Below are 57,671 nucleotides of genomic sequence, written 5' to 3' on the forward strand. Positions count from 1 at the left end.
CCCGCGGGGGGTCGGGGTCCGCCGCGGGTGCCGGCGAGTGCGACCGCCGGGACCCGCAGGGGGTCGGGGTCCCCTGCGGGTCCCGGCGGAGATCTCGGTTGACCGGCGGCGGGCCGCCGATCGGATACCGGCGGCGAGCCGCCGGCTGGTCGGTGGGCGGATCAGCGGCTCCAGTCGCCGACCAGGTCCAGGGCGGCGCGGTAGGTCGTCGGGAGGTGCTCGATCCACACCTTCGGGGCGGGGATCGCCGCGTCCGGGTCGCCGGTCAGCCGGGCCGCGATGATCTCGGCCAGCAGCAGCGCGCGGCGCGCGAGCTTGGAATCGCGACGGGTGAGGACGGCGGCGACGGCCGGGCTGAGCCGGACCAGCGTCTGCCCGCCGGCGAACACCGTCCGCATGCCCTCGGCCGTGTGGATCATCGGGAGCAGCCGCTGCCAGCCGGGACGGCCGGCCAGGTCGAGCCGGATGAGCACCAGGGCGTAGGTGTCGCCGACGGGCTGCCCCTGTGACTCCGCCTCCAGGTAGACCTCCTCGAGGCGGGCGTGCAGGTACTCGGGGCTGACCAGACCGGTCATCGGGTCGGAGACGGCGGCCGGCGGCGCGGTGACCCGGTCGGCCCAGCCGAGGGACACGGCGCGGCGGAGCGAGGCGGTGTACCGCTGCGGGGCGATCGCGGCCAGCATGTCGATGTCCGCCAGGGCCTCGGCCAGCGAGACACCGGAGGCGGCGCGGTCCTGACCGAGCCGCTCGGCGGGGGCCCACACGTCGCCGCCGGCGCTGACGGCCTCGCAGACCGCGTCGACCGCGGGGGTGTGCCAGTCCGCCGGGAACGCCCAGCCGGCACCGTCCGCCCGCGCCGACCAGACCCGGCGGATCTCGTCGCTGGTCAGCCGGTCCACGTCGGCGCCTGTCACCATCGGTTCACCTCTCCTGTGCGCAACGGGCGGCGGCCCGGGGCGGTTCACTCCTTGAGCCGCGTCGTTGCTGTCGCAGAGGTGACGGGCGAGCCCGCCGGCTGTCACGCGATCCGGCGAAAAAAGTTCTGCGGATCGACGGACTCACACTGCGTGACGCAGCGTCCACTGAGACGTCACAATGGAGAGGTCCTCCCGGCGGATCCCCCGCGCGGGTGCCCTGTCGCCGCGCACGCCCGGCCGCCCGCCGGCCACCGTGCGCGGAGCGGTCCCGACGGGCACCCGGCGATCCGCCGGTGCGCGGGCCGCGGCAGTGCCAGCACCACCAGCCCAGCGCCCCGGCCCCGGGACGGACGAGAGGAAACAGGTGACCACGGAGCAGGACCACGCGCAGCCGGCGAGCGACGCCGAGCTGATCACGCGTGTCCGCGCCGGCGGCCGCGCCGCCTTCGGTGAGCTGTACCGCCGGCACGCCGGCGCGGCGGCCACGCTGGCCCGGCAGTTCGCCCGCTCGTCGACCGAGGCCGACGACCTGGTGTCCGAGGCGTTCGCCCGGGTGCTGGACGGGCTGCTCGAGGGTCGCGGCCCGGACATCGCCTTCCGCGCCTACCTGTTCACCGTGCTCCGCAACACCGCCTACGACCGCACCCGCAAGGACCAGCGGCTGCAGTTCACCGGCGAGATGGAGGACCACGACGTCGCCGTCGAGGGCGACGACCCGGTCCTGGCCGACCTGGAGAACGGGCTGGTGGCCCGGGCGTTCCGGAGCCTGCCCGAGCGGTGGCAGGCCGTCCTCTGGCACACCCAGGTGGAGGGTCAGTCCGCCCGCGAGGTCGGCGTCCTGCTCGGGATGGCCCCCAACGCGGTGACTTCGCTGGCCTTCCGTGCCCGCGAGGGTCTGCGGGAGGCCTACCTGCAGGCGCACCTCGCCGAGACCGCCGCCGACCGGTGCCGCGTGACGGTGGAACGGCTCGGCGCCTGGACCCGCGGCGGCCTGTCCAAGCGGGAGAAGGCGCAGGTCGACGCCCACCTGGAGGAGTGCGACCGGTGCCGGGCGCTGGCCGCCGAACTGGCGGAGGTCAACAGCGGGCTGCGGGCGCTGCTCGCGCCGCTGCTGCTCGGCGGCGCGGCGGCCGGCTACCTGGCGACCCTGGGCCCGGTGCCGCCGCTGGTGGCGCTGGGCTCCGCGGCAGCCGGCGAGGTCGGCGTCGCAGGAGCCCACGCCGGGGTGCACACCGGGTCGCACGCCCTGGGCGAGACCGTGGGCAGCACGCCTGCCGGCGGTCTGCTGGCCAAGATCCCCGCGCAGACCGTGCTGGCCCGGGTGCCGGGCAAGACCCTGGTCGGCAAGGCGGTGCTCGCCGGGTCGGCCGGCTCGGTGCTGGTCGCGGCGGTGGCCGCGCTGGTCGTGGTCATCGTCGGCAGCACCCCGGCCGTCCGTCCGGAGTCGGCGAACGACCGGGGCGTCGTCGCGACGCCGGTCGCGCCGGGAACGGATCTGAACGGCACCGGGTCGGGTGGCGCCGGTACGGCCGGTGGGACCGGCAGCGCCGGTGGTTCGCAGCCCGCGCCGCCCACCACCGCCGGCACGAGCTCCGGCGGGACGACCGGCGCGACGACGAGCGGGAGCGCCCGCGGGACCGGCGCCGGCCCGAGCACCGGCGCCGGCACCGGCACCGGCACCGGCACCGGCACCGGTGGGTCGGCGGGCACGGGCGGCGGCGCAGGCGGCGACACGGGCACCGACGGCCTGCCGACCGACATCCCGCCCTTCGTGCCCGGCGACCTCGGCACGGTGCCGGGCGACGGCGGGGACGGCGGGCTCGGCGACGGCGGGCTCGGGGACGGCGGGCTGGGTGACGGCGGGCTCGGGGACGGCGGGCTGGGTGACGGTGGGCTCGGTGACGGCGGCGACGGCGGCCTCGGCGACGGCGGCCTCGGCGACGGCGGGCTGGGCGACGGCGGGCTGGGCGACGGCGGGCTGGGCGACGGCGGGACCGGTGACGGCAGCACCCCGGGCGGTGGCGGGACCGGCGACGGCAGCACCCCGGGCGACGGCAGCACCCCCGGTGACGGCGGGACCGGCGACACCGGCAGCCCCGGGACGACCGGCGCACCGGCGACGACCGGGGGCGGCACCGGCGGCGGCTCGACGACCACCACCCGGCCCACCCGCCAGCCCAACCAGGGCAGCGTCCCGCCGGACTCGACCGGGCCGGTGACCACCCCGCCGACGACCACTCCCCCCACCTCCCCGCCGACGACCACTCCCCCGACGTCCCCGCCCACGACGACTCCCCCGACCTCCCCGCCCGACACGACCCCGCCGGACACGACCCCGCCGGACACCACCCCGCCGGACACGACACCTCCGGACACCACGCCGCCCGACACCACCCCGCCTCCGGCGACCCCGCCGGCGCTGCTGGTGACCGTCGGCGGCGGCGCCGGGTCGACGGTGACCTTCGTCCCTGGCGGCGCCCCGGTGACCGTCCGGCTCGACGTCACCGCCGCGGCGGACGTGCCCGCGGGCAGCCTGCTGCGGTTGACCGGACTGCCGGCCGGCCTCTCGGCCCGCGGCCTCACAGCCGTCACCGCCGGTCTGCGTGCCGGCGTCGGCCAGGCCTTCGCCGCCGCGGCCCCGTCCCCCGGCAGCTGCGCGCCCAGCGACGCGGCCGCCGGAGCTGTCGACTGCGCCCTGCCGGTGACCCTGCCCGGCGGCACCGCGGTGGGTCTCGACCTGGCGCTCGACCTCACCGCCGCGCCGCTCACCGCCCGCACGGTCACCCTGGGCGTCGCGGTCGCCGACGGTCCGGTCACGGACGCCGCGCTCACCCTCGACGTCGCCGCGCCGGTTGACACGCTGACCCTGTCCCAGGCGGTGCTCGCCGTCGGCGCCCGCTCGCAGGTGACGCTGTCGGCCACCCGCACGGCCGAGATCGTCGACGCCAGCCGGCTCGGCACGCTCACCGTGCCGGCATCGACGGTCCCCGGGGTCACCTGGACGCCCACCGACGACTCCTGCACCTCCGCCACCGCCGACGGCCGCGCCGCGCTCCGCTGCCCCGTCGCGGAGGTCCTGGACGGCGGGGTGACGTTCGCCGTCGCCGTCGCCGAGGACACCGCCCCCGGCGCGGTGCCGGTCACCGCGACCGACGACTACGGCCACGAGCTGCCGGCAGGCACCCTCGCGGTGACGGCCACCGGCGGCTACCTGTTGCCCCAGCTCGAGCTGCCGCAGACCGTGCACGTCGGCCGGAACACCCGCCGGGTCACCCTGCCGCTGGCGCCCGGCGTGACCGCGGGCAGCGCCGTCACCGTCCCCCGGGCGCTGCCGGAGCCCCTGAACGGGGTGGAGCTGGTCGCGGTGACCCCGGTCGACGGCGGCAGCTGCACGCAGGCCGGCGCCTCCACCGTGTGCACCCCCGCACCCGGCTCGCCGCTCACCCTCGACGTCGCCGTGCTCGTCCGGCCCGACGCGGCCCTGTCGGGCCCGGTGACCGGCGCGGTCGGCTTCCCGGGCGGCGGCTCGTACGCCGTCACGCTGTACCCGGGTGACGTCGTCGTCCAGCCCGGCTACCGCTCGATCGTGCTCACCCCGCCCGACCGGCTGGTGCTCGGCGGCCCGGCCGCGCCGCTGACCATCACCGCCGCCTTCGTCGACGACGTCGACGACCCGGGTGCGGTCGAGCTGCCCCGCAAGCTGGCCAACGGGGTCGTCCTGCGCGCCCCGGACCGTGGCTGGCCGGCCGGCTGCACCGCCACCGACACCACGCTGCGGTGCGACCCGGGCACCGTCGACGGCCCGGTGACGTGGACGGTCGCCGTCGCCGCGTCGACGTCGGCGTCCACGTCGGTGGTGCGGCCGCCGGTGGCCCGGCTCGAGGGCGGGCGCAGCCTGGCCTCCACGCTGTCCCGCGACTTCGTCTGGGGGTCCGACTGGACCGCCTACAGCCTGTCCGCCACCACGGCGCTGCAGGCCGGGCGGGACGCCACCCTGGTGCTCGACGCCCGCGCCTCCGGCACCGGGGACCCCGGCCCGTTCTCCTTCCCCGCCCGGCTGTCCGACGGGATCGTGGTCACCGCGGCCACCGGGGGCGGGTGCAGCGTCGGCGACGACACCGTCACCTGCGACCCGGGCACCGGCACCGACGTCCGCACCCGGCTCGCGGCAGCGGTCCTGCCGTCCGCCGGCGGCACGCAGCAGCTGCCGGACGTCACCGCCGAGGCCACCGGCAGCACCGTGCCGATGACCGCCGACGACCCGTTGACGGTCACGCCGCGGGCGGTCGGCGACCCGATCGAGTACACCGGCCGGGTCGACGCCGGCACGGTCGGCGGCGCGCTCGTCGGCTGCGGGCTGCTCGGCCAGCTGCGCGACTCGCCGACCTGCGCGGCGACGGTGCTGCCCGCCGCCACCGCCACGCTGCCCGCCCCCGGCGGCCGGGTGCTGTGGGCCGGCCTGCTGCTGTCCGCGGCCGGGCGCGGTCCCACCTTCCCGCTGGCCGACCCGGTGCTGACCGTGAACGGCACGCCCTACGGGCTGCACAGCAGCGGGGACCAGGCGCTGCCGGCGGTCGACCAGGCCGGCCGCCCGGTCGCCGCCCCGGAGGTGCAGACCCGGGTGGTGGACGTGACCTCGCTGGTCGGCGCGGGCGCCACGGTCGGCGTCAGCGTCCCGTCCGCCGTGCTGTCGACGTACCTGAAGTCGCCCGGGCGCAAGCCGATGGTCGGCTGGGCCGTCGTCGTGCTCTGGCGGTCCGACGGCGCCGCAGAGTCGGTGGCCCGGGTGCAGTTCCCCGAGATCACCGATGTGGAGCCGGGCAGCGGCGGGTTCACCGCCCGGTTCGCCGCGTCCGACAACGGCGCGGCCGGTGCCGTCCGCAGCGCCGACGTCGTGCTGTGGGCGACGGACGCCTTCGGTGACAAGCGCGTCAGCGCCGGCCCGGCGACGCTGTCCTACCCGCTGGCCGGTGTGTCCCGGTTCCTCGGCCCGCTCGCCGGGACGATCGAGGGTCGCTGCGTCGGTCTGGACGTCGTGCACCTGTCCGGCCGTACCGACTATGGCGTCGCGGGCTCGAACGCGGCCGCCGTCACCGTCTCCAGCGGCCCGACGAACACCGACACCTACGTGGTCGGGGCCGTGGTGACCGTCGCGGCCCGCCCCGTCTGACCGTCGCGCGACCGCCGTCCGGCTCCCGACGCCGCCGGGACGACCACCGTGTGAAGGCCGTGTGATCTGCGGAAATGTCGCGGGACCGGACGAAAGGGCCGCGGGCGCAGCCCTACACTGACCCGGTGAGCCTGATCGACCGCGTGCGCGCCGTCCTCCCCCCGAAGTACCGGGAGATCGCCAAGTTCCTGGTGGTGGGCGGCACCGCGTGGATCGTCGACACGGGCGTGTTCACCCTGCTGTCGCACACCGTGCTGGACGAGAAGGTGATCACCTCCAAGATCATCTCGATCGTGCTGTCGACGATCGTCAGCTACGTGCTCAACCGCGAGTGGTCGTTCCGGCACCGCGGCGGCCGCGAGCGCCACCACGAGGCCATGCTGTTCTTCCTCGTCAACGGGCTGGCGCTGGGATTGAACCTGGTGCCGCTGTGGCTGTCGCACTACGCCTTCGGCTTCAACCTCGCCCACTACAGCCGGTTGACGGTGTCCGTCACGGACTTCATCGCGGCCAACGTCGTCGGCACCATCCTCGGCATGGCGTTCCGGTTCTGGGCCTACAAGCGGTATGTGTTCCCCGACGAGCTCGCCCACGTCGGCGAGGACGGCGGGGCCGGCGACCCGGACACCCGGGCGGACGTCGCCTCCCGCTGACCGTCCCGGTCCCGGTCACCGGGGTGACGGCACCACCGCGACGGGACCGGCGAGCTCCCCGGGCGCGCCGTCGGTGAGCGGGCCTGGAATGCGGCCCGGCAGGAAGACCGCGAAGACCGCCGGCGCCCGGCGGCGCAGCTCCAGCCGGCCGCCGTCCGCCTCGACCAGCGCCCGGGCCAGGCCGAGCCCGATCCCGGTGGACGCCGCCGTCGAGACGCCGCGGTCGAAGACGTGCCCGACAAGCGCCTCGGGGATGCCGGCACCCTCGTCGGCCACCTCCAGCACCACCAGCCCGCTGTCCTGCCGCGCCGACAGCGTGACCGTGCCGGCGCCGTGCCGGGTGGCGTTGTCCAGCAGCGAGGACAGCGCCTCCCGCAGCCGCATCGGCGTCGCCTCGGCGACCGCACCCGACGGGCAGCGGACCACCAGCGCCCGGCCCGCCCGCCGCAGCCGCGGCTCCCACTCCGCCGCCAGCGCCGCCGTCTCGCGACCCAGGTCGACCGCGGACACCGTCGCGGCGCGGCGCGAGCGGGCCGCCGCCAGCAGGGCGTCCACGACGGCGACCAGCTGGTCGGTCTGCTCCAGTCCCGCCCGGACCGCGGCGGCGGAGTCCGCGTCGTCCCGGACCGACGGCACCGTGTCCAGCTCCTCCAGCAGCAGCCGGATGCCGGTCAGCCGGGTGCGGAGCTGGTGCGAGATGTCGCCCGCCAGGTCGCGCTCCCGGCCGAGCAGCGCCGCGATGTCCCGTGCTGCGGCGTCCAGGACGTCGGCGACCCGGTCCAGCTCGGCGATGCCGAACCGCCGGGACGCGACGCGGAAGTCACCGGCGCCCAGGGCCGCCGCGCGGTCGGCCACGCTGCGCAGCGGCGACGACAGCCGCCGCGCCAGCACCACCGCCACCGCCGCACCGACGAGCAGGGACAGCGCCACCGCACCGGCCACCCACAGCAGGGCACTGCGCCGGGGCGCCGACAGCTCGCTCATCGGCACCTCGAGCTCGGCGGTGCCGCCCTGGGTCAGCGCGACCTCCCGGGTGTAGCCGCCGACCAGCCCGGTGTCGCCGAGCACGATGGGGGCGTGGCCGGGCCGGCGCACGGAGAGCAGGCCGCCGGCCGGCACGGCCAGCGTCAGCCGGCGGTCGTCGACGGCCTGGCTGACGTCCGCGGCGAGCGCCGCGTCCACCGACTCCAGCCGGGCGGTGAGGTCGGCGTCCAACCGGTCACCGACCAGGTGCCAGGTCACGACGCCGAGCGGCAGGCCGAGCGCGAGCGCGGTGGCGGCGACGACCGCCAGCACGCTCAGCAGGACGCGGCGCAGCACGGCGTCACGGGTTGAAGCGCAGTCCGGCGCCGCGGATCGTGGCGATGCGCAGGTCGAGCGGCTCGCCGGCGTCCTCGGCCAGCTTGCGGCGCAGCGCGGACACGTGCATGTCCAGGGTCTTTCCCTGGAGGACGGCCCGGTCGCCGGCCCACAGCGCGTCGACGATCTCCTCCCGGCTGACCACCTGGTCCGCCCGGGACATCAACAGCTGCAGCAGGTCGAACTCCTTGGGGCTGAGCGCCACGGTCCGGCCCTGCACGGTCACCCGGCGGGCCCGGCCGTCGAGCGTGACGCCGCCGGCGGACAGCCGCAGGTCGGGCTTGCGGCGCAGCAGCGCCCGGATGCGGGCCAGCAGCTCCGCGGTGCGGAACGGCTTGCCGACGTAGTCGTCGGCGCCGGCGTCGAGCCCGACGACGAAGTCGACCTCGTCGGTCCGGGCGGTGAGCATCAGCACCGCCGTGTCCCGCCCGGCGGTGCGGATCCGTCGGCATACCTCCAGCCCGTCCATGCCCGGCAGCCCGAGGTCCAGGATGACCAGTGACACGGGGTTCTCGGTGGCCGCGGACAGCGCTCCTCCGCCGTCGGTCGCGTGCAGCACGTCGTAGCCCTCCCGGCGCAGGGCGCGCACCAGAGGGCCCGAGATGGCCTCGTCGTCCTCGGCGAGCAGGACCGTCGTCACGGCCGACTGTTCCTGATCGTCGTCACGGCCGACAGCACCCGATCGTCGTCACGGCCGACAGCACCTGATCGTCGTCACGGCCGACTGTTCCTGATCGTCGTCACGGCCGACAGCACCTGATCGTCGTCACGGCCGACAGCGTAGATCCGCCTCTGCCCTCGGCGGCCCGGAACCGCACGCTGCAACCGACATCAGACGGGCGGCACCCCGTGCCGGCGTCGGGAGAACGCGCGGTCCTTGCCCTCGGCCGCCGACAGCCGGGCCAGCAGCTCGTCCCGGAGCTCCTCGGGTTCCACCACGGCGTCGACGACCAGCTCGGCCGCCAGGTGCACCAGGTCGATGTCCTGCTCGTACTCCGCGCGCCGGGCCCGGACGAACTCCGCGCGTTCCGCCGGGTCGTCGATGGCCGCGATCTTGTTGGCGTACACGGCGTTGACGGCCGCGTCGGCGCCCATGACGGCGATCCGCGCGGTGGGCAGCGCCAGCGTGGCGTCCGGGTCGAACCCCGGCCCGGCCATGGCGTACAGGCCCGCGCCGTAGGCCTTGCGCACGACCACGCAGAACTTGGGCACCGTCGCCTCGGACACCGCCGCGATCATGCGGGCCCCGTGCCGGATGATGCCCTGGCGTTCGACGGCGGTCCCGACCATGAAGCCGGGGACGTCGGCCAGGAAGAGCAGCGGCACGTTGAAGGCGTCGCAGAGCTGGACGAAGTGCGTCGCCTTGTCGGCCGAGTCGACGAACAGCACGCCGCCGCGGAACAGCGAGTTGTTCGCGACGACGCCGACCGCCCGGCCACCGAGCCGGCCGAACCCGACGAACACCTCCCGGGCCCATCCCGGGTGGATCTCGAAGACCGACCCGTCGTCGAGCAGGGCGCGGACCCACCGGCGCATGTCGAACGCCTGCCGCTCGACCGCGGGCACCAGCGCGCGCAGGTCGCCGCGCCCCGGATCCGCGGCCGGCACCGACGGCGGCGGCTGGGTGTGGTTGCCCGGCAGGTAGGACAGGAAGCGCCGGACGGCGGCCACCGCCTCGGCCTCGTCCGCGGCCAGGAGGTGGCCCACCCCGGACACCGTGGTGTGCATCCGCGCGCCGCCCATCTCCTCCAGCGTGGTGCGCTCGCCGGTCACCATCTCGACCATCCGGTCGCTGCCCAGGTACATGGAGGCGTTGCCGTCGACCATGACCACCAGGTCGCAGAACGCCGGGATGTACGCGCCGCCGGCCGCGCTGGGCCCGAACAGCGCGCAGACCTGCGGCACGGACCCGGACGCCCGGACCTGGCTGTGGAAGATCTTCCCGGCCCCCCGCCGTCCCGGGAACAGGTCGACCTGGTCGGTGATCCGGGCCCCGGCCGAGTCGACCAGGTACACCATCGGCACGCCGGTGGCGTAGGCCCGCTCGATGATCCGGATGATTTTCTCGACGGTGCGCGCACCCCACGACCCGGCTTTGACGGTCGAGTCGTTGGCCATCAGGCAGACCGGGCGACCATCCACGGTGGCGGCGCCGGTGACGACCGCGTCCGCCGGCAGGTCCGGGGCCAGCGCGTTGGCCAGCATCCCGTCCTCGCGGAAGGACCCCGGGTCGACCAGCAGGTCGATCCGGCGGCGGGCGAACAGCTTGCCGCGGGCCTCGTTCGCGCGGTGGTACCGGTCGGCGCCGCCCGAGCGCACCCGCTCCCGCAGCGCCGCGAGATTGGGCGTGCCGGGCGGTCCGCCGGGATCGGACGGGTGGGCTGCGCGGTCCTCGGGCATGCGGTCACCGTAGGCCCGAGGCCGGCGTGCGGCCCGTCACGGCGACCGGTGACGGCCAGCGCGGGCGACCGGGCCGACCGGCCGCGGAGGCGCACGGTGCAGGATGACCCGGTGACCAGGTTCGCCTTCGAGGACTTCTCCGCCGGGCAGCACATCGACATGGGCACGGTCGTCGTCGACCGCGACGAGATGCTGGAGTTCAACCGGCGTTTCGACCCGCAGCCGTTCCACGTCGACGAGGTGGCGGCGCGGGAATCGCTGCTCGGCGGGTTGTGCGCCAGCGGGTGGTACACCTGCTCGCTGTTCATGCGGGCGTACGTCGACACCGTCCTGGCCGACTCCACCTCCCAGGGCTCGCCGGGCGGGCGGGAGCTGCGCTGGCTGGCGCCGGTGTTCCCCGGGGACGAGTTGCACTTCGCCACCGACATCCTGGCGACCCGGGTGTCGTCCAGCCGACCGGGCCTGGGACTGGTGGAGATCACCGGGACGGCCTCCCGCGCCGGCAGTCCGGTGCTGACGCTGACCTTCACCGGCTTCTTCGGGACGCGGTCGCCCTCGTCGCGCTGACCGGCCGGTCCCCGCCCGACCGGCACCCGACCCCTCGGGATCGAGGTGCGGGAGCCCGCACCGGGGTGCACGGACGCCGGGACCCGGGTCACCGCGTGCGGTGACCCGGGTCCCAGCAGGTGCGGACCGCTGCCGTGGCGGTGCCGCGGCAGCCGCTAGTCAGAAGCGGGCGCCGAGCGTGTCGTCACCGCCGATCGGGCTGGCGCCGACCGTCCAGGTGCCGAGGTCGTACGTCCCGGGCGCCCAGGTGCGGCCGCCGGGCTGCCACAGCGGCTGCCACACCACCGCGCCGGACCCGGGGTAGAACCGGTTGTCCGCGCCGAAGGCCGAGCCGGCGTGGTAGACCTCCGCGACGCTGGCGGTGTCCCCGGTCGACTGCGTCCACGCCGGGAAGCCGTGCACGTCACCGCCCGGCCGGTCCGGGTCGGCGTCGTCACCGACCCGCGGGCCGGCGCCGTCGAAGGTCGTCGACACCTCCCACACGGGGGCCGTGGTGGCGGCCGCGACCGTCGCCCGGATCGACGTGTCGAACGAGGCGGTCCCGAAGTCCAGGGTCCAGTCGGCCGTCACCGGTTCGTCGCCGAAGGCCACGCCGTGCAACGTGACCCGGCTGCCCTGGACCTCGACATCCTTGGCAGGGCCGGCGACGTCGGTGTTGCCGAAGCCACCGACGCCCAGATACGGCGCGGTGCTGCGGTAGTCGTCGTCCAGCACCCGCCGCCAGCCGCCCGATCCGTCGGCCACCTCGAGCGAGGTTACCGCGGACGTCGGGGACGTCTGCACGGTGGCCCGGTAGTTCGGGGTGGTGACGACCCGGCCGGCGGTGACCTGGGTGCCGTTCCAGATCAGCGGCCGCAGGTACACCCCGCCCGCCCCCCAGCCGGCACCGCTGACGTACCACCGGCCGTCGGTGTCGCGGACGACCTCCGCGGCGTGCTCGTCGATCTGGCCGGCCAGCTGGTCGATGTCCCAGTGCAGCGGATCGTGGCTGCGGTAGACGCGGGTGTCGGAGTAGCCGTTCTGGCAGCAGACGAACAGGTAGTACCAGCCGTCCTTGGACACCACGAACGGCGACTCGGTCGGCCCGCCGGACGTGCCCGTGCTCGGGTGGTTGAAGGCGACACCCTTGGCGCTCCAGTGGATCAGGTCCGTGCTGGTGCGGTAGGCGACCTGGTGGTTGCCCCCGGCCGGCGTGGAGTTCGCGGTGTAGTACATGATCCACCGGTTGCCCACCCGCAGCACCATCGGGTCCCGGGCGTCGAACCCGTCGGTGAACAGCGGCTCCGGCCGCTTGGTCCACGTCTTGAGGTCCTTGGAGGTGGCCAGCCGGATCTGGTACGCCTCGTGGTTGTCGTCCTGCCCGGCCGAGTAGAACATCCAGTAGGTGCCGCCGCTGGAGAGCACGAACGGCGCCCAGACGTGCTTCTCGCCCAGCGCCGGGTCCGCCTGGATGACCGGTGCCTGCTCGGTGTACTGCGCCTGCGTCAGGCTGTCCGCGGTGGCGTGGACGAAGAAGCTCTCGTCCAGCGGCGCCGCCGGTTCCGCATGGGTGATGCCGAACAGGTTCCACCGGCCGTCCGGCCCCTGGACGAAGGTGTGGTCGTTGACGTACCACGCCGCGTCCTTGCCCACCGACGGGTCGAAGACCCGCTGCCGGGCGCCGCCCTGGACCACGGTCCGGATGGTGCGGAAGGCCGTGACCTTCGCGGTCGAGCTGCCTTGCAGGCGCAGCTGCAGCACGTCCAGGCCGAGCAGGTAGTTGGTGGCCGCGGCGTTCTTGCCGGTCACCGTCAGGGTGAGCGTGTGCCGGCCCTGGGCGAGCTGCCGGGTCCCGTACTGCTCGGTCACGGTGCCGACGCCGGACGGCTGGAAGAAGTCCGTCGGGTCGCCCAGCTCGGTCCCGTCGAGCGACACCTGGGCGATGCCGTAGTCCACGGCCCGGGTGAACACGGCCGACAGGTCGTAGCTGCCGGTCCTCGGGACGTCGAACGCCAGCGTCACCGTGTCGCCGACCTTGCCGCCGTGGAACCACAGCTGCGCGGCGCCGGACCAGCTGACCCCGCAGCAGTTGCCCTGCGCCTCGGCCAGCGCCGTGGAGCTCTGCGCCGGCAGCAGGGACTCGCCCTCGATCCGCAGGGTGTCGCCGGTCGTCGCGGTGACCACCGGGGACAGCGGCCCGCGGTTGCCCGAGCTGTCGACGGTCCGCACCCGGTAGTACCAGGTCTCGTTCAGGCCGAGCCCGGTGTGCTCGAACGAGGACAGCGTCGGTGTCCCCACCAGCGTGGAGCCGTTGACCGCGAAGGAGCGCCGCTGGGCGGCGTACACCTCGTAGTGGTCGACGGCCACGTCGTCACCGGAGGCCGACCAGGACAACCGGTTCGCGTTGCTCTGCGTCCCGATGGCCACCAGACCGGCGATCCCGGACGGTGCCCGGCGATCCGCCTGCACCTTGCCCAGCGAGAGCGCCTGGTACGAGGCGGCGCTCCACGCCGGCGAACCGTCCGTCGGCGTCAGGGTGACGGTCAGCGACCGCTTGCCGGCCGTCAGCGCCGGGGCGATCTGGAAGTCGTCCTCCAGCCAGCGCATGGTGGCGTTGCCCAGCGGCTGCAGCCACGTGCCGGCGGGCTGGCCGTCGACCGTCACGGCCGCGGACTGCCAGGGCGTGCTCTGATCCGACATGCGGCGCAGGGTGACGCCGAGGTTGTTCCGGTCGACGGCCACCCGGAAGCTCACCGGCCCGGTGGCCGACTCGACGTCCTCGGTGACCGGCTCGTCGTCGTGGTCGCCCTCGAATCGGGCGGTCAGCGTGGTCGTGCCGGCGGAACCGGTGTACCGGTGGGCCTTCTCGCTCACCGCGTCACCGACGTCGACGGTGTCCGTGACCCGTGCGGCCGGATCGGTGAACCCGTACCAGTACGCCGTCGACGAGTAGTCGGCCGGCGCGTTGTCCACCGGGCCGTGCTCGATTCCGAAGGTGATACCCGAGTGGAACGACACCGCGTCGCCGATCATGAGCCGGTACGGCGCATCGCACTGGTACTGGCAGCCGTAGGCGCCCGTGGGCATGGCCGACAGCCCGTTGGTGGGATTGCTGAACTCGCGCCGGTTGAAGTACCAGCCGGCCTCGTAGAAGTCCTCCGACCCGGTGCCGTGGATCTGCGGCGAGCGGCTGCCGTCGACGTAGACCCGCTCGTCACCCTCCAGGTACTCGCGGATGTTGCCGGTCGAGATGTGGCCCTCGATGGTGTGGCTGACGCCGACGAACCGGCCCTTGCCGGCGGTGTCCAGGAAGATCCAGTCCTGGCCGGTGACGGTGTCGGCGCGGTGGTGCGTCGCATGGAAGTAGCCGATGCGCGGGTCGCTGCCGCGCAGGTCGCGGGCCACCGTGCGGTCGGCGTGCGCGGTGACCGACGCCCGCCCGGCGGTGATGGCCTGGTCGGACCGGTTCACCAGCTGCACGGTCGCGCGGGCGGCGTAGGGCATCGGCCACCAGCTCGTGTACCAGCCGTTCGGCGAGGTGTCGACGTGGAAGAACAAGGCGTCGACGTCGCCCTCGAGCAGACCCGATCCGAAGAACTCGCCGAGCGGCGCCTCGACCGTCCGGTCACCGTCGAAGGTGACCCGCACCAGGACGTCCCGCAGCAGTGCGTTGGACGCCAGGATCTTCGGGTCCTGGGTGTCCTTCGGCGCGTCCGTCTGGTTGGCCGCTCCGGTCCACGTCTGCCCGGTGATGGCGTAGGCGTGGGCCTTCTCGCTCGCCAGCGCGGCGGCCGACGTCCCGACGTCCAGCTCGTCGGTGCGCTTCGCGGCGCCACCGACGACGGAGTCGGCCCAGTAGTGGAACTCGTTCCAGTCGATCGAAGCGGACACGAACCGGTTCTGCACCGTGATCGTCGACTTCCCGGCCGTGGCGGAGGCCGGCAGCGTGATGCTCTGGTAGGACCAGTGGCCCGGCACGTCCTCGGTGGCCGGCCACTGGCCGACCTTCGCCCCGTCGACGTAGACGTCGGCGACCTCGTGGTTCGACGCGGCGTCGAACCGTCGGGTCAGCGTGACGCCGGTGTTGGCCGGGTCGATCGCCAGCCTGAAGGTGCTGGTGCCCTTGTGGGCACGGCCGTCGTCGGCGATCAGCGGCAGCCGCGCGGGGCCGACGATCTGCGGCACCTGCAGCTTGAGCTCGGAGATCTCACCGGGGCCGCGCAGCTCGGCGACGGTGCGGGTGGCGCCCGGCGCCAGCGACCAGTTCGAGGTCTGGGTGCGCGATCCGGCCACCGCCGGCTTCGGGTCGGCGGTACCCCAGGTCTTCGCGGCGGCCAGGACGTCCAGCGCCTTGTCCGACGGGTCGAAGGTGGTCACGCCGCTCGCGTCGGCGAACGTCCGGTAGGTGACGTGGTAGAAGAGCGGGTTGTTGGTCGTGGTCACCCGCATCGAGGACCGGTAGGGCATCGGCACCTTGATCTGCACGCCGCCGGAGCTCTGGTCGGCGTTCGCCACGAACGGGTATACGAACGGCGCGCCCAGCTTGCCGTTCACGACGTCCTGCAGCGGTACGTCCAGGACCACCGTGCCGTCCAGCTCGATGCGGATGTTGCCGGTGCGGGAGACGTCGCCCTCGTCCCGGGTGAACCAGATCGACTCGATCTCGCCGGCGCCGGAGCGCTCGGCGATCACGCACCCGGCGGCGGAGGTGCGCAGGCAGCTGTACGTGCCCGCGAAGCCGTCGTCGTTGCCGCCGGTGCGGTCGAAGCTGGAGAACTGGTGCGTCTCGACGCCCGTGGTCAGCTCGTCGATACGGTCCAACCGGCGGTAGGTGTCCCAGCCGACCGGGCCGGTGCCCGCGCCCGGAGCGGGCCGGGCGGCCGCGGAGACCGGCGCCACGGCGGCACCGGCGGGCGGCGGGGCGGCAGCGCCGGCCGGAGCGACGGCGACGGCCGTGGCGACGGCGGTGACCGCCGACAGGCCGGCCGCGACGAGCCGGGTGAGGCGTCTGCGGGGGGATGACTGCGCCATGGGCACCTGTCCTTCGCGCGGGGACGGACGGTGCAGCGTCCAAAGGCCGTTGCACCGTTGCACGGACCGGGGATCGCTCCGCCGGACCGGCCGAGCAATCGATTTCTCACCTACCGAAGCACAGCAGGGCGCCGATGGCAACCCCTCTCGTCACCAACAGCACCGATGAGCGGGCGGAGCGTGCCGCCCCCGGACGCCGACGGGGCCTGCACCGGCGCTGGTCGCACCGGCACGGGCCCCGTCGGCTCGTCCCGTCGGCGCCGGAGCGTGGGCGTCGCCCACCCTCCGGTCAGCCGCGTCGGGTCACTTGTTCGAGAAGTCGAACTGCTTGTAGACCTGGTCGGCGTTGTCCTTGGTCACCGGCGTGGTCGGCAGCACCTGCTTGCTGGAGAACTGCTGCCCGTTGACCATCTTGACGATGGTGTCCACGGCCTCCTTGGCGCCGGTCGGGTAGACGAAGGTGCCGGCCAGCTGGCCCTGCTGGACGGCCCGGATGCCGCCGTCCGGGATGGCCAGGCCGTCGATCCCGATGAACTGGATGTCCTTCTGCTTGTTCTGGCCGGCGGCGGCCAGGTAGGCGCCCAGCGCCATCGGATCGTTGTGCGCGTACACCAGGTCGATCTTCGTGCCGGCCTGCAGCCACTGCTGCATGACCTTGGTGCCCTCCTCCTTCAGCCACTTGGCTTCCTGCTCCTTGACGATCTGGATCTTCGGGTTGGCCGCGATAGCGTCGCGGAAGCCCTTGTCCCGGTCGATCTGCGGCTGGTTGGACAGGATCCCGCGCAGTTCGGCGACGTTGCCGCCGTTCGGCAGCAGCTTGACGGCGAGCTCGCCGGCCGCCTTGCCGATCGCCACGTTGTCGCCGCCGATGAACGCGGCGATGCAGTCCGTGTTGACGCTGCGGTCGAGGATGATGACCGGGATGCCGGCCTTGCACGCCTGCTCCACGGGCGGCGTCAGCGGGTCAGCCTCGTTCGGCGAGACGATGAGGATGTCGACCTTCTGCTGGATGAACTGCTGCACCTGGCTGACCTGCCGCGAACTGTCCTGGGCCGCGTCGGCGATGGGCAGCAGCTCCAGGTTCGGCTGCTGCTTGATGTAGTAGGTCAGCTGGGTGTTCAGCTGGGCCCGGTAGGGCTCGGCGTTGTTGGACTGCGAGTAGCCGACGACGTACTTGTCCTTCTTCGGCAACGACACCGTGGTCATCGGACCGCCCGCCGCCGACCCGCCGGAGGACGCCCCCGACGATCCCGACATGGCGGTGTCCGAGCCCGCCGAGCCTGAGGACGCGGTCGCCGAGCCCGATCCCGCACTGCCGGTGTCCGTGGCACCGCCGGCCGAGCTGCTCGAGGACGCGCTGCTGGACGAGGCACTGCTGGACGAGACGCTGCTCGACGAGCCGCTGCCGGCGTCCGAGTTGGTGCCGCACGAGGACAGCGCGAGCAGCGCCGCAGCGCCGACCGCCCCCAGTACCGCTGTTCTCCTGGTGAACATCACGACTCCTTTGTGGTGATCGAACTTCCGGACGGGCGTGCGCCGGCCCCCGTGGCCGGGACGCGGGACCGAGCGGGTGGACCTGCTCGGTGGACGTGGTCGGATGGGATCGGTGGGATCGGTGGGGACGGACAGGGCAGCCGCGCGGCGGCCGCGGTCCGGTGGCACGGTCAGCCCCGGGCGGCGCCCGCGGGTGACCGGTGCAGTGTTCGTCGGAGCCAGGCGGCGAGCTCGGAGAACAGCTCCGGCCGCTGGATGACGACGGCGACGACGACGATCAGGCCCTTGACGATCAGCTGCCAGTTGGCGCTGACGCTGTTCAGGCCCAGGACGTTGTCCAGCAGGGTGAGGATCAGGGCGCCGATGAAGGTCCCGACGACCGAGCCGCGGCCGCCGGCCAGGCTCGCCCCGCCGATCACGACGGCGGCGATGGCGTCCAACTCGTACCCGAGCCCGGCCTGCGGGTCGGCCGAGGCGTTGTAGGCGGCGCTGATCGGGCCCGCCAGCCCGGCCAGCAGGCCGGACAGGGTGAACACGGCGATGGTCACCGCGGTGACGTTCACGCCGGAGAGCCGGGCGGCGGTCGGGTTGCCGCCGACGGCGTAGACGTGCCGGCCGAACCGGGTCCGGGTCAGCACCAGCTGGAACACGATCACCACGACGACCAGCGCCAGCACCGGGAAGTAGCCGAGCAGCGGCACGTCGCCGCCGAACAGCCGGGCGCCGGGCGTCCCGAGCTTCTGGAACTGGGCGGAGCCGGGCGCCAGCTCGCCGTTGCTGCCGATCACCACGGTGCCGATCGAGGTGTTGTTGCTGAACTCGCGGACGATGCCGCGGGCGATCGTCATCATCGCCAGCGTCATCACGAACGACTGGATCCGCAGCAGCCCGGTGCCGGCCCCGTTGGCCAGTCCGAACACCGCGCCGATGACCATGCACGCCGGCACGATCGCCACCACCGGCCAGTTGGCGTCGGTGAGCAACCACGCCGCGGCGGTGCTGCCGACGGCCAGCAGCGAGCCCACGGACAGGTCGATGCCGGCCGCGATGATGACCAGCGTCATGCCGACGGCGAGGATGCCGCGCGGCGCGAAGTAGCCGATCGCGTTGGTGATGTTGTCGACGTTGGCGAAGCGGCCGCCCTGGGTGCCGATGCCGATGAGCACGATCAGCACCAGGCCGATGTAGCCCTGCAGCGACCCGAGCAGCGGCAGGATCCGGCGCGCGCGCCGCACCGGGCCGCCCGCGGGTCCGTCCGGCACCGGGTTGCCGCCGGTCGCGCCGGCGGTGACCTCCGTCCCGACCGGGTCGTCGGCGGAGGACGCCGGCTGCCGGCCGGAGATGTCGGGCGGTGTCGTCATGAGGTTCTCGCAATCACGGACCGGCGGCCCATGGCCGCTTCGAGGATCTGTTCCTGGTCGGCGTGCTCGGCGTCGAACTCGGCGGTGACCCGACCTTCGCTGAGCACGACGATCCGGTCGCTCATCCGCAGCAGCTCCGGCAGTTCCGACGACGCCACCACGAAGCCGACGCCCTGCGCGGCGAGCGCGTTGACCAGTTCGTAGATCTCGGACTTGGCGCCCACGTCGATGCCCCGGGTGGGCTCGTCGAGCAGGATCACCCGAGGATCGGTGAGCAGCCACTTGGCCAGCACGACCTTCTGCTGGTTCCCACCGGACAGCGTGCCGACACGGGTGTTGATGCCGGACGTCTTCACGCCCAGCCGGCGGACCTCGTCCGACACCGCGGCTCGCTCCCGGCGCCCGCGGACCCAGCCGAAGGACAGGTACCGGCCCAGCGCGGCCAGGCTGGTGTTGAACTTGACGGACGCGTCCAGCACCAGGCTCTGCTGCTTGCGGTCCTCGGCGACCAGCACGACGCCCCGGCGGATCGCCTGCTTGGGGCTGTGCGGCTGGTACGGCCGGCCGTCGAGCAAAAAGCTGCCGCGGAACGCACGGGCCGGGTACGCCCCGAAGACGGCCTCCAGGGTCTCCGTGCGGCCGGCGCCCATCAGCCCGGCCAGGCCGACGATCTCGCCCGGGCGCACGTCCAGGCTGACCCCGTTCAGCCCCACCCGGCCGGCCCGCGGGTCGGGGTCCAGGTGCAGGTCGCGCACGGACAGCCGCGGTTGCTCGTCCGTCGGCCGGGCGTCGGCGGGGCGTCGCGGCAGGTCGGCGACGGACCGTCCCACCATCATCCGGATCAGCTCGTCCCGGGAGGCACCCCGCATGGACCGGGCACCGATCCAGCGGCCGTCGCGCAACACGTTCACCGAGTCGGCCAGCTCCTCGAGCTCCTCCAGCCGGTGCGAGATGTAGACGATGGCGACGCCGTCCGCGGTGAGGCTGCGGATGACCTCGAACAGCCGGCGGACCTCCGCGTCGGCCAGCGCCGACGTCGGCTCGTCCATGATCAGCACCCGGGTGTTCAGCGACAACGCCTTGGCGACCTCGATGAGCTGCTGCTCTGCGACCCGGCACTGGCGCACCAGCCGCCTCGGGCTGACGGTGAGCCCGACCCGCTCCAGCAGCGCCCGGGCCCGGGCGTTGGTGTCCCGGCGGTCGACGAGCCCGGCGGCGCTGCGCCGTTCCCGGCCGAGGAAGATGTTGTCGGCGACGGTCATGTCCGGCACCAGGTTCAGCTCCTGGTGGATGGTGCTGATGCCGAGGCGCTGCGCGTCCGCCGGGGTGTGGATGTCGACCGGTTCCCCGTCCAGCAGGATGGTGCCGTCGTAGTGCCCGAAGACCCCGGACAGCACGTTGATCAGCGTGGACTTGCCGGCGCCGTTCTCCCCCAGCAGCGCGACGACCTCGCCGCGGCGCACCGACAGCGACACGTCGCGCAGCGCCTGGACACCGGGGAAGGACTTGCCGATGCCGCGCATCTCCAGCAGCGGCGCTTCGGCGGACGCGGCACTCGGGGCCGCCGACAGCTGGCTGCGCGCGGTGTCCAGGTCGTACCCGATGACGTTGGGCACCTGCGCGTTGTCCGCGGCAGTGGGCTCGGGTGGCGTCACGGACGGCGGACCGGCGTCCTGTACGCGGCGGCGCCGTGGACGCCGACCTGGTCCGGTGCGCACAAGCCGGGGTGGATGCGGCGGGCCGCGCTGCGTGGCACCGCCCGCGACGTCCTGGGGCCCTGGGAGCTGCTGGTGCGCATGGTTCCCTCCAGCTGTCGGTGGCGACTCCGTCGTGCGCCACGCGAGTCGGAGCAGCGCCACCGGGACGCGCTCCGGTGGCCGAGCGTAGACACGAGAAACCGATTACACAAGAATGTCCGCAGGGCGTGGCCGCCCGATGCGCTCGCCGGACGCCGCGACCCGGACACCCGCCGGACGCCCGTGTGGCCTAGCCTTCTCACGTACCATCGCGGCGACCGTCCCTCGGCCGGACGAGCGACCCGGACCCCCGATCGGAGCTGGTGGGACGATGCCGACGATCTCCGACGTCGCCCGGGTGGCAGGGGTGTCCACGGCCACCGTGTCACGGGTGCTCAACGGCAACACCGAGGTCGACGCCGCGATGGCCGCACGGGTGCGCACCGCCGTCGACCAGCTGGCGTACCGGCCCAGCCGGATCGCGCGCAGCCTGCGTACCCGCCGCAGTGCGGTGCTGGGGCTGGTGATCTCGGACATCCGCAACCCGTTCTTCACGGACATGGTGCGCGGCGTCGAGGACGTCGCCTTCGCCAACGGCTACTCGGTGGTGCTGTGCAACTCCGACGAGAACCTCGGCAAGGAACGCGACTACCTGCAGCTGGCGATCGCCGAGAGCATGGCCGGGGTCATCCTGGCGCCCGCGTCCCTCGACGAGACGGACGTGTCGGCGCTGACCGGCCCGGGGATCCCGGTGGTGACGGTCGACCGGCGCGCACCCGACCCGGCCGTGGACCGGGTGCTCATCGACAACGCCCGCGGCGCCCGGCTGGCCGTCGGCCACCTGGTCGACCAGGGGTACCGGCGGATCGCGTGCGTCAGCGGCCCGACGACGATCTCGACCGGCGCCGAGCGTCTCGCCGGCTACCGGGCGGTGGTCCGCTCGCGCCGGCTGCGCACCGGCGCGGAGCTGATCCGCTTCGCCGACTTCCACGAGGCCAGCGGCCGCAGCGCCATGTCCGAGCTGCTGGCGGCACGGCAGGACATCGACGCGGTGTTCGTGGCCAACAACCTGATGACCCTGGGTGCGCTGCAGGCGGTCGCCGACGCGGGGCTGGTGATCCCCGACGACATCGCGGTGGTCGGCTTCGACGACATGTCGTGGGCGCCGCTGCTCCGCCCGCCGCTCACCACGGTCGCCCAGCCGACGTACGACCTGGGCGCCGAGACCGCCCGGCTGCTGCTGGACAGGATCAACGGGTTCACCGGCCCGGGCCGGGAGCTGGTGCTGCCGCCCACCCTGCGGGTGCGGGCCAGCTCGGCGCCGCGACGCGAGCGCTGAGGCCGCATCCCGAGAACCGGTCACTCGTGGCGGCGACGTCAGGGGCGGAGCACGTCCGCGACGAAGGAGTCCAGCCGGGTGCGGATGCGCTCGGCACGCTCCTCCGGCGGAAGGGAGCCCTCCGCCCGGTCCCGGACGGCGTCGGCAGGCCCGTGCACGACGGCAGCACACCGCAGGTCCGCGCACAGGTAGGTGCCGACGGTGTTCCCGGCCCGGCCGGCCGGACCGACCCGGCGGGCGGTGAACACCGACACCTGGTCCGCGCTGTGCGTGGACCGGGCGACATCACACGTGTGGACAGCGCCTCCCGCTTGATCGAACCCGCCCCAACGGTCCTGGCACGAGCTGGAGGACGCTCGCGCGAGCACGGGGTCCCGTCGGGGCGTCCTTGTGGCTGCCACTCCGCGGGCAGGCGCCGCCGTGGGGCCGGGCCGCCTCACCCACCGCGATGCCCGTTCCGTCCGGTCGGCCTCCCGTCGGGCGGTTCGGTGTCATAGTTGCCCGTCGGACACGGTGATCACGGTCCGGCCCCGGCACGCCCGTGCCGGTCCCTGGCGTCGGTGGAGGTCGAGGATGGCGACGGCGGCTCTGGCACCACGGTCGACACCGCCCGCGGTGCTGGGCGCGGCACGCGTGGCGAGGGGGTTGCTGGCGGTCTACGACACCGCTGCGCTGGTGGTCTGCGTGCAGCGGGGATTCAAGGTCCCGGGGTTCACGGTCGCCAACTTCTTCAGCTACTTCACCGTGCTGAGCAACGTCCTGGCCGTCCTGGTGCTGCTGGTAGGCGCCGTCGCCACCCCGCGCTCGGCCCAGTGGCAGGTGGTCCGGTGCTCGGTGACGATCTACATCGTCATCACCGGGATCATCTACGCCCTGCTGCTCTCCCGCGCCGACGTCGGGGTCGACAACGACTGGACGAACGACGCCCTGCACCGGGTCATCCCGTTGGTGCTGCTCGTCGACTGGGTGGTGTTTCCGGCCGCGCGGGCGATCGGGAACCGGACGGCCATGGTGGCGCTGGTCTTCCCGCTGCTGTACGGGGTCTACACGTTGATCCGGGGGCCGATCGTCGACTGGTACCCGTACCCGTTCATCGATCCGCGGCAGACGGGCTACCTGTCGATGTCCCTCGGCTTGGTGGTCATCGTCGTCGGATTCGTGATGATCGCACTGGCGGTCAACCAGCTCGGACGCCTCGGAACCCGTTGGCGCCACGGAGGATCGGACTGACCGGTCGGGGCCCTGCGGCGCACCACTCCCGTTCGGAGCGACCACGAGCACCGCGTCCGCCGGGGGTCGCCCGGTTGCCGGCGGTGGTCGTCCCACCGGAACCGGCTGCGCCCCGTGGAACCCTGCACCTTCCGGGCCGCCCGTTTCCTGCCGGACGGGTGATTCGGTGTCATAGTTGCCGAGCGGCTGACGGTGGTGACGGTGGCTGCGACGTATCCGCACCGGCCCGGAATCTGGCGTCTCCGGCGACAGGAGAACTGGCGATGACCAAGGTGGCACTCGAGGACAGCCTGCTCGACGCGCAACTGCTACGGGCCGTCGGATCCACCGGTCACGGCGGCGCCGACGTCGGTGAGTGCCTGCAGGCAGTGCGCGGCTTGGACGAACAGGACCTGTCCGCCTGGTACGACGCCTGGAAGGGCCTTGCTGACCGGGTGTTCGGTCTGGGCGAGCAGGAGGAGCGCGACGGGCACCGCGCCTCGGCTCGTGACGCGTTCCTGAGAGCCTGCACGTACCACCGGACCGCGGGCGGCATGCTGTACAGCACGCCCGTCGACACGCGGATGACGGACAGCAACCTTCGGCAGACGGCGGCGTTCCGGCGGGCCGCGGCCCTGATGGACCACCCGGTCGAGCCAGTGCGGATCCCGTTCGAAGGCACCACGCTGCCGGGCTACCTCCTGCGGGTCGACGACTCGGATGTGCGCCGCCCCACGGTGATCGGTCTGGGGGGCTACGACAGCACGTGCGAAGAGGTGTACTTCTACTTCGGCGCGCCGGCACTGGCCCGGGGATACAACGCACTGCTGTTCGACGGCCCGGGCCAGGGTGCGGCGCTGACCCAGCAGGGACTCCACATGCGCGCCGAGTGGGAGACGGTGATCACCCCGGTCGTCGACGACCTGCTCGGCCGGCCAGGGGTGGACCCGGACCGGATCGCCCTCGCCGGGCTCAGTCTCGGCGGTTTCCTCGCGCCCCGGGCGGCCAGCAAGGAGCATCGGATCGCGGCCCTGATCGCCGACTCGGGTTCCTTCGACATGTACGCGGCCGCTCTGGCCCGGATGCCCGAGGCCATCGCCGAGGGATACCAGACCGGGCAGGAGTCCGCCCGCGCCGCCCTGTCCGCGATGCTCGACCAGGTGGCGCAACGGCCGACGGCCGGATGGTCCGTCCGCCGCGGCATGCAGGTGCACGGCGTCGGGTCGCCTCTCGAGTACTTCGACGCGATGCGGGACTTCCGGCTCGGCGGTGTCGCCGGTTCGATCCGCTGTCCCACGCTCGTCACCCACGCCGAGGGCGACGACATCGGAGCCAGCGCACCGCAGTTGTTCGACGCGCTGACCGTGCAGGACAGAACGCTGATCCGGTTCACGGTGGCCGAAGGCGCCGGTGATCACTGCGAGGCGGGCGCCCGGAGCCTGTTCGACGCGCGCGCCTTCGGCTGGCTCGACGAGCGGCTGCACCCGGAGCGGGTCGGCTGACGTACGTCTGCCGCGGACGCCGTCAGTAGGACCGTGGCGGCTGCTTGTGCTCCGGCGGCCGGCGTCCGCGGCGCGGGTCCCCCTCGTCCCCGGCCCAGCGCTGGTCGGGCCCCGGCCCGTACCCGTCACCGCCGGAGAACCGTCCGCGGTCGTCCATGATCAGCTGGTTCAGCGTCGACTGCACGCGCGGGAGCGAGGCGACGTTCTCGAACTCCAACGGCTGGTCCGCCGCCGATTCGACGATCAGCGAGCCGAAACCGAGCAGCCGGCCCCAGAAGCTGACCGACGTCTCCATGTTCTGGATGTGGCCGAGCGGGATCTGGTGCTCGCGGCGGTGCAGGATGCCGGTGCGGAAGAAGACGTGGTGGTTGGTGATCACGAAGTGCTCGGTGCGCCACCGCAGGAACGGCACCAGCACCAGGAAGACCAGCAGCAGCACGGCGACGACGGCGATCCCGATCCACGCCAGCGAGTGGTACTGCCAGTTGCGCAGCACCGCCGCCAGCGCGAAGGCGCCGCCGATGATCACGACGAAGAACAGCACCGGCAGGACCAGCACCTTCCAGTGCGGGTGCTTGTGCAGGACCACCTGCTCCCCGCGGGACAGCAGGTTGTCGGGGTAGGCCATGTGCCCCTCCGTCCGCGCGGCGCCGACCGATCGGCGCTCACGCTACCGGCCGGGCTGCTCCGCCGGGGCCGGTTGCGCGCGGGCGCCGAACACCGCGGCACCCACCCGGACCTCGGTCGCGCCCTCCGCGACGGCCAGCTCGTAGTCGCCGCTCATCCCCATGGACAGCTCGGTGACGGATGCCGGGTCCACGGGCGCCGGAACGCCGGGCAGGCCGCCGTCGCGGAGCCGGTCGCGCAGCACCCGCAGGGTGCGGTACCCGGCCCGCACCGCCTCGAGGTCCGGCGAGTTCAACCCGATGGTCATCAGCCCGCGCAGCCGCAGCCGGTCGAACCCGGCCACCGCGCGCAGCAGCGCCGGCAGACCCTCCGGCGTGACCCCGGACTTGGACGCCTCCCCCGACACGTTCACCTGGACCAGCACGTCGAGGGTGCGGTCGAGCACCTCGAGCCGGTCCTGCAGCCGGCGGGCGAAGGCGGCGTCGTCCACCGTCTCGAGGCAGCGGACCAGCGGCAGCACGGCATTGACCTTGTTGGCCTGCAGGTGCCCGATGAAGTGCGTCCGCGGATCCAGGTCCGCCAGGTCGTCGGCCTTGGCGACCAGCTCCTGGACCCGGTTCTCGCCGATGAGCCGGTGACCGGCGGCCAGCACCACCCGGATCCGCTCGGCCGGCACCGTCTTGGTGGCGAGCAGCACGCGGACCTGGCCGGGCCGTCCTGCGGCCGCCGCGGCCTGCTCCGCGCGCGCCGTGACGTCGGCCAGGCGATCCAGCACGGCGTCGCCGGGAGCGGCGCGGTCGGATTCGGCGGGCACGCGACCGACCCTAGTCAGGACGGCCCGACCGCTCCGGGCCCGCGTGGCCGCACGCCCGCTCAGCCGCGCCGCAGGTGCACGACGTCGGCCGCTGAATAGCGCTGGCGCCGACCGGTGTCCGAGCGGACGACCAGCGCACCGTCGGGATCGACGTCGACGGCCTCGCCGGTGTCCACGCCGCCGCCGGGCAGCTCGACCCGGACCCGGGCGCCCAGGGTCCCGCAGCGGTCCAGGTACGCCGGCCGGATCCCGGCCGCGTCCACGTCTCCCCCGGCGTCGAACCAGTGGAGCACCCACCCGGTGAAGCTCTCCAGGACGGCCGCCAGCAGCGCCCCCCGGTCGGTGCCGCCGCCGGCGAGCAGCAGCGACGTGGCGTCCGGCCGGGGCAGTTCCGCGGCGGTCAGCGACACGTTGAGCCCGGCGCCGACGACGACGTCCGGGCCGACCGCCTCGGCGAGCACCCCGGCGCACTTGTGGCCGTCGACGAGGAGGTCGTTCGGCCACTTGAGCCGCGGACGGTCCGCGGCCAGGCCGGCCGCCGACCGCACCGCGGCGACCAGGGCCAGACCGAGGACGGCGCCGGTCCAGCCCCGGCGGGCCGGCGGCACCGCGACCATCGGCACCCGGATCGACACCATCAGCCCTGCCCCGGCCGGGCACGTCCAGGTCCGTCCGGACCGGCCCCGGCCGGCCCGCTGCTCCTCGGTGACCAGCACCGGCCAGGGACCGTCCGCGGCCACCGCCGGTCCGGCCGCCAGGTCAGCGTTGGTGGACCCGGTCGCCGCGACGTGCCGCAGGTCCACCGGGACGGGCAGCCGCAGCGGGCCGAGGCGGCCCAGGTCCAGCGGTCCGCGCAGGTCGCGGGGATCCGCCGGGCCGATGTCGACCTCGGTGTCCCCGTCCGTGTCCCTGTCGGTGTCCTCGTCCGTGTCCTGGTCCTGGTCCTGGTCCGTGCTCACCCCGGCACCGTAGGTCGACGGCGGTCACCGGGGGTCGGTTAGGGTGCGGTCGGGGTGGCGGCCGATGGCGGCGGCCACCGGACGGACCGCCGCCGACCGCGGCGGTCGGGGCGCGCGACGCCGGCACCGCCGGCGGAAGGGACGGTCGGTCGGTGGTCGAGCGCGGTCCCGGCACGGACGTCCCGGCGGACCTGCCCGCCGGCGGCTCGACGGGCCCGGCGCCCGACCTGCACACCACCGCCGGGAAGCTGGCCGACCTGCTGCGGCGCCGCGAGGAGGCCGTCACCACCCCGCCCGCGGTGGCCGAGCGGCAGCACGCCCGGGGCCGGTCGACGGCCCGGGAACGCATCGACCTGCTGCTCGACCGCGGGTCGTTCGTGGAGTTCGACGCCCTGGCCCGGCACCGGGCGACCGCGTTCGGGATGGCGCAGCGACGGCCGCCGGGCGACGGCGTGATCACCGGCTACGGCACGGTTGACGGCCGCGAGGTGTGCGTGTTCAGCCAGGACGTCGCGGTCTTCGGCGGCGCGCTCGGCGAGGTGTACGGCGAGAAGATCGTCAAGCTGCTGGACTTCGCGACGGCGTCGGGACGTCCCGTCGTCGGGATCAACGAGGGCGGCGGGGCGCGGATCCAGGAGGGCGTTGTCTCGCTGGGGCTGTACGCCGAGATCTTCAAGCGGAACGTGCACGCCTCGGGCGTCATCCCGCAGATCTCGTTGATCATGGGCGCCGCCGCCGGTGGCCACGTCTACTCCCCCGCGCTCACCGATTTCGTCGTGATGGTCGACGGCACGTCGCAGATGTTCATCACCGGGCCGGACATCGTGCGGGCGGTGACCGGCGAGGACGTCACCCTGGAGGACCTGGGCGGCGCGCGGACCCACAACACCCGCTCCGGCAACGCGCACCACCTGGCCGGCGACGAGGCCGAGGCGCTGGACTGGGTCCGCGAGCTGCTGTCGTTCTTGCCCAGCAACAACCTGTCCCGGCCGCCTGTCGACACCGGTGCCGCCGACGTCGATCTCGAACCGGGGCCCACCGATCTGGCGCTGGACACGGTCGTCCCGGACTCGCCGAACCAGCCGTACGACATGGTCGAGGTGCTGCGGGCGGTGCTGGACGACGGGCACCTGCTGCAGGTGCAGGAGCTGTTCGCGCCGAACATCGTCGTCGGGTTCGGCCGGGTGGCCGGGCAGAGCGTCGGCGTCGTCGCCAACCAGCCGCGACACCTGGCCGGCACGCTGGACATCGACGCCTCGGAGAAGGCGGCGCGGTTCGTCCGCACCTGCGACACCTTCAACATCCCGGTGCTCACCTTCGTCGACGTGCCCGGCTTCCTGCCGGGCACCGACCAGGAGTGGAACGGCATCATCCGGCGCGGCGCCAAGCTGATCTACGCCTACGCCGACGCCACCGTCCCGCTGGTCACCGTGATCACCCGCAAGGCCTACGGCGGGGCCTACGACGTGATGGGCAGCAAGCACCTGGGCGCGGACGTCAACCTGGCGTGGCCGACCGCGCAGATCGCCGTGGTCGGGGCCGCCGGCGCGGTGAACATCCTGTACCGGCGGGAACTGGCGGCGGCCGCGGAGCGTGGCGACGACGTCGAGGCGTTGCGCGGCCGGCTGCAGACGGAGTACGAGGACACGCTCGCCAACCCGTACCTGGCAGCGGAGCGCGGCTACGTCGACGAGGTGATCGCGCCGCACGAAACCCGAGGACGCATCACCCGGGCGCTGGCGATGCTGGCCGACAAGCGGGAGAACCGGCTGCCCCGCAAGCACGGGAACATCCCACTGTGAGCGAGCGAACGATCGGCACTGTGAGCGAGCGAACGATCGGCACTGTGAGCGAGCGAACGATCGGCACTGTGAAGGAGTTCTCGACCCGGTCAGGACGGTGCACGGCCGCCGCGGCGCGCGACGCCGCGGACGCCGCCGCCGCGGTCGCGGTGCTCCTCGCGCTGGCCGCAGACGACCCGCAGCCCGTGGACAGCGGCGAACCCGGCCGCTCGTTCTGGGCGGACCCGGCGCACCACGGCCGGGAGCTGGTGACCGGTCCGGGGCGGTTCTGGGCGTCCGGGCTGCCCCGGTGACCGTGCTGGTGCTCGCGTCGGCCTCGCCGGCGCGGCTGTCCGTCCTCCGCGCCGCGGGCATCGACCCGGTGGTGCAGGTCTCCGGCGTGGACGAGCCGGCGGTCGAGGCCGCGCACCGCCACCTCGGACCGGACGCCACCGTCGCCGCGCTCGCCGCGGCGAAGGCGGAGGCGGTGCTCGAGGACGTCGCGCACCGGCACCGCGACGCGGTGGTGGTCGGGTGCGACTCGATGCTGCTGCTGGACGGCCGGCTGCGCGGCAAGCCCGGGACCGCCGAGGTCGCCCGGCAGGACTGGGCCGAGATGGCAGGCCGGGACGCGGATCTGCTCACCGGGCACGCGGTGGCGCGGGTGGTCGACGGCCGTCCGGTCGACCGGGTCCGCGACGTCCGGCGCACCACCATCCGTTTCGGGACGCCCACGCCGGCCGAGGTCGAGGCGTACCTGGCCACCGGTGAGCCGCTGCAGGTGGCCGGGTCGCTGACCATCGACGGCTACGGCGGGTGGTTCGTCGAGGGGCTGGACGGTGACCCGAGCAGCGTCATCGGCATCTCGCTGCCGCTGACCCGGGAGCTGCTGGCCCGGGTCGGCCTGGCGGTGACGGACCTGTGGCGGCGGCCGTGAGCCGGCGGCGCACCGGCGGCCGTGTGGGACCACCGGCAGGGCGCCGCGACCCCCACCCGACCCGGCAGAGAGCGAGGACCTCGTGCACACCGTCCTGATCGCCAACCGCGGTGAGATCGCCGTGCGGGTCGTGCGCGCCTGCCGGGACGCCGGTCTGCGGTCGGTGGCCGTCTACGCCGAGCCGGACGCGGACGCCCCGCACGTCCGGATGGCCGACGAGGCGTGGGTGCTGCCGGGCAGCACCGCGACGCAGACGTACCTGTCCATCCCGGCGCTGCTGGACGTCGCGGCCCGCAGCGGCGCCGACGCCGTCCACCCCGGCTACGGGTTCCTGTCCGAGAACGCCGACTTCGCCCAGGCCGTCCTCGACGCCGGCCTGACCTGGATCGGGCCGTCGCCGCAGGCGATCCGGGACCTGGGCGACAAGGTGACCGCACGGCACCTGGCCCGCAAGGTCGGTGCACCGCTCACCCCGGGCACGCCCGAGCCGGTGTCCGGCCCCGACGAGGTCGTCGCGTTCGCCCGGGAGTACGGGCTGCCGGTGGCCATCAAGGCCGCGTTCGGCGGCGGCGGCCGCGGGCTGAAGGTGGCCAGGACGGTCGACGAGATCCCCGACCTGTACGAGTCGGCGGTCCGTGAGGCGGTGGCCGCGTTCGGCCGCGGGGAGTGCTTCGTCGAGCGCTACCTGGACCGCCCGCGGCACGTCGAGGCGCAGGTGCTCGCCGACACCCACGGCACCGTCGTCGTCGTCGGCACCCGCGACTGCTCGCTGCAGCGGCGCTACCAGAAGCTGGTGGAGGAGGCGCCGGCGCCCTTCCTGTCCGACGAGCAGCGGGCGCAGATCCACGCCGCCGCCAAGGCGATCTGCCGGGCGGCGGACTACCACGGCGCCGGCACCGTCGAGTTCCTGGTCGCCCCCGACGGGCTCGTCTCCTTCCTCGAGGTCAACACCAGACTGCAGGTGGAGCACCCGGTCTCGGAGGAGACGTCCGGGATCGACCTGGTGCTGGAGCAGTTCCGCATCGCCGAGGGCGAGCCGCTGCGCATCAGCGAGGATCCGGTCCCGCGCGGCCACAGCATCGAGTTCCGGATCAACGGCGAGGACCCCGGCCGCGGGTTCCTGCCGGCCCCGGGGACGGTGACCCGGTTCGTCGCGCCGTCCGGTCCCGGTGTGCGGCTGGATGCCGGGGTGGACACCGGCACGGTGGTGTCGGGGCTGTTCGACTCGTTGCTGGCCAAGCTGGTCGTCACCGGCGCGGACCGCGACCAGGCGCTGGCCCGGGCCCGCCGCGCGCTGGCCGAGATGCAGGTGGACGGCGTCGCGACCGTGCTGCCGTTCCACCGCGCGGTGGTGCAGGACCCCGCGTTCACCGCCCCGGACGGCGAGCTCGGCGTCCACACCCGCTGGATCGAGACCGAGTTCGACAACCGCATCGAGCCCTTCGTGGCGCCGCCCGGTTCCGCGGCCGGGGCACCGGACGAGCGCCGCACCGTCGTCGCCGAGGTCGACGGGCGGCGGCTGGAGATCCGGCTCCCCGCCGAGCTGCTGGACCGGCCGGCGCGGGCGGCGGCCGGCCCGTCCCGCAGCCGCAGCCGTACCGAGCGGGCCGCGCCGCCGCCGAGCAGCGGCCAGGTCACCGCCCCGATGCAGGGCACGGTGGTCCGGGTCGCCGTCGAGGAGGGCCAGGCCGTCGCAGCCGGCGACCTGGTGGCCGTGGTCGAGGCGATGAAGATGGAGAACCCGGTGACCGCGCCGCACGCCGGGACGGTGCAGTCGGTGTCGGTGGCGGTCGGCACGGCCGTCACCGCGGGCGCCGTACTGGCGGAGATCGAGTGACGGCGGCCACCCGTGGACCTGCGGGATGCGGCCGTCGCTGCGGGCGCGCCGTCTAGGGTGACCGGCATGAGCACCGTGCCGGGACAGCCACCGGTCGACCCGGCGGACCTGCGGATCGGCGACACCGACCGCAACTCGGCGCTGCAGGCGCTGGGCGACCACATGGCCGCCGGGCGCATCGACATGGCGGAGTTCGACAGCCGCAGCGCCCGGGTGACGGCCGCGCGGACCGCCCGCGACCTGCAGGGACTGTTCGACGACCTGCCCGAACCGCACCCGCGGATCCTGGGGCTGACACCCGGCTGGTCCGGTGCGGGCGCCGGCGCGTCGGCCCTGGTGCCGTCCGCGCCGGCGGCGGTGCCCGCGGTGCCGCCGCGGTCGAAGGGCCAGGCGCTGCTCGCGGCGGCGACGGCCAGCTCGGGTCTGCTCGCCGTCGTGCTGTTCTTCGTGCTCATGGGCGTCGGCGTGTCCAACGCATGGCTCGCGTTCCTGCTGGTCCCGCTCGTCGCCGGGGTGGCCAGGGCGGTCCAGGGTCAGCAGGACGGTCGCTGATCCCGGTCGCCGGACCGCCCGCGGGTCAGGACAGCCAGCGCAGGCTCTGCCCGTGCGGGCCGGTCACCGCTCGCGGACTCCCATTGTGCGACAGCACGAACCGGCCGCGGGTGTCCGGGACGTCGGCGGCGCCGGGCACGACCCCGGGCGCCTCGTTCGCCAGCCAGTGCACGCCGCGGTCGCGGACCAGACCGGTGACCAGCTCGACGAACCGCCGGCGTCGGTCGGCAGGGACGTAGGCCAGCACCGCGGAGTGCTGGACGACGACGGTGGCGCCGGGCGGCGCGTCCCGCAGCAGCCGGTCCAGCCCGTCGACCAGATCCCCGGTCTCGATCCGCGGCGGATCCGCCGCGGCGACCGCCAGTGCGGTGCCGAGCCGCTCCAAGCGCTCCCGCTGCTCCGGCCACACCAACGCCCGCAACCAGTCCCGGTCGTCCGCCGACCGCGCGTCCAGCGGGTGCAGATCGATGCCGGCACGCCAGGCCACCGATGGCAGCGCCGCCGGCAGCCGTACCGGACCCTCGACAGTGCACCGGATCTCGACGGCACCCCCACCCAGCCGGACGTCACCGGTGGCGGTGGAGTAGATGTACCGGTACCGATCCGGGTACAGGCACAGGCCCGCACTGGCCCCGACCTCGACGAGCGCCACGGGCTGCGGCAGGGCGGCCAGTACCGGAAGCAGCACGGCGCACCGGGCGGGCTCGTTCGTCTGCGTGCGCCGGCGGCCCAGCTCGACGGCGATCCCGGGCCACGCCTCCCGGACGAACGCCAGGAAGGCGGCCGGGTCACCGACCGGCCCGCCGAGCAGCCGGACGACGCCGAGCAGGAGATTGGGCTGCCGCTGCGCCGGCGGCAGACCGTCCAGCAGGGCGCACACGTCCGGCGCGGCGGCGACCGCCCGGCAGCAGCGCTCGTACGCCGGGGAGATGCCGTGCAGCTCGACCTCGGCCATCCGCAGGTAGCGCCCCGCGGCGGCCCCGTCGGTCCAGCCGACCGCCCCGGTGGCGGCACCCGGCCCGGTCACCGCGGGCGGTGCCGGTCCCGCCACAGCGCGGCGACCACTGCGACCACGCCGACCGTGGACATGCCGATCGCGCCGACCTGGCCGAACCCGGCGGCGAAGTCGTCGCTGAGCCACCCGGCCACCGCCGCCACGACGGCGACGACCAGCACCCCGACGCCCAGCACCACCAGGGCCAGCGCGCCGGCCGACAGCCGCGCGGATCCGGACTCCACGACCGGCACCCAGCGTCCCGTTACGCGACCGGCGAGACCAGCAGGTCGCGGATCTCCGGGGCCTGCAGCCGCACCTCGTCGGCCGACAGGTCGTCCGGCTCGGTCTGCGACCTGCGCTCGGCCTCGACGCGGGCGACGTAGGCGGCCAGTTCGTCGGCACGCTCGGCGTCCGACCAGCCCAGCACGCCGGCCATGATCTCGGCGACCCGCGGCGCGGTCTCGGTGCCGCGGTGCGCGTACTCGATCGAGATCCGGGTCCGCCGGGCCAGCACGTCGTCCAGGTGCAGCGCGCCCTCGTGCGTCACCGCGAACAGCGCCTCGGCCTGCAGGTAGTCGGGGGCCCCGGGCAGCGGCTGCAACAGCTGCCGGTCCTCGAGCGCCGGCCGCAGCACCTCGTGGATCTCCGAGCCGTACCGGTCCAGCAGGTGCCGGATGCGGTAGGGGTGGACGCCGTACTGGGCGCCCAGCCGGTCGGCCTGGTTGACCAGTGCCTGGTAGCCCTCCGCGCCCAGCAGCGGCACGTCCTCGGTGCAGGACGGGTTGATCCGGCCCGGCAGGTCCTCCGCGGCGGCGTCGACCGCGTCGGCGCCCATGACCCGGTACGTCGTGTACTTGCCGCCGGCGATGCCGACCAGACCCGGCGACACCCGGGCGACCGCGTGCTCGCGGGACAGCTTGGAGGACTGCTCGCTCTCCCCCGCCAGCAGCGGGCGGAGCCCGGCGTAGACGCCCTCGATGTCGTCGTGGGTGACAGGCACCGCGAGCACCGAGTTGACGTGCTCGAGGATGTAGTCGATGTCGGCCTTGGTGGCCGCGGGGTGTGCCAGGTCGAGATCCCAGTCGGTGTCGGTGGTCCCGATGATCCAGTGGTTCTTCCACGGGATGACGAACAGCACCGACTTCTCGGTCTTGAGGATGATGCCGGACTCGGAGGCGATCTTGTCGCGGGCGACCACCAGGTGCACGCCCTTGGAGGCGCGGACCTTGAACCGGCCACGGCCGCCGGACAGGCGCTGCAGCTCGTCGGTCCAGACTCCGGTCGAGTTGATCACCACCTTGGCCCGGACTGTGGTCTCCTGGCCGTTCTCCACGTCGCGGACGCGGACGCCGGCGACCCGGTCGGCCTCCTTGACGAACGAGACCACCTGGGTGGACGGCCGCACGACCGCGCCGTAGGCCGCGGCCGTCCGGGCGACGGCCAGCGTGTGCCGGGCGTCGTCGACCTGCCCGTCGTAGTAGCGGATGCCGCCCACCAGGGCGTCCTTGCGCAGGCCGGGCACCAGCCGCAGGGCGCCGGCCCTGGTCAGGTGGCGGTGCCGCGGCACCGACCGGGCGCCGCCCATCGTGTCGTACAGGATCAGGCCGGACCCGACATAGGGCCGCTCGATCACGTGCTTGCTCAGCGGGTAGAGGAAGGAGACCGGCTTGGCCAGGTGCGGGCACACCTTGGTGAGCATCAGCTCCCGCTCCCGCAGCGCCTCGCGGACCAACCCGAACTCGAACATCTCCAGGTAGCGCAGCCCGCCGTGGAACAGCTTGGAGGACCGGGACGACGTCCCGGACGCGATGTCGCGCGCCTCGACGAGCGCCACGGACAGGCCGCGGGTGACCGCGTCCAGCGCGGCTCCGGCCCCGACGACGCCCGCGCCGATCACCACGACGTCGAACTCCTCGGAGCCCAGTCGCTCCCAGGCCGCCGCGCGCTGCGCCGGCCCGAGCTCTGCGCCCGAACTCAACCCGTCACCGGTCATCCCTGGTCACCCTTTCGCTGTCTCCGGGATCTGCGGACCCTCCACGCTACTGCCCGCGGGCCGACGGCGAGCAGGACGGCCACCGCACCGACCCCTTCGGCCGGGGTCCGCCCGACCCGTCAGCGGCCCCCGGACTGCGCCAGGAGCTCGAGGGCACGGACGGCGCTGACCTCCTTGTCCTTGATCTCCAGGATCAGGTCGAGGGGCAGCCCGTCCACCGCCGCGGAGAATGTCCGGAAGTGGTCGTCGTCGATGTGCGGCGCGTGCGCCCCGACCCGTTTGTCGGGGTCCTGTGACGAGTAGTCCATGAGCAGCCGGCCGTCGTCGGGACCCCAGGTGGCCGCCGCCTCCTCGGCCGACGTCCGCAGGTCCAGGTGCGGTTCCTTCACGGCCAGGTGGTGGTTGTCCAGCAGCACCGGGACGCCGGTCCGGGCGGACAGGTCCATGCACTCGGGGTACCCGAGGCCGAAGTCGTCGTTCTCGATCACCAGGCGGCGCCGGACGGTGTCGGGCAGGTCGCGGTAGCGCACCACGAACCGTGCCAGCGACTCGCTGAGCGCCTTGTAGACACCGCCGGCGTGGATCTGCACCTTGTGCGAGCCGTCCATGCCCATGGCGTCGAAGACGGCGCAGTGGTACTCCAGGTCCGCCACGCTCCGCTGGTGGGTGTCCTCCCGCGGCGAGTTCAGCAGCGTGTACTGGCCCGGGTGGAACGAGAGCCGCAGGTCGTGCTCGCGGGCGTACGCGCCCAGAGCCGCCAGCTCGTCGGCGAACTCGCGCCGCCAGTCCACCGTCACCACCGGGTGGCCGCCGAACGGGACGATGTCGGAGGAGATCCGGTAGGCGTACAGCCCGTGGGCGACGTTCCAGCGCAGGATCTCGCCGAGGGCGGCGAGGTTGCCCGCGACCGTCTCCCGGAACCGCTCCTCGCTGTAGGAGCGCAAGATGAACCCGCGGTTGGACCGGATGCCGGCCTCGGCCAGCTCGAGGTTGATCGCCGGGTAGCCCAGCCTCATCCGCGGGTACCCGGCCGCCCGGGGGGACCGGCTCACCCGAGGTCCCCGTCCAGGTGCATCAGCCGCCGGCCGAGCTCGGTGATCGACCCGGACAGCGACGGGTAGACGCTCAAGGTGTACGCGAGATCCTTGGCGGTGAGGCCGTTCTGCACGGCCATGGCGATCGGCAGGATCAGCTCGGAGGCCTCCGGCGCGACCACCACGCCGCCGATCACGATGCCCGTCGCGGGGCGGACGACCAGCTTGACGAAGCCCTCCCGCAGTCCCAGCATCTTCGCCCGCGGGTTGGTGGCCAGCGGCAGCCGCAGCACCGACGCCGGCACCGCACCGGCGTCCACCTCGGCCTGCGAGATGCCGACCGTGGCGATCTCCGGGTGGGTGAACACGTTGGCCGCCACCGTCCGCAGCCGGAGCGGCGGGACGCCCTCGCCGAGCGCATGCCACATCGCGATCCGTCCCTGCATGGCCGCCACCGAGGCGAGCATCAGCACGCCGGTGCAGTCGCCGGCCGCGTAGATGCCGGAGACCGACGTCCGGGACACCCGGTCGACCTGGATGAAGCCGGACGGACCGGTCTGGATGCCCACCCGCTCCAGCCCGATGTCGGTGGTGTTGGGCACCGACCCGACCGTCATCAGGCAGTGCGACCCGCGGACCTCGCGGCCGTCCGACAGCGTGACGACGACCTCGTCGCCGTCCCGGGCGACACCGGCCGCGCGGCCGCGCACCAGGCTCGACCCGCGCGCCGAGAAGACCTCCTCGATGACCTCGGCGGCGTCGGCGTCCTCGCTGGGCAGCACCCGGTCCCGGCTGGAGACCAGCGAGACCCGCACGCCCATCTCGGTGTAGGCCGAGGCGAACTCCGCCCCGGTCACCCCGGAGCCGACGACGACGAGGTGCTCGGGCAGCTCGGTCAGGCCGTACAGCTGCCGCCAGGTCAGGATGCGCTCGCCGTCCGGCACGGCGGACGGCAGCACCCGCGGCGAGGCGCCGGTGGCCACGAGCACGACGTCCGCCTCGAACTCCTGCTCCAGGCCGTCGGTGCCGGTGACCGAGACGCGGTGGGTGGCCAGCCCGGGCGCCGGGTCGTCCAGCGCCGCGCGGCCCTCGATCAGCGTGACGCCGACGTCGACCAGTCGGCGGCCGATGTCGGCGGACTGCGCGACGGCCAGCCCGGTGACCCGCGAGTGGACGGCGACGACGTCCATCTCGACGTCCTGCTCGGCCAACCGGACGCCCAGGTGCCGGGAGTCGCGCACCGCGGAGCGACCCCCGGCCGAGGCGATGAAGGTCTTGGAGGGCACGCAGTCGTACAGCACGCAGTTGCCGCCCGCACCGTCCGACTCGACCAGCGTGACGTCCGCGCCGTACTGGGCGGCGACCAGCGCGGCCTCGTAGCCGGCGGGCCCGCCACCCATGATCACGATGCGGGTCATCGACGGCTCTCCTCTGCTCGGTGGTGTGCCCCTCCACCGTATGGGCACGGCCACCGCAGCTCCCCGCGGTCACCGGTACGGCGACCGATCCGCTGCGTCCGGACGGCCTGCCGCTGCCCGGTACGCAGGCTCGTGGTGACCGTCCCCACGTCCGGCGGGGGTCGCCGCAGCCCGGCGGGGCGCCGGTGCGCCGATATCCTCACGGACCGTGGCGCTCTACGCGGCCTACGGGTCGAACATGGATCCCGGCCAGATGCTGCAGCGCTGCCCGTCCTCCCCGATGGCCGGAACGGGCTGGCTGACCGGGTGGCGGCTGACCTTCGGCGGCGAGGACCTGGGCTGGGAGGGAGCGCTGGCGACCGTCGTCGAGGACCCGGACCCCGCGTCCAGCGTGTTCGTCGTCCTCTACGACATGGCGGCCAGCGACGAGCGCACGCTCGACTCGTGGGAGGGCGCCGACCTCGGGCTGTACACCAAGCTGCGGTTGCGCGTGCACACCCTCGACGGTGACGTGCTCGCCTGGCTCTACGCGCTGCAGGCATTCGAGGGCGGCCTGCCCAGCGCCCGCTACCTCGGCGTGATCGCCGACGCCGCCGAGGCCGCCGACGCCCCCGCCGAGTACGTGCGGGCGCTGCGCCACCGGCCCTGCCGGTCGATCGGGAGCTGACCGCCGCTACCGCGGCGGTCCGGTCAGCGCGGCCAGCGCCGTGTGGACCAGCAGCCGGATACCGACCGGGATGGCTCGCTCGTCGGCGCGGAACGTGGGCGAGTGCAGGTCCACCATCGGCGAGACGCCGTCCCACACCCCGAGCCGGGCCAGCGCCCCCGGCGCGTGGTCCAGCAGCACGGCGAAGTCCTCGGCACCGGTGGACTGTGCGGTGACGCCGACCCCGCCCTCGCCGACGGCCGCGGTCACCGCCGTGCGGAGCAGGTCCGTGCAGGCCGGGTCGTTCTCGACGGGCGGGACGCCCCGCTCGAACGACAGCGTGTACGACGCCCGGGTCGGGGCCAGCAGGTCCGCGACGATCTCCCGGACCAGCGGCTCGGCCGCCTCCCACCCGGACCGGTCCATCATCCGCAGCGTCCCGCGCAGCAGTCCCGACTGCGGGACGGCGTTCGGCGCCGACCCGGCCGCGACGGCCCCCCAGACCATCACCGGCACCGACCGCGGGTCCATCCGCCGGCTGAGCAGCCCCGGCAGGCCGGTGATCACCGTGCCGAGGGCGTAGACCAGGTCCGCGGTCAGATGCGGCCGCGCGGTGTGCCCGCCGGGCCCGCTGACCGCCAGCGCGACCAGGTCGGACGTCGACGTGATGGCGCCGCTCTTGCACCCGACGGTGCCGACCGGCAGCCGCGGGTCGCAGTGCAGCGCGTAGGCCTGCTCCACCCCCTGCATGACACCGGCGGCGACGACGTCGTGGGCGCCGCCGGGCATGACCTCCTCGGCCGGCTGGAAGATCAACCGGACCCGGCCGGGCAGCACCCCGGAGGACTGCAGCGCCCCTGCCGCGCCCAGCAGCGCGGTCAGGTGCACGTCGTGCCCGCAGGCGTGGCACACGCCCGGGACCGTGGACGCCCACGGCAGCCCGCTGTGCTCGGGCAGGGGCAGCGCGTCGATGTCGGCCCGCAGCGCCACCACCCGGTCGCCCGCGCCGATGTCGGCCACCACCCCGGTGCCGCCCGGCAGCACGGTGCCGCGGATCCCGTAGCGGGCCAGCGTGCGCAGGATCAGCGCCGAGGTGGCCGACTCGGCGCGGGACACCTCGGGGTGGGCGTGCACGTCCCGGCGCAGCGCGACCAGCGCGGGCAGTTCGGCGGCCAGAAAACCGTCCAGCCACACCGGGCCTCGCCCGGCACCCGGATCCGCCGGAACGTCCGGGTGCGACGACGCCTGCGTCATGGCCGCGGACCACCCACCTCTCGCCTGTCCTGGCTCCGACGGTCGTGCGACCCGTCCGGACCGGGCCGCCGACGACGGGCTGCACCGCCGACCGACCCCTGCGGACCCGTCCCGCCGGCGCCGACCGCGCGACGCCGGCCGGTCGGGTCGCCGACGCGTCACCCTAGTCACCGGTGCCGGCGCGGCGGCACAGCCGCACCCTGTGGTTGGCTGATCCCGCCAGCGCGCTGTTCCGGAGCGAACACGGGAGGTTCGCAGTGGGCGACGACATCACCGGCGGCCAGTTCACGCGGGAGCAGCGGCAGCGCTACCGGGAGAAGGTGCGCCGCTGCCTGGACGTCTTCGAGCGGATGCTCTCCGAGCACGTCTTCGACATCGAGAAGCCGTTGACCGGCCTGGAGATCGAACTCAACCTGGTCAACCGGTCCTGGGAGCCGGACATGGCCAACGCCCGGGTGCTGGAGGCCATCGCGGACCCGGCGTTCCAGACGGAGCTGGGCCGGTACAACATCGAGCTCAACGTCCCGCCCCGGCCACTCCCGGGTGACGCCACGCTGGAGCTGGAACGGATGCTGCGCGCCTCCCTCGACCGCGCGGAGTCCCGCGCCAACGAGGCCGGGTCGGAGATCGTCATGATCGGCATCCTGCCCACCCTGATGCCGGAGCACTTCGAGCGCGGCTGGATGAGCCACAACCCCCGCTACGCCGCCCTGCAGGACGCCATCTTCGCCGCCCGCCGCGAGGACCTGGAACTGGACATCGCCGGGGTGGAGTCGCTCCGGATGTACGCGGACACCATCGCGCCCGAGTCGGCGTGCACCTCCGTCCAGCTGCACCTGCAGGTGGCCCCCGCCGACTTCGCCGCCACCTGGAACGCGGCGCAGACCCTCGCCGGCCCGCAGCTGGCCCTGGGTGCGAACTCGCCCTTCCTGTTCGGCCGCCGGCTGTGGGCCGAGACCCGCACGGAGCTGTTCCTGCAGGCCACCGACACCCGGTCGCCGGAACTGGCCAACCAGGGCGTGCGGCCGCCGGTGTTCTTCGGGGACCGGTGGATCACCTCGATCTTCGACCTGTTCGAGGAGAACGTGCGCTACTTCCCGGCCCTGCTGCCGGAGACCTCGGACGAGGACCCGGAGGCCGAGCTGGCCGCGGGCCGGGCGCCGCGGCTGCAGGAACTCCGGCTGCACAACGGCACCGTCTACCGCTGGAACCGGCCGGTGTACGACGTCGTGGACGGCGTCCCGCATCTGCGGGTGGAGAACCGGGTGCTGCCCGCCGGCCCGACCGTCGCCGACGTGCTGGCCAACGCCGCCTTCTACTACGGCGCGGTGAAGATGCTCGCCGCGGACGACCGGCCGGTGTGGACCAAGATGTCCTTCGACGCGGCCCGCGCCAACTTCACCGCCGGCGCCCGCCTCGGTGTCGACTCCGTCTTCTACTGGCCGGGTTTCGGCGAGGTCGCCTGGGACGAGTTGATGCTGCGCCACCTGCTGCCGCTGGCCCACGAGGGCCTGCGGCGCTGGGGAGTCTCCACCGCGGTCCGGGAGCGCTTCCTGGGCATCGTGGAGGACCGGTGCAAGACCCGGCGCAACGGGGCGTGGTGGCAGAGCGAGACGGTCGCCCGGCTGGAGGCGCGGGGCATGGACCGCAGGGCGGCGCTGGCGGGGATGCTGCAGCGGTACTCGGCCGGGATGCACAGCAACGAGCCGGTCCACAGCTGGGAACTGCCCTGACCGGGTGGCACCACCCGTTCCACGACCGGGTGATGGAGCGTGTCGGGTCCTGCGTTCGCTACCGGCAGCCGGCGGTCGTGGATGCACTGCCGGACGGGTGACCACCGTGGTCATGCAGTGCGACGCTCGGTAACGTGGCGTCAGGGCCGAACCGGACGCCGACCGTTTTCGGTAACGATCCGGCCGACACGGCGGTACGGATCGGACCCGTTCCCGGGGTGGTGCGCGGACCGGAGTGGAGGCTCGGATGATCGGACGACGAGCCTGTGCAGGCAGGGCGGCGAGCACGTCCGGACGCCGCCGGCGGGACCGGACGCGGTGACCCTGCTGAGCCACGAGCCCGGTGCAGAGGTCCTGGCCGACCGGTGCGCCCGGCTCGCCGCGCTCACGGTGGAGCCGACCCTGTCCGCGGCCGAGGCCGCCGCCGCCGCACTGTCGATCGTGGTCGAGCACCTGGCCGGCCACGCCTCCGCCAGCGTGAGCCGGCCGCGGGGCTGGCGCTGGCTCACCGGAGCGGCCACCGACGGGCCCGCCGCCGACGCCGACGCCCTGCAGCGGACGTGCGAGCAGGGGCCTTCGCGGGACGCGGTCGCATCGGGCCTGCCGGTGGTCAGCACCGACGTTGCCGCCGACACCCGCTGGCCCCGCTGGGGGCCGGCCGTCGCGCGGACCGGCGTCCGCGCCGTGCTCAGCCATCCCCTGCCCGGCGGGGACGGGGAACGCGGCTGCCTGGCGGTGTACCTGGACCGCCCGGACGGGTCCGGACGGCTGCTGCGGGAGACCGCGGCGGTCGCGGCCGCCGCCGCCCTGGCGTTCGTCGCCCTCGAGTACCGGCACACCGGTGACCACCTGCGCAAGGCGGTCGAGTCGAACCGGCAGATCGGCACGGCCATCGGCATCCTCATGGCCCGCCGGGGGTGGACCGAGGCGCAGGCCTTCGACGAGTTGCGGCTGGCCAGTCAGCACGCCAACCGCAAACTGCGCGACCTGGCGGACTGGGTGACGTTCACCGGGGACCTGCCCAGACGGTTGCCGACCGACGGGGGCGTGGCGGCCCTCGGGATCGCCACCCGCCGCTCCCTACACTGACCGCCATGGGCGACGGCGACCGGGACGGGGTCGGCCCGGCGCTCGACGCCGAGCCGCCGGCCCGCCGGGACCAGTGGGTCGCCGCGGCAGCCGCGGTGCTGTCCCGCGCCGGGACGTCGGTGCCGCCGGACGCCGACCCCCGCGCGTTGCTGGAGCGCCGCACCGTGGAGGACGTCCCGGTGCCCGTGCTCGGCCTCGACGCCGACCTCTCCGGCGGGACACCGGCCCGGGCGGTCGCCTCGACGGGCCAGGACGGGGTCCGCCGCTGGGACCTGCGTGCCCGGATCGCCGCCGGCGACGCCGCGGCGGCGGCCGCGGACGTCCGCGACGAACTGGCCGGAGGGTCGACGTCGCTGTGGATCCCTGTCGGCGACCGCTGCACCGCCCCGGACGACCTCTCCCGGGTGCTGGCGGACGTCCGGCCCGACGCGGTACCCGTGGCCGTGCAGCCGGTCGGCGACACCACCGCCGCCCAGGCGGCGGACGCCCTCGTCGCGTGGGCCGACCGTTCCGGCGCGCCGCTGCACCCGGACACCAGCGTCGGCGCGGACCCGGTGGGCCGGCTGCTGACCGACGGTGCCGGCGATCCGGACGTCCGCGGCGAGCTGGCGGCGACCGCCCGGCGCGCCGCCGGCCGCGGGATCCGCACCGCGGTGGTCGACGCCACCGCGGCCCACCATCGCGGCGCCGGCGAGAGCCGGCTGCTCGGGTACGCCGTCGCCACCGGCGTGGCGTACCTGCGGGCGCTCGTCGACGCGGGCCTCGATCCGGCGGCGGCCTTCGCCGCGCTCGAGTTCCGCCTCCCAATCACCGACGACGTCGTGGTGGGCGTCGCGACGCTCCGCGCCGTGCGCGTGCTGTGGGCGAGGGTGGCCGAGCTGAGCGAGGTCTCGAAGCCGGCGGCGCGCGCCCGGTTGCACGCGGTGACCAGCTGGCCGATGCTCGGTCGGTACGACCCGTGGGTCAACGTGCTGCGCGGCACGGCCGCCGCCTTCGCCGCCGCCGCCGGCGGTGCGGACGCCGTCACGGTGCTCCCCCACGACGCGCCCGGCGGTGCGGTCTCGGCGGCCGGCCGGCGGCTGGCCCGCACCACCCCGCTGCTGCTGGAGCGGGAGGCCGTCGTGCGGCGCACGGCCGATCCGGCCGCCGGCAGCTACGCCATCGAGGTGTTGACGGACCGGCTCGCCGAGCGGGCCTGGGCCGAGTGCGCCGAGCTCGACTCCCGCGGGGTCGCCGCGGCCGCGGCGGACGGCACCCTCCCGGCGCGCTGGGCAGCCAGCGCCGAGGAACGCCGCCGACGGGTGGCCACCCGTCGGCAACCGATCACCGGGACGACGGCGTTCCCGTCGACCGCCGACGACCCGCTGGCGCGGCCCGCCGCCGGAACCGCCGACCCTCTCTCGGGTGTCGCGCGCTGGTCCGCGGACTTCGAGGAGCTGCGCGACGTCCCGGCCACCGAGCCGGTCGCGGTGCTGGTCCTCGGCGGGACGCCCCGCGGGGCCGCCGCCGGGCCGGTCGTCGAGGCCCTGTCGACCGTCGGCGTCCCCTCGGCCACCGCGACCGTGACGACCACACCGGACGACGCCGTCCGGTCCTGGCGCACCCTGGGCGCGCCGGCCGTCGTGTGCCTGGTGCCCGGTGCGGCGGAGCCGCCGGAGTGGGCGGCGGACCTGCCCGGCCTGCTCCGCTCGCACGGTGCGCGCCTGGTGCTGGCGGCTCCGCCGCGCGGCACCGCGACAGCGGTGCGGTGGAGCGGACCGGTCGACGGCGACCTCGACGCCACCACCGACCTGCCGGACCTGGGACGCCGGGTGCGGGCGGCTGCCGCAGGGGGATCGCCGTGACCGTTCCGCGCAGCCTCACCGGCCTGCCGCTGCGGCCCCCGCCGTCCCGCGACGGCGCCGGTGGTCCCGTCGCGTCCGCGGACGGGTCCCACCCGGGTGCCGCGCCGGACCCGCTGGACGGGCTGGACGCCCTGGACACCTACCCCGGACTCCCGCCGTACCTGCGCGGGCCGTACCCGACGATGTACGCGACGCAGCCCTGGACGATCCGCCAGTACGCGGGCTTCTCGACGGCGGCGGAGTCGAACGCGTTCTACCGGGCCAATCTCGCCGCTGGCCAGACCGGGATCTCCATCGCCTTCGACCTTCCCACGCACCGCGGGTACGACTCCGACCACCCGCGGGTGGCCGGCGACGTCGGTATGGCCGGCGTGGCCATCGACTCGGTCGAGGACATGCACCAGCTCTTCGACGGCATCCCGTTGGAGCGGATGAGCGTGTCGATGACGATGAACGGCGCCGTGCTGCCGGTGCTGGCCATGTTCGTCGTCGCCGGACGGGAACAGGGCGTGCCGCCGGAGCGGCTCACCGGGACCATCCAGAACGACATCCTCAAGGAGTTCATGGTCCGCAACACCTACATCTACCCGCCCGGGCCGTCGATGCGGATCATCTCCGACATCTTCGCCTGGACGGCCGCGAGGATGCCGCGCTGGAACTCGATCTCGATCTCCGGCTACCACATGCAGGAGGCGGGGGCGACCGCCGACCTGGAGCTGGCGTACACCCTGGCCGACGGCCTCGAGTACGTGCGGGCCGGCATGGACGCGGGTCTCGACCTGGACAGCTTCGCGCCGCGGCTGAGCTTCTTCTTCGGCATCGGCATGGACCTGTGGACGGAGATCGCAAAACTCCGTGCGGCCCGGGCGCTCTGGTACCGGCTGATCCACGACCTGGGCCCGGCGAATCCGAGGTCCGCGGTGCTGCGCACGCACTGCCAGACCTCGGGATGGTCGCTGACCGCGCAGGACCCGCACAACAACATCGCCCGCACCTGCATCGAGGCGCTGGCCGCGACGATGGGCGGCACCCAGTCCCTGCACACCAACGCCTTCGACGAGGCCCTGGCCCTGCCGACGGAATTCTCGGCCCGCATCGCGCGGAACACCCAGCTGCTGCTGCAGCAGGAGGCCGGCGTCACCGGGACCGTCGACCCCTGGGGCGGTTCCGTCCTGGTGGAGGGGCTGACCCACCGGCTGGCCGCGCAGGCCTGGGCGCACCTGGCCGAGGTGCGCTCGGCCGGCGGCATGGCCGCGGCGATCGCCGCCGGGCTGCCCAAGCTGCGCATCGAGGAGGCGGCGGCGCGCACCCAGGCCCGGATCGACTCGGGCCGGCAGGCCGTCGTCGGGGTGAACACGGCCGTCACCCACCAGGCGACCGAGGTGCCGGTGCGCGCGGTCGACAACCAGGCGGTCCGGGCCGCGCAGGTGGCCGCGCTGCACCGGTTGCGCGCCGACCGCGATCCGGCCGCGGTGGAAGCGGCACTCGACCGGTTGACGCGGGTCGCCGCCGCGGACCCGCACGCCGGCGGCGCCGGCGGCACCACCGACCTGTCGGCCAACCTCCTGGACGCCGCCGTCGATGCGGCGGCCGCGCGCGCCACGGTGGGCGAGATCTCGCTGGCCCTGGAGCGGGTGTTCGGCCGGCACGTCGCCGAGATCCGTACGATCTCCGGCGTGTACCGGGCCGAGGCCGCCTCCGCCGGCAACGGCGCGGACGTGGAGCGGGTGCTGGCGGCCACCGCCGCGTTCGAGGAGGCCGAAGGCCGGCGGCCGCGGATCCTGGTCGCCAAGCTCGGTCAGGACGGTCACGACCGCGGCCAGAAGGTGGTCGTCTCCGCTTTCGCCGACATGGGTTTCGACGTCGACGTCGGGCCGCTGTTCGCGACGCCGGAGGAGGTCGCCCGGCAGGCCGTCGACGCCGACGTGCACGTGGTCGGCGTCTCGTCGCTGGCCGCCGGCCACCTGACCCTGGTGCCACAGCTGCAGCGGGCCCTGGCCGAACTCGGCCGTCCCGACATCCTGGTGGTGGTGGGCGGTGTCGTCCCACCGGACGACGTCCCGGTGCTGCACCGGATGGGCGTCGCGGCCGTCTTCGGTCCCGGCACCCCGGTCGCCGTGTCGGCACTGCAGCTGCTGGACCGGCTGTCCGGCCGCGTCGCCGACCGGTGACCGCGGATCCCGCCGCGGCTCCGCCCAGGCGTCGACCGCCGGATCCTGTCCAGCTGGCCGCGGCCGTGCGGCAGGGCTCGCGGTCGCACCTGGCCAGGGCCATCACCCTCGTCGAGTCGACCCGGGCGGACGACCGGGCGCTGGCCCGCCGGCTGCTGGCCGCGCTGGGTCCGGACCGCGGGACCTCCGTGCGCGTCGGCATCTCCGGCACGCCGGGCGTCGGCAAGTCGACGTTCGTGCAGACGCTGGGCCTGCGGCTGACCGGGCGTGGCCACCGGGTGGGCGTGCTCGCGGTCGACCCGTCGAGTCCGCGCACGGGCGGGTCGGTGCTCGGCGACAAGACCCGCATGCCGCTGCTGGCGGCGGAGCCGTCGGCGTTCATCCGGCCCTCCCCGACCGCCGGCACGCTCGGCGGCGTCACCCGGGCGACGGCGTCGGCCATCCGGCTGGTCGAGGCCGCCGGCCACGACGTGGTGCTGGTGGAGACCGTCGGGGTCGGCCAGTCCGAGACCGCCGTCTCCGGGATGGTCGACACCTTCCTGCTGCTCGCGCTGGCCCGTTCCGGCGACCGGCTGCAGGGCATCAAGAAGGGCGTGCTGGAGATCGCCGACGTGCTGGCCGTCAACAAGGCCGACGGCGACCACGTGGCCGAGTCCAGGGCTGCCGCAGCCGATCTCGCCGCCGCGCTGCGGCTGGTGCAGGGCGGGTCGGGAGCCGTGCCGCCGGTGCTCACCTGCTCCGCCCTGACCGGGGACGGGATCGACGAGGTGTGGGCGGCCGTGCGGGCGCACCGGGACCGGCTCGGCGCCGACGGGCTGCGCCGGCGGCGCGCGGACCAGCAGGTGGCGCTGACCTGGTCGCTGGTGCGCGACGAGCTCGAGCACCGGTTGCGCCGGGACCCGGCTGTGCGCTCGGTCCGGGAGGACGTCGAGACCGCCGTCCGTGACGGCGCTCTGGACGCCGCCGCCGCGGCCGACCGCCTGCTGGCGGCGTTCTCGTCCCGGCCGGCGGACCCGGCCGGCGCGGTGACCGCGCCGGACCAGGGCACCCCGGCGGGCTGACCCGCCCGCCGGTCGGCGACCGGCAGCGACGCGGGGACCGACCCGGCATCGACACGGGGACCGGCTTCGGCACCGACCCGGCCGGCGCGGCTCGACTCCCCGGCGATCAGCCGCCACCGGCCCCGGCGGATTCCTCCTCGCGTTCCCACCGGGCGAGCAGCTCCGCCTCCCGCTGCGGGTCCAGGCCCGGCGTGCCGGGCGCCGGCCGCCAGCCCCCCGGCACGGCCCGCTGCCAGGCCCAGGTGTCGGACAGGGTGTCCCGCAGCGGCCGCAGGCGCAGACCGGCGGCCCGGGCCCGGGAGTTGTCGTGCGCGAACAGGCTCGGCGCCTCCGCGCGCGGTACCCACAGCGGCAGCTCGGTCCACGGCTGCACGCCCGCGCCGGCCGGCCGGTCGCCGACCCAGCGGAAGACGGCGGTGGACCCGGTCACCGCGCGGCAGCCGTCCAGCAGGTCCGCGCGCCGTACCGGGTCACCGGTCACCTCGAACGTGCCGGACGGCCGGTCCAGCGCGAACCCGGCCAGGTCGCGGCTGTCCACCAGCACCACCGGGTCGTCCGGGGCGCCCGGCGCCAGCACGGTGCCGCCACGGGCCACGCGGTCCAGCCACCACGGCAGCCGGCCGGTGCTGCTGTCGTCCGGCCCGACGATGCAACCGGCCCGCAGGAGCGCGCAACGGGACCCGAAGCGCTCCCGGACCGCCTCCTCGCAGCCGGACTTGAGCCAGCCGTACCGGTCCTGCGGCGGCAGCTCCTCGGCGTCCTCGCGGGTGGCCCGGCCGGGCGCACGGTGCTGCGGCACCCGGTGGTAGTCCGCCGCGGCGGGCCACCCGGCGTAGACGTTGACGGTCGACACGAACGCGTAGTGGCCGGCCGCGCCGGCCAGCACGTCGGCGGACAGCGCCACCTCGGCCGGCACGTAGCCGCAGGTGTCCACCACCACGTCCCAGCTGCGACGACCCAGCACCGCCAGGTCCGCGGGCGTGGTGCGGTCGCCCACCACGTGCTCGACGCCGGCGGGCGGCGGCGCCGACCGGCCGCGGTTGAAGACCGTCACCCGGTGACCGAGCTCGCGGGCGACGGACACCACCGCCGGCCCCAGGAACACTCCCCCGCCTATGACCAGGACGTCCATCGGTGCAGTGCACCACCTCGGGGGGGCCGTCGCCGCCCGGTTCGCCGTCAGCGGACGGCCGGCGTCACCGCCGCCCGACGAGCTGCGCGCCGTCGCGCTGCAGCGCCATGCAGAACGTGTGCGTCGGGCACGACACGAACGCCGGGGAACCGGGCAGGGTCTGCGGGAAGGCGGGGTCGGTCCAGGTCGTCCCGTCCCACGTGGCGACGCCGTCCTCGGCGCCGACCATGACGCAGAACGTCGCGTCCGCGCAGGAGATCGACTGCATCGCGCCGCCCCAGGTCACGTCGGTGTCGGTCAGGGTGCCGTGGTCGTAGACGACCGACTCCGACCCGCTGATGCCCGCCAGCGAGGCGCAGAAGTCGGCCACCGGGCAGCTCACGTCCGTGCCGTAGGTCAGCGTGACCAGCTCGGAGGACCGCCAGGACGCCCCGTCCCACAGCCAGCTGCCGTTGCGGCTGCCCACCGCCGCGCACAGCGTGGGCGTCGCGCAGGACAGCGACGCGACGTACGACTGGTACTCGCCGAGGTCGGTGACGATCGCCGACCGTCCTGACCAGGACGCGCCGTTCCAGATCCACGAGCTGCCCTGCTCGCCCTCGGCCACCATGCAGAACGACGTGCTCGCGCAGGACACCGAGACCAGGGTCAGGCCGGTGGGGGCGGGCAGCGATCGCCAGCGGGCGCCGTCGAACCGGACGACCGCGTGCGGACCGATGGCCAGGCAGTCGGTGGCCGTCGCGCAGGACAGGTCGCCGAGCTGCAACGGCACCGCTCCGGTGGTGACGGGGTGCCAGGCGGTCCCGTCGAAGGTGGCCGAGTGGCCGGACCCGTCGGCGGCCAGGCAGAAGGCGGCCGACGTGCAGTCCAGGGCCGAGACGCCGGTCAGGCCGGACGCGGTCGGCGCGGCCGCCGACCAGGTCACCGGGGGCTCGACGGCCGCGCCGCGGACGTAGCCCAGCACGTCCAGCACGACCTGCACCGGCCGGTCCGTCGGGTCCAGCACGTCGACGATGCCCTGCGCGGTCAGCGGGACCAGCGCCAGCCCGGTGCGGTTGCCGCCCGCCGGGAAGCTCACCGCGGTGCCGCCGGTGCCGTCACCCCCGTGGGCCTGGACCCGTACGGTGCCGGCCGCGGTGGGCGCGGCGACGGTCACGGCCAGCAGCACGGCGGCGACGCCGGACGCCGGGACGCCGCCGGTGCCGGTCACCTTGACGCCGACGAACGAGTGCGCGGGCAGCGGACCGGGATCGAGCGGCCAGCCGGCGCCGCTGCGCGAGTCGGCGATGCGCGCCGAGGGCAGGGCCACCAGCCCGCCGACCGCGGCGGTGCCGGCGCGGACGTAGCCCACGACGTCGACGAGCAGGCCGACCGCCGCGGCGGACCGGTTGATCAGCTGCACCGCACCGGCGGACGACAGCGGCACCACGACCGGCCCGGTGACCGGGCCGCCGGCCGACCAGTTCAGCACGGACGACGCGGGGACCGAGCCGCCCGCGGTGACCGTGCCGCCGGGGAAGGCGGCCAGGTAGCCCGCGGTCGACGGGTTGACCACGGTGACGGACAGGACCACGGCGGCGGCCCCGGTCGCCGGGACACCGGCGTGCCCGGCGATCGTCGGCTGCGCCCACCGGCCCGCGGCCAGCGGTCCGGCCAGCCCCAGCCGCTGCGTCGAGTCGACAATCCGCTTGGGCGTGACGGGCACGTAGCCGCCGGCGGCGGTCGAGGCGGCCGTCCACCCGGCCGTGTCCGCCTGCAGCTGCAGCGCGGCACCGGACTGGTTGGCCAGGGTGACGGTGCCGTCGGCGCCGACCGGGACGACGGCCAGCGTGGTGACCGCCCGGCCCGCGGTGAACCGGACCGTGGGCACCGTCGGCCGCGGCTGGCCGGTCGCCCACGCGGTCACGGTGCCGGACGCCGAGGGCGACGGTGCGGTCACGGTCAGCACGACGGCCGCGACGCCGGAGCTCGGGATGCCGGCGACGCCGAGCACCCGGAGCCGCACCGTGCCGTTGGCCGCGATCGGTCCGGACGCGCCGACGCGGGCGGCCGTGTCCAGCACCCGCTGCGCCGCCACGGCCGTCCACGGGTCGGCGGACGCCAGGGCCGCGGCCCGGGGCGCTGGTGCGCTCGCCGCGGGTGCCGGCACGGCCGCCGTGGCTGCGTGGGTCCGGACCGCTGTGGCGGCGGCGGCCGCCACCGGTACGGCCGCCGCCGCCGGTGCGGCGGTCGGGCCGGCGAGCACCAGCAGGGCGGTCAGCGCGGCGATCGGGACGGACAGCGCCGTGCGGCGGTGACCTCGGTGTGTCATCTGGGGTCCTCGTCCGGGTCCTCGGCGGTTCATTCGACGGAGCGCACTGATCCAAACACGGACAGCACACAGTCGGGAAGGTGGACGAGACGACGGAAGAGTGACTGCCGAATGGCTGACGAGCGACGCGCCGGGGTGGTGCCGGAGCCGCACCGAGGGCTAGCGCCGCATCGCGCGGCCCGGCCGGGTGTGCGGGCTCAGCCCGCGACCACCCGGCCCGCGTGCACGACGGTGCGCCGGTCCGGCCCGGCCCAGAGCACCGCGGGGTCCTCCACCGGGTTGGCGTCCAGTACCAGCAGGTCCGCCGGCGCCCCCTCGCGGACGACGCCCAGGTCCGGCCGGCCGATCAGGGCGGCGTTGACCGTCGTCGCCGCCTGCAGGGTCGCCAGCGGGCCCTCCACCTCGACCTGCAGCCGCAGACCCTCGAGCTGCTCGGACTCCAGCTCGCCCATCAGGTCGGTGCCGAAACCGATGCGGACGCCGGCGGCGCGCGCCAGCTCGACGGCGTGCCGTCCGGACTCGAGCACCTCCCGGTTCTTGGCCCGGGACACCGCGGCCATGCCGATCTCCTCGCCGCGGCGGTCCATGGCGTCGTAGGTCGCCAGGGTCGGCACCAGGAAGGCGCCGTGCTCGGCCATCAGCGCGGCGGTCGCGGCGTCCAGCAGGTTGCCGTGCTCGATGCTGCGGACGCCGTTCTCCACCGAGTGCCGGATGGCCTCCGGCGAGTAGGCGTGCGCGGCGACGTAGCTGCCGCGGCGGGCCGCCTCGCCGGTCACCGCGCTGACCTCCTCCGGCGAGTACTGCGGGATCCGGATCGGGTCCGTCAGCGACACCACCCCACCGGACGTCATGATCTTGATGGCGTGCGCCCCGCGGCGGAACCGGTCCCGCACCGCCACCCGCAGCGCGTCGACCCCGTCCACCACCTCGGTCGCGTGGTGGTGGCAGCACTGCAGGTCGCCGTCGCCGGGACGGGGGTCGCCGTGGCCGCCGGTCTGGCTGAGCGCCGGGCCGGTCCACAGGTAGCGCGGTGCGGCGATCACCCCGCGGTCGATGGCCGCCGCCAACCCCGCGTCACCGCCCGCCGGGTCGCGGACCGTGGTGAACCCGCGCCGCAGCGCCGCCTCGAGCCGCCGGGCGCCGCGCAGGGCGACGTAGCTGAGCGGCCACGTCTCCAGGCGCACCATGTCCAGCTCCACGCCGTAGGCGTGGAAGTGGGCGTCGATCAACCCGGGGACGACCACGCCACCGCGACCGGAGACCACCGTCGCCGAACCGCCGCCGGCCGAGCCGCCGATGCCGGCCACCACGCCGTCCACGACGTGCACCGGGCCGTCGGTGACCGCGCCGGTCGCCACGTCGAGCACGCCGACGTCGACGACGCTGAGCGCGGTCATCGGGCGGCCGCCAGCCCGCCGCGGGCGGCGGAGGTGGCGGCGTCGTCGACGGCGAAGGTGACCGGGTCGACGACGACGCCGTAGTCCCGGCGCGCCGCCTCGGCGCTGACGAAGCCGTTGCGCACGTCCGCGGCCACCCGCTCGGGCTCCCGGTCCAGCGGGTCCCCGAAACCGCCGCCCCCGCCGGTGTTGTTCACCAGCACCTCGCCGGTGTCCAGGATGTTGTAGCTGCCGCCCTGGACGACCTCCCGCGGCGTGCCCGGGTTGAGGACGACATGGTTGTTCTCGCCCTCCTGGCCGCCGGCGATGGACCACGGCCGGGTCTTGGTCTTGTACACCAGGCAGATCCCGGTCGACGGTGCCGTGAACCGGTACGCCCGGCCGACTCCCACGCCGCCCCGGTACCGGCCGGCGCCGCCGCTGTCCGGGCGGTAGCCGTAGGACTCGATGAACATCGGCGACTTGGTCTCCAGCACCTCGACCGGGTTGTTCCGGCAGCCGGGCTCGGACAGGTGCATGATCCCGTCCGCGCCGTCGCCGCCGGCGTGCCCGCCGAAACCGACCGCCTCGTTGGTGGCCTCGAGCCACGCCTCGCCGGTGCGCGGGTTGACCCCCAGGCCCATCATCGAGCAGACGTCGCCGCCGGAGCACGCCGGCACCAGGTCGGGCATGCCCTGGGCGAGGGCCTTGAGCACCACCTCGCCGCCGAGCAGGCCCGTCCACAGCGTGAACGTGGGCATCGGCGGGACCGCGTGCACCACCGACCCGGGCTCGGTGACCACCCGCAGCGGGCGGAAGTTGCCGGCCACCACCGGGCTGTCGGGCGTCGTCATCGCCTTGAAGATCAGGCTGCAGAAGGCCTCGGTCTGGCCGACCGGCAGGTTGATCGGGCCGCGCACGTCCCGGTCGGTACCGGTCCAGTCGATGACCATCTCGTCGTCGGTCACCGTCACCTGCACCCGCAGGGCGATCAGCCGGTCCAGGTCCACGCCGTCCGAGTCGACGAAGTCGATCGCGCTCCAGGTGCCCTTGGGGAGCTTGGCCAGGGCCAGCCGGGCCAGCCGCTCGCCGTGGTCGTTGATCGTGGTCATCGCCGTCGTGAGGGTCTCGGTGCCGTACCGCTGCGCGATCTGCTGCGTGCGCCGGACACCGGACACGCACGCCGAGACCTGCGCCTGCAGGTCGCCGATCGTGCGCTCCGGCAGCCGGCTGTTGAACCGCACCACGTTCCAGATGTCGTCGTTGGCGACACCGCGCTCGTACAGCCGGACACCCGGGAAGAACAGCCCCTCCTGGGACATGTCGGTGGAGTCCAGGACGTACCCCGGGTCCTTCTGCTTGAGGTCCAGGACGTGGATGCGGCACGAGGCGAAACCGATCAGCTCGCCGTCGACGTGGATCGGCGCGAACACCAGCGGGTCCAGGGTGTGGGCCGACGACCAGTACGGGTAGTTCAGCAGGAACACGTCGCCGGGCTGCATGGCGTCCCGGCCGAGGAACTCGACGGCACGCTTGATGCCGTGGTCGTTCCCGCGGGTGAACACCGCGATACCCGGTGCGTCGGCCACGACGTCGCCGTGCACGTCGTGCAGACCGATGCCGTAGTCGTGGATCTCGTAGACCACCGTGTTGTACGCGGTGCGGCACAGGTTCCTGGCCATCTCCTCGGCGGCGGCGAGCAGGCCGTGCCGGATGACCTCGGTGGTGATGGCGTCGTTCATCGCTGTGCTCCCGTCCGCGGGTCGCCGGCCGCCGCGCCGACCGGGGCGCCGTCCGGATCAGGGGTGTCGGCCGCCAGGTCCGCGGCGGTGCCCGATGGGGCCGCCGCGCCGTGCCCGACGGTGATGACCAGCTCGCCGTGCGGCCCGACCCGCAGCGTGTCGCCGCGGTGCAGCACGGTGGTGGCGGTGTGCTCGGAGACGACGGCCGGGCCGTCGACAACGTCGCCGGCCAGGAGGTTCTCCCGGGTGTACAGGGCGTACGGGACGGCCGGCTCGGCCGCCGACACCCACACCGGACGCTCGCCGTCCCGGGGTGGTGCGCCCCCGTCGCGGGTCGCGACGGTCGGCAGCTCCGGCCGGTCCACGACGCCGACGGCCCGCAGCCGCAGCGTGGTGATCTCGACCGGATCGGTCATCACGTGCCCGTACTGCCGCTCGTGCAGTTCGGCGAAGGCCTCCTCGACACCGCCGACCACGTCGCCGCCGTCGGGGTACCGGATGGTGACCGAGTGCTCCTGCCCGGCGTAGCGGACGTCGACCGTGCGGGAGAAGACCTGGCGGTCCGGGCCGAACCCCTCCGCCGCGAGCCGGGCGGCCGCGTCGTCCTGCATGTCGGCGAAGGTGGTTTCGGCCTGGGCGGTGTCCAGGTCGTGCAGCAGCACCACCTCGGTGCGGGAGGCGTCGTGCTGCACGTCCGCCATCAGCATGCCGAACGCCGAGAAGGCGCCCTGCCCCGGCGGAACCACGACGGTCGGGATGCCGAGCGCCTCGGCGACGTCGACGGCGACGAGACCGCCGCCGCCACCGAACGACAGCAGCGCGAAGTCCTTGGGGTCGCGGCCGACCTCGACGGTGATCGCGCGCACCGCACCCATGATCTTGGTGGTGGAGATCTGCACGACGCCGCGGGCCAGCGCCGGCACGTCCATGCCCAGCGCCTGCGCGATCGGCCCGAACGACGCCGCGGCGCGCTGCTCGTCGAGCACCAGCGTGCCGCCCAGGGGTGCGCCGGCGCCGAGATAGCCGATGCACAGGGCGGCGTCGGTGAACGTGGGCAGCGTGCCGCCGCGGCCGTAGGACGCCGGCCCGGGCACCGCACCGGCGCTCTGCGGGCCGACCTGGAGCCCGCCGGCCGGGTCCAGCCAGGCGATGGAACCGCCGCCGGCGCCGATGGTGTGGATGTACAGCGAGGGGGTGTTGATCGGCAGGCCCTCGAACTCGGCTCCCTGGTGCAGCACCGGCTCGCCGTCGACCACCAGCGACGCGTCCAGGCTGGTGCCGCCCATGTCGATGGTGATCAGGTTCGGCACGCCGATGACCCGGGACAGCGCGGCTGCGCCGATGACGCCGCCGGCCGGTCCGGACAGGATCAGGCTGACCGGCTGCTCGCGCGCCGTCCGGGCGGTCATCGCGCCGCCACCGGACCGGGTCATCAGGAACCGGCCCCCGAAGCCGCCCTGCTCCAGGTCGTCCTCCAGCGTCCGCAGGTAGCGCCGGACGATCGGCTTGACGTAGGCGTCCAGCACCGCGGTGCTGGTGCGCTCGTACTCCCGGTACTCCCGGGACAGCTCGTGCGACAGCGTCACCACGACGGACGGCGCCTCCTCGGCAAGGATCTCGCGCATCCGCAGCTCGTGGTCCGGGTTGGCGTAGGAGTGCAGGAACGCCACCGCCACGGCGTCGTACCCGCGTTCGGCGACCGTCCGGGCGACGCGGCGGGCGTCGTCCTGGTCGAGCGGCTGGTGGACCGAGCCGTCGAACAGGCTGCGCTCGGTGACCTCGAAGGTGTCGTACCGCTCCAGCAGCGGAGCCGGCGGGCGGTAGCGGATGTCGTAGTTGGTCCGGCGGTCCGTGCGCCCGAGCAGGTAGACGTCGCGGAAGCCGCGGGTGCCGATGACCGCCGTCCGGGCGCCGGTCCGGGTCAGCAGCGCGTTGAGGCCGAGCGTCGTCCCGTGCGTGAACATGGCGGTGCCGCCGGTGCCGGCGCGCGTGGTCCCGAACGCGTCGAGCACGCCCTCGGTCGGGGCGGCCGGGGTGGTGGGGACCTTGCCGAACCGGAGGGCCCCCGTCGACGTGTCGAGCTCGACGACGTCGGTGAAGGTGCCTCCGACGTCGATGGCGATCCGGCTGGTGAGGTCCATGGCGAGTCCGTTCTGGGTGGGGACGGTGCGGGGCCGGCGGGGCGGCCGTCCGGCGGGTGCCGGAGCCGGTTCCACGGGCGGGTGCGGACGCGGACCGGGACGCGCCCGGGCAGCGGCGGGTGCAGGCGGCGGCCCGACGGACCACCGGCGCGCAGAGGGACGACGCCGGACCGTCGGCGGCGGGACGCCACATCCCGACCGCACCCACGGCGTCGGGCCCACCGTGACACCTGCCCGGCGCCGTGTCAACCGGCCGCCGGAGTGCGTCACCCCGACCTGCCGCTCGCGCGGCCCGGCCGGGATGCCGGTGCGAGCAACGGGTCTCGACGGGGCGGCGACCGGGGCGGCGACCGGGCCGGCGACCGGGCCGGGCCACCCGGCAGCGGCACCGCGACGGGGGCGGCCACCGTGGGCGGTGCCGGACGGCATCGCCGGGCACGGACCGGCGGAGACCCGGCAGAGACCGGCAGGGACCGGCCGAGCCTCGGCGCCGCACGGCCGGCGGCCCGGGTCCGGGCCACGACCGGCGCCGGTCCCGGCCCCTCCTCGCGGTGTCGCGGCCGTCGCACGTTTCGGCGGCGCAACGACCGCGTGACGACGCACAGTCCCGGCGCCGCGCAGTGTGCTGGCCGCACACCGTGACCCGTGGACCACCCGCCACGATGCCTCTCACCCCGCCGCCGACACCCCGAGGACGGACAGTGATCACCAGCGTGCTCCAGCTCCCGGCCCGTGCCGGGGACGTGGCTGCGGTCCAGGCGTTCTACGAGCGCCGGGGCATCCTCGAGCGTGCCGAACGGTTCCCGGGCTGTCGCGCGGTCTCGCTGCTGCGGGATCTCGATCCCGGGTCCGGCCGGCTGCTCGTCGTCGCGGAGTGGGACGACGCCGCGGCCTACGCCCGCTGGGTCGCCGACCCGTGGCGCGCCGAGAGCTCGGCCGGCCTGCTGGACCTGCTCGAGCCGCTCGACCGCCCGCTCGTCGCACAGCTCTACGAATCCGTCGGCCGCGGCGGTGCTTCCGCCGGCACCGCCCCGGCCACGGACCCGGTGGACACCCAGACCTCCGCGGCCGTGGCGGGGACGTCCCCCGCCGCGGCCGTGGGGACCCCGATGTCCACCACCGTCCCGTCCGGCGCCTCCGCCACAGGCGCAGCACACATCCTCGAGGAGCAGCAGTGATCCGACCCCGATTGCTCAGCGCTGCAGCCGCCGTCACGGTGGCGGCGGTCGTGCTCGCCGGCTGCAGCCGGCCCAGCACCGCCTCCACCAGTTCCAGCGCCAGCAGCGAGTCCAGCGCGGCCGTGACATCCAGTTCGGCCGCCGACACCGGCACGGCCGGCACCGCCGGCACGGCCAGCTCTGCGTCGTCCGGCGCCGCCGGCTCGGGCTCGGCAGGCTCGGCGTCGTCCGGCGGTGCCGCCTCCGGGTCGTCGTCGACCGCTGCCGCCACCGGCACGGCCGCCGGGAAGCAGCTGCGCGTCGGCTTCTTCGGCTTCGCCAAGGCCA

43 protein-coding genes (1 of these 43 running past the window's edge) are annotated in these 57,671 nt (G+C 74.5%); 20 read left to right on the plus strand and 23 right to left on the minus strand.

Annotated elements, in window-relative coordinates; all coding sequences use genetic code 11:
- Positions 1-161 precede the first annotated feature (161 nt).
- Positions 162-917, minus strand: coding sequence for a hypothetical protein (locus IEY37_RS10930; RefSeq protein WP_188941605.1), 756 nt, complete (start codon positions 915-917; stop codon positions 162-164).
- A 364-nt stretch (positions 918-1,281) separates the two neighbouring features.
- On the opposite strand from IEY37_RS10930, the gene IEY37_RS22545 reads away from it, so the two are divergent.
- Positions 1,282-6,087, plus strand: coding sequence for a sigma-70 family RNA polymerase sigma factor (locus IEY37_RS22545; RefSeq protein ID WP_268238003.1), 4,806 nt, complete (start codon positions 1,282-1,284; stop codon positions 6,085-6,087).
- Positions 6,088-6,212: 125 nt separating this feature from the next.
- On the plus strand, positions 6,213-6,740 hold the full coding sequence (locus IEY37_RS10940; protein WP_229674295.1) for a GtrA family protein: 528 nt from the start codon (positions 6,213-6,215) through the stop codon (positions 6,738-6,740).
- Between the two features lie 15 nt (positions 6,741-6,755).
- Here IEY37_RS10940 and IEY37_RS10945 read toward each other — a convergent pair whose 3' ends face one another.
- The 3 genes from IEY37_RS10945 to IEY37_RS10955 all read right to left on the minus strand — a co-directional run bounded on the left by IEY37_RS10945 (position 6,756) and on the right by IEY37_RS10955 (position 10,499).
- Entirely contained in the window at positions 6,756-8,060 is a 1,305-nt protein-coding gene (locus IEY37_RS10945; protein WP_188941607.1) for a sensor histidine kinase, read from the minus strand.
- A 4-nt stretch (positions 8,061-8,064) separates the two neighbouring features.
- The gene (locus IEY37_RS10950) at positions 8,065-8,739 is read right to left on the minus strand and encodes a response regulator transcription factor (RefSeq protein WP_188941608.1); all 675 of its coding nucleotides are present in this window, start codon (positions 8,737-8,739) and stop codon (positions 8,065-8,067) included.
- 191 nt (positions 8,740-8,930) lie between these two features.
- Positions 8,931-10,499 carry an acyl-CoA carboxylase subunit beta gene (locus IEY37_RS10955; RefSeq protein ID WP_188941609.1) on the minus strand — a complete coding sequence of 523 codons (1,569 nt, stop codon included), beginning with the start codon at positions 10,497-10,499 and terminating at the stop codon, positions 8,931-8,933.
- A gap of 111 nt (positions 10,500-10,610) precedes the next feature.
- Between IEY37_RS10955 and IEY37_RS10960 the strand changes: the two genes are divergently transcribed.
- Positions 10,611-11,066 (plus strand): MaoC family dehydratase, encoded by a 456-nt coding sequence (locus tag IEY37_RS10960; protein ID WP_188941610.1) that lies wholly within the window; start codon positions 10,611-10,613, stop codon positions 11,064-11,066.
- A 159-nt stretch (positions 11,067-11,225) separates the two neighbouring features.
- On the opposite strand, the gene IEY37_RS10965 is transcribed toward IEY37_RS10960, so the two are convergent.
- Together IEY37_RS10965 and IEY37_RS10970 are read right to left on the minus strand one after the other, a co-directional pair.
- Positions 11,226-16,076, minus strand: coding sequence for a DUF2961 domain-containing protein (locus IEY37_RS10965; RefSeq protein ID WP_188941611.1), 4,851 nt, complete (start codon positions 16,074-16,076; stop codon positions 11,226-11,228).
- A gap of 303 nt (positions 16,077-16,379) precedes the next feature.
- The gene (locus IEY37_RS10970) at positions 16,380-17,282 is read right to left on the minus strand and encodes a substrate-binding domain-containing protein (protein WP_373298309.1); all 903 of its coding nucleotides are present in this window, start codon (positions 17,280-17,282) and stop codon (positions 16,380-16,382) included.
- On the opposite strand from IEY37_RS10970, the gene IEY37_RS10975 reads away from it, so the two are divergent.
- Positions 17,251-17,589 (plus strand): hypothetical protein, encoded by a 339-nt coding sequence (locus tag IEY37_RS10975; protein WP_188942454.1) that lies wholly within the window; start codon positions 17,251-17,253, stop codon positions 17,587-17,589. The two genes, IEY37_RS10970 and IEY37_RS10975, sit on opposite strands and share 32 nt — an antisense overlap.
- Positions 17,590-17,740: 151 nt before the next feature.
- Here the strand turns inward: IEY37_RS10975 and IEY37_RS10980 are convergent, their stop codons facing one another.
- A complete protein-coding gene (locus IEY37_RS10980; protein ID WP_188941613.1) occupies positions 17,741-18,931 on the minus strand; it encodes an ABC transporter permease in 1,191 nt (396 codons plus the stop codon).
- Positions 18,928-20,454 carry a sugar ABC transporter ATP-binding protein gene (locus IEY37_RS10985; RefSeq protein ID WP_188942298.1) on the minus strand — a complete coding sequence of 509 codons (1,527 nt, stop codon included), beginning with the start codon at positions 20,452-20,454 and terminating at the stop codon, positions 18,928-18,930. Before IEY37_RS10985 ends, IEY37_RS10980 begins: the two co-directional genes overlap by 4 nt.
- A 544-nt stretch (positions 20,455-20,998) precedes the next feature.
- Here IEY37_RS10985 and IEY37_RS10990 point away from each other — a divergent pair.
- On the plus strand, positions 20,999-22,006 hold the full coding sequence (locus IEY37_RS10990) for a LacI family DNA-binding transcriptional regulator (RefSeq protein WP_188941614.1): 1,008 nt from the start codon (positions 20,999-21,001) through the stop codon (positions 22,004-22,006).
- Between the two features lie 38 nt (positions 22,007-22,044).
- On the opposite strand, the gene IEY37_RS22090 is transcribed toward IEY37_RS10990, so the two are convergent.
- Positions 22,045-22,446: an FBP domain-containing protein gene (locus tag IEY37_RS22090; RefSeq protein ID WP_188941615.1), complete on the minus strand. Its 402-nt coding sequence runs from the start codon at positions 22,444-22,446 to the stop codon at positions 22,045-22,047.
- A 133-nt stretch (positions 22,447-22,579) separates the two neighbouring features.
- Between IEY37_RS22090 and IEY37_RS11000 the strand changes: the two genes are divergently transcribed.
- Together IEY37_RS11000 and IEY37_RS11005 are read left to right on the plus strand one after the other, a co-directional pair.
- A complete protein-coding gene (locus IEY37_RS11000) occupies positions 22,580-23,236 on the plus strand; it encodes a Pr6Pr family membrane protein (RefSeq protein ID WP_188941616.1) in 657 nt (218 codons plus the stop codon).
- A gap of 263 nt (positions 23,237-23,499) precedes the next feature.
- On the plus strand, positions 23,500-24,717 hold the full coding sequence (locus tag IEY37_RS11005) for an alpha/beta hydrolase family protein (RefSeq protein ID WP_188941617.1): 1,218 nt from the start codon (positions 23,500-23,502) through the stop codon (positions 24,715-24,717).
- Between the two features lie 22 nt (positions 24,718-24,739).
- Here IEY37_RS11005 and IEY37_RS11010 read toward each other — a convergent pair whose 3' ends face one another.
- Genes IEY37_RS11010 through IEY37_RS11020 form a run of 3 tightly spaced genes read right to left on the minus strand, consistent with a single transcriptional unit; the run spans position 24,740 to position 27,117 of the window.
- Positions 24,740-25,345: a PH domain-containing protein gene (locus IEY37_RS11010; RefSeq protein ID WP_188941618.1), complete on the minus strand. Its 606-nt coding sequence runs from the start codon at positions 25,343-25,345 to the stop codon at positions 24,740-24,742.
- Positions 25,346-25,387: 42 nt separating this feature from the next.
- A complete protein-coding gene (locus IEY37_RS11015; RefSeq protein WP_188941619.1) occupies positions 25,388-26,158 on the minus strand; it encodes a YggS family pyridoxal phosphate-dependent enzyme in 771 nt (256 codons plus the stop codon).
- 59 nt (positions 26,159-26,217) lie between these two features.
- Positions 26,218-27,117 (minus strand): biotin--[acetyl-CoA-carboxylase] ligase, encoded by a 900-nt coding sequence (locus tag IEY37_RS11020; RefSeq protein ID WP_188941620.1) that lies wholly within the window; start codon positions 27,115-27,117, stop codon positions 26,218-26,220.
- A gap of 191 nt (positions 27,118-27,308) precedes the next feature.
- Between IEY37_RS11020 and IEY37_RS11025 the strand changes: the two genes are divergently transcribed.
- The 5 genes from IEY37_RS11025 (at position 27,309) to IEY37_RS11045 (ending at position 32,224) form a co-directional block, all read left to right on the plus strand.
- Positions 27,309-28,919 carry an acyl-CoA carboxylase subunit beta gene (locus IEY37_RS11025; RefSeq protein WP_188942300.1) on the plus strand — a complete coding sequence of 537 codons (1,611 nt, stop codon included), beginning with the start codon at positions 27,309-27,311 and terminating at the stop codon, positions 28,917-28,919.
- 44 nt (positions 28,920-28,963) lie between these two features.
- On the plus strand, positions 28,964-29,212 hold the full coding sequence (locus tag IEY37_RS11030) for an acyl-CoA carboxylase epsilon subunit (RefSeq protein WP_188941621.1): 249 nt from the start codon (positions 28,964-28,966) through the stop codon (positions 29,210-29,212).
- Positions 29,209-29,835 carry a Maf family protein gene (locus IEY37_RS11035; RefSeq protein ID WP_188941622.1) on the plus strand — a complete coding sequence of 209 codons (627 nt, stop codon included), beginning with the start codon at positions 29,209-29,211 and terminating at the stop codon, positions 29,833-29,835. Before IEY37_RS11030 ends, IEY37_RS11035 begins: the two co-directional genes overlap by 4 nt.
- Positions 29,836-29,917: 82 nt before the next feature.
- Positions 29,918-31,672, plus strand: coding sequence for an acetyl/propionyl/methylcrotonyl-CoA carboxylase subunit alpha (locus IEY37_RS11040; protein ID WP_188941623.1), 1,755 nt, complete (start codon positions 29,918-29,920; stop codon positions 31,670-31,672).
- Positions 31,673-31,738: 66 nt separating this feature from the next.
- Positions 31,739-32,224, plus strand: a complete 486-nt coding sequence (locus IEY37_RS11045; RefSeq protein ID WP_188941624.1) for a DUF1707 SHOCT-like domain-containing protein — start codon at positions 31,739-31,741, stop codon at positions 32,222-32,224.
- Between the two features lie 25 nt (positions 32,225-32,249).
- On the opposite strand, the gene IEY37_RS11050 is transcribed toward IEY37_RS11045, so the two are convergent.
- The 5 genes from IEY37_RS11050 to IEY37_RS11070 all read right to left on the minus strand — a co-directional run bounded on the left by IEY37_RS11050 (position 32,250) and on the right by IEY37_RS11070 (position 37,666).
- Complete coding sequence (locus tag IEY37_RS11050) at positions 32,250-33,179, minus strand: DUF2332 domain-containing protein (protein WP_188942302.1); 930 nt, start codon at positions 33,177-33,179, stop codon at positions 32,250-32,252.
- Positions 33,180-33,247: 68 nt separating this feature from the next.
- Positions 33,248-33,463, minus strand: a complete 216-nt coding sequence (locus IEY37_RS11055; protein WP_188941625.1) for a hypothetical protein — start codon at positions 33,461-33,463, stop codon at positions 33,248-33,250.
- A gap of 20 nt (positions 33,464-33,483) precedes the next feature.
- The gene (locus IEY37_RS11060) at positions 33,484-35,214 is read right to left on the minus strand and encodes a glycerol-3-phosphate dehydrogenase/oxidase (RefSeq protein WP_188941626.1); all 1,731 of its coding nucleotides are present in this window, start codon (positions 35,212-35,214) and stop codon (positions 33,484-33,486) included.
- A 119-nt stretch (positions 35,215-35,333) separates the two neighbouring features.
- Entirely contained in the window at positions 35,334-36,266 is a 933-nt protein-coding gene (gene uvsE / locus IEY37_RS11065) for a UV DNA damage repair endonuclease UvsE (RefSeq protein ID WP_188941627.1), read from the minus strand.
- A complete protein-coding gene (locus IEY37_RS11070) occupies positions 36,263-37,666 on the minus strand; it encodes an NAD(P)H-quinone dehydrogenase (RefSeq protein ID WP_188941628.1) in 1,404 nt (467 codons plus the stop codon). Before IEY37_RS11070 ends, uvsE begins: the two co-directional genes overlap by 4 nt.
- A 208-nt stretch (positions 37,667-37,874) precedes the next feature.
- On the opposite strand from IEY37_RS11070, the gene IEY37_RS11075 reads away from it, so the two are divergent.
- Positions 37,875-38,333 (plus strand): gamma-glutamylcyclotransferase, encoded by a 459-nt coding sequence (locus tag IEY37_RS11075; protein ID WP_188941629.1) that lies wholly within the window; start codon positions 37,875-37,877, stop codon positions 38,331-38,333.
- Between the two features lie 6 nt (positions 38,334-38,339).
- Here the strand turns inward: IEY37_RS11075 and IEY37_RS11080 are convergent, their stop codons facing one another.
- The gene (locus IEY37_RS11080) at positions 38,340-39,566 is read right to left on the minus strand and encodes an amidohydrolase (protein ID WP_188941630.1); all 1,227 of its coding nucleotides are present in this window, start codon (positions 39,564-39,566) and stop codon (positions 38,340-38,342) included.
- A 257-nt stretch (positions 39,567-39,823) separates the two neighbouring features.
- Here IEY37_RS11080 and IEY37_RS11085 point away from each other — a divergent pair, with 257 nt between their 5' ends.
- The 5 genes from IEY37_RS11085 (at position 39,824) to meaB (ending at position 47,464) form a co-directional block, all read left to right on the plus strand.
- A complete protein-coding gene (locus IEY37_RS11085) occupies positions 39,824-41,299 on the plus strand; it encodes a glutamate-cysteine ligase family protein (RefSeq protein WP_188941631.1) in 1,476 nt (491 codons plus the stop codon).
- Between the two features lie 318 nt (positions 41,300-41,617).
- Positions 41,618-42,388: a GAF and ANTAR domain-containing protein gene (locus IEY37_RS11090; protein ID WP_188941632.1), complete on the plus strand. Its 771-nt coding sequence runs from the start codon at positions 41,618-41,620 to the stop codon at positions 42,386-42,388.
- A gap of 5 nt (positions 42,389-42,393) precedes the next feature.
- Positions 42,394-44,232, plus strand: a complete 1,839-nt coding sequence (locus tag IEY37_RS11095; protein WP_188941633.1) for a methylmalonyl-CoA mutase family protein — start codon at positions 42,394-42,396, stop codon at positions 44,230-44,232.
- Entirely contained in the window at positions 44,229-46,403 is a 2,175-nt protein-coding gene (gene scpA, locus IEY37_RS11100) for a methylmalonyl-CoA mutase (RefSeq protein WP_188941634.1), read from the plus strand. Before IEY37_RS11095 ends, scpA begins: the two co-directional genes overlap by 4 nt.
- Complete coding sequence (meaB, locus tag IEY37_RS11105; protein WP_229674301.1) at positions 46,400-47,464, plus strand: methylmalonyl Co-A mutase-associated GTPase MeaB; 1,065 nt, start codon at positions 46,400-46,402, stop codon at positions 47,462-47,464. The genes scpA and meaB overlap by 4 nt, the downstream gene beginning before the upstream one ends.
- A gap of 106 nt (positions 47,465-47,570) precedes the next feature.
- Here meaB and IEY37_RS11110 read toward each other — a convergent pair whose 3' ends face one another.
- The 5 genes from IEY37_RS11110 to IEY37_RS11130 form a co-directional block, all read right to left on the minus strand.
- On the minus strand, positions 47,571-48,596 hold the full coding sequence (locus IEY37_RS11110) for an NAD-dependent epimerase/dehydratase family protein (RefSeq protein WP_188941635.1): 1,026 nt from the start codon (positions 48,594-48,596) through the stop codon (positions 47,571-47,573).
- Positions 48,597-48,660: 64 nt separating this feature from the next.
- Entirely contained in the window at positions 48,661-50,907 is a 2,247-nt protein-coding gene (locus IEY37_RS11115) for a hypothetical protein (protein WP_188941636.1), read from the minus strand.
- A 197-nt stretch (positions 50,908-51,104) separates the two neighbouring features.
- Positions 51,105-52,304: a metal-dependent hydrolase family protein gene (locus tag IEY37_RS11120; RefSeq protein ID WP_188941637.1), complete on the minus strand. Its 1,200-nt coding sequence runs from the start codon at positions 52,302-52,304 to the stop codon at positions 51,105-51,107.
- Positions 52,301-54,025: a hydantoinase B/oxoprolinase family protein gene (locus tag IEY37_RS11125; RefSeq protein WP_188941638.1), complete on the minus strand. Its 1,725-nt coding sequence runs from the start codon at positions 54,023-54,025 to the stop codon at positions 52,301-52,303. Before IEY37_RS11125 ends, IEY37_RS11120 begins: the two co-directional genes overlap by 4 nt.
- Complete coding sequence (locus tag IEY37_RS11130; protein WP_188941639.1) at positions 54,022-56,166, minus strand: hydantoinase/oxoprolinase family protein; 2,145 nt, start codon at positions 56,164-56,166, stop codon at positions 54,022-54,024. The genes IEY37_RS11125 and IEY37_RS11130 overlap by 4 nt, the downstream gene beginning before the upstream one ends.
- 701 nt (positions 56,167-56,867) lie before the next feature.
- Between IEY37_RS11130 and IEY37_RS11135 the strand changes: the two genes are divergently transcribed.
- Positions 56,868-57,344 carry an antibiotic biosynthesis monooxygenase family protein gene (locus IEY37_RS11135; RefSeq protein WP_188941640.1) on the plus strand — a complete coding sequence of 159 codons (477 nt, stop codon included), beginning with the start codon at positions 56,868-56,870 and terminating at the stop codon, positions 57,342-57,344.
- A protein-coding gene (locus IEY37_RS11140; RefSeq protein WP_229674302.1) for a sugar ABC transporter substrate-binding protein crosses the window boundary here: on the plus strand, positions 57,341-57,671 show its beginning. 854 nt of this gene lie beyond the right edge of the window; the window shows 331 of its 1,185 coding nt (coding positions 1-331); it begins with the start codon at positions 57,341-57,343; the stop codon falls past the right edge of the window. The genes IEY37_RS11135 and IEY37_RS11140 overlap by 4 nt, the downstream gene beginning before the upstream one ends.

It is taken from the genome of Nakamurella endophytica, assembly GCF_014646215.1.
Taxonomy (GTDB): Bacteria; Actinomycetota; Actinomycetes; order Mycobacteriales; family Nakamurellaceae; genus Nakamurella; species Nakamurella endophytica.

Coding starts and splice junctions, on each gene's coding strand:
- IEY37_RS10980 (WP_188941613.1), bottom strand. CDS start 18,931: ATGACGACACCGCCCGACATCTCCGGCCGGCAGCCGGCGTCCTCCGCC.
- IEY37_RS11045 (WP_188941624.1), top strand. CDS start 31,739: ATGAGCACCGTGCCGGGACAGCCACCGGTCGACCCGGCGGACCTGCGG.
- IEY37_RS11080 (WP_188941630.1), bottom strand. CDS start 39,566: ATGACGCAGGCGTCGTCGCACCCGGACGTTCCGGCGGATCCGGGTGCC.
- IEY37_RS11095 (WP_188941633.1), top strand. CDS start 42,394: ATGGGCGACGGCGACCGGGACGGGGTCGGCCCGGCGCTCGACGCCGAG.
- IEY37_RS11130 (WP_188941639.1), bottom strand. CDS start 56,166: ATGGACCTCACCAGCCGGATCGCCATCGACGTCGGAGGCACCTTCACC.
- IEY37_RS10930 (WP_188941605.1), bottom strand. CDS start 917: ATGGTGACAGGCGCCGACGTGGACCGGCTGACCAGCGACGAGATCCGC.
- IEY37_RS10955 (WP_188941609.1), bottom strand. CDS start 10,499: ATGCCCGAGGACCGCGCAGCCCACCCGTCCGATCCCGGCGGACCGCCC.
- IEY37_RS11050 (WP_188942302.1), bottom strand. CDS start 33,179: ATGGCCGAGGTCGAGCTGCACGGCATCTCCCCGGCGTACGAGCGCTGC.
- IEY37_RS10990 (WP_188941614.1), top strand. CDS start 20,999: ATGCCGACGATCTCCGACGTCGCCCGGGTGGCAGGGGTGTCCACGGCC.
- IEY37_RS11120 (WP_188941637.1), bottom strand. CDS start 52,304: ATGACCGCGCTCAGCGTCGTCGACGTCGGCGTGCTCGACGTGGCGACC.
- IEY37_RS11110 (WP_188941635.1), bottom strand. CDS start 48,596: ATGGACGTCCTGGTCATAGGCGGGGGAGTGTTCCTGGGGCCGGCGGTG.
- IEY37_RS11115 (WP_188941636.1), bottom strand. CDS start 50,907: ATGACACACCGAGGTCACCGCCGCACGGCGCTGTCCGTCCCGATCGCC.
- IEY37_RS11125 (WP_188941638.1), bottom strand. CDS start 54,025: ATGAACGACGCCATCACCACCGAGGTCATCCGGCACGGCCTGCTCGCC.
- IEY37_RS11060 (WP_188941626.1), bottom strand. CDS start 35,214: ATGACCGGTGACGGGTTGAGTTCGGGCGCAGAGCTCGGGCCGGCGCAG.
- IEY37_RS11010 (WP_188941618.1), bottom strand. CDS start 25,345: ATGGCCTACCCCGACAACCTGCTGTCCCGCGGGGAGCAGGTGGTCCTG.
- IEY37_RS10965 (WP_188941611.1), bottom strand. CDS start 16,076: ATGGCGCAGTCATCCCCCCGCAGACGCCTCACCCGGCTCGTCGCGGCC.
- IEY37_RS10970 (WP_373298309.1), bottom strand. CDS start 17,282: ATGACCACGGTGTCGTTGCCGAAGAAGGACAAGTACGTCGTCGGCTAC.
- IEY37_RS11070 (WP_188941628.1), bottom strand. CDS start 37,666: ATGACCCGCATCGTGATCATGGGTGGCGGGCCCGCCGGCTACGAGGCC.
- IEY37_RS10985 (WP_188942298.1), bottom strand. CDS start 20,454: ATGCGCGGCATCGGCAAGTCCTTCCCCGGTGTCCAGGCGCTGCGCGAC.
- IEY37_RS11000 (WP_188941616.1), top strand. CDS start 22,580: ATGGCGACGGCGGCTCTGGCACCACGGTCGACACCGCCCGCGGTGCTG.
- IEY37_RS11005 (WP_188941617.1), top strand. CDS start 23,500: ATGACCAAGGTGGCACTCGAGGACAGCCTGCTCGACGCGCAACTGCTA.